Genomic DNA, 56,963 nt, shown 5'->3' with positions numbered 1-56,963 from the left:
CGGCCAGCGCGGCCGGGTCGGTGGTGAGCTCCAGCAGGTCGGTGCCGATCCGGCGGTCGAGCCGGGCCCGGTCGGACGGCAGCAGGTCGACGGCGCCGGACCGGATGGCGGCCAGCCGGTCCGCGGCGATGTCGTACCCGACGACGTGGTGGCCGCTCTCGGCGAGCGCGAGTGCGGTGGGGAGGCCCACGTAGCCGAGCCCGACGATCCCGACGGTCGCCGGGGCCGTCGTACCGGGGGTGCCTGTCGGCACGGTGCAGGTGGGCACGGTGCGGCTCGGCACGGTGTGGGTCGGCACGGTGCGGGTGCGGCGGGACGGCGCCGGCGCACCGGCCGGTGCGGTGCGCGGGGCCGGGAGCGTGGCCGGGCCGGACTGGTCGGACGTGGCCGGGACGGCCACCGGGGCGAGCGGCATCAGGGTCTCCACCGGATTGCACACGGAGCGTGGCTCCATGTAATTGAGAGCAAAACTATTGCTCTCGCAAGTTAGACCCGTTCGGCGACCTTGCGACAGGGTCGTGACCGAAACCATACACAAAGCGTGACACGGATACCGACATTCGAGTGATGGGTCTGACCAGTGAATATCCGGGTCCATTGCTCTTGCGGCAGTAACGCGGTCCGTGCACCGGAGTGATCATGTAACGCTCGGTAGCAGGTCTGGGTCGCGCTGCGCCTCGTCGGTTGCGCCGGGAAAGTAATCCGGAATGTCGCAGTGACCAATCACTGAAAGTAGTCGGAGCGGGAGGCGGTCGGCCCCGCTACGTCATCCGTCGTGGTGTGGCCCGCGACACGATCCGTAACCTGTGCGCGCTCTTCTCCCTGGTGGAAGGCGGTCTGGCGGCCGGCCGGACGCGATTCCTAGCGTGCCCGCAGCACACGGCCGACGGCGTCCGAGGGGGAGACCGCATGTGTCAGACCACGACCGGCCGGACCGGGTGCGCTCCGGCGGGCAGCCCGGCCGGTGCCCGGTGACCGATCCGCCGCTGTTCGAGGCCCGCGACCTGGTGAAGCACTTCCGCAGCCGGCGCGGCGTCGTGCGGGCCGTCGACGGCGTCTCGCTGAGCATCCCGCGCGGCCGGACCGTCGGGCTGGTCGGCGAGTCCGGTTCCGGCAAGTCCACGGTGGCCCGGCTCGCGCTGCGGCTGCTCGAACCGACCTCGGGGGAGCTGACCTTCGACGGCGCCGATCTCGGCGCCGCCTCCGGAGCGGCGCTGCGCCGGCTGCGGCGCCGGATGCAGATCGTCTTCCAGGACCCGCACGGCTCGCTGAACCCACGGATGACCGTCCTGCAGGCGGTCGGCGAGCCGCTCGTCGTGCACCGGATCGCCCGCGGCGCGGCGCTCGCCGACCGGGTCGTCGAACTGCTCGAACGGGTCGGGCTGGGCGCCCGCGACCTGCACCGCTACGCCCACCAGTTCTCCGGCGGCCAGGCCCAGCGGATCGGGATCGCCCGCGCGCTGGCCACCGATCCGGACCTGATCGTGTGCGACGAGGCGGTCTCCGCGCTGGACGTGTCGGTGCAGGCCCAGGTGCTCAACCTGCTCCGCGGCCTGCAGGCCGAGCGCGGACTGTCCTACCTGTTCATCGCGCACGACCTGAACGTCGTCCGGTACATGTCCGACGAGGTCTGCGTGATGTACCTCGGCGAGATCGTCGAGCGCGGCGACGGCGACGCGGTGCTGCGCGACCCGCAGCACCCCTACACCCGGATGCTCGTCTCCGCCGTGCCCGATCTCGCGACCGCCGGACCGGCCGACGAGGTCGCGCCGGTCGGCGAGGTGCCCAGTCCGATCGACCCGCCGCCGGGCTGCCGGTTCCACACCCGCTGCCCGCGCGCCGAACCGGCCTGCCGCGACGACCGGCCCGCGCTGCGCACCGTGGCCGCCGGTCGCGACGTCGCCTGCCTGCTGGCCCGGCCGCGCACCGCGGAGGCGGTGCGCCCGTGATCCGCTACGTGCTGCGCCGGCTCGCCTACGGCGGTGTGGTGCTGGCGCTGGTGACCACGCTGGTGTTCGTGCTCATGCGGCTGGTCCCCGGCGACGCCGTGACGATGCAGCTGGCCGACTCCGGCGCGAGCCCGGAGCAGATCGCCGCGCTGCGCGCCGAGTTCGGCCTGGACGTGCCGGTCTGGACGCAGCTGGGCAGCTGGCTGGCCGGCGCCGTGCGCGGCGACCTCGGCACGTCGTTCTACGGCGGCGGGGCCCCGGTCACCGAGCTGTTCCTGCAACGGGTGCCGGTCACCGTCACGCTCGGCCTGCTCGCGATGCTGTTCGCGACCGTCGCCGGGATCGCGCTCGGTGTGCTGGCCGCCGTCAACCGCGGCTCCGCGCTGGACGGCGCGGTGCGGACGTTCGCGGTCGCGTTCCTGTCGGTGCCCAACTTCGTCGTCGCACTGCTGGCGCTGACCGCCTGCGCGCTCTGGCTGAACTGGTCGCCGCCGCTGGCGTACCGGCCGCTCACCGAGGACCCGCTGAACTGGATCCAGCAGATGGCCATCCCGGTGATCGCGCTGGGCACCGCCGGGATGGCCGGGACCGCGCGGATGGCGCGCTCGTCGCTGCTGGAGTCGCTCGGATCGGACTACGTGCGCACCGTCCGCGCGAAGGGTGCCCGGGAGCGCACCGTCGTCGGCAAGCACGCCGCCCGGAACTCGACGATCGCGGTGCTCACGCTGCTCGGGCTGGAGCTCGCGACGGTGCTCGGCGGCACCGTGATCCTGGAGCAGATGTTCGGGATCCCCGGGACCGGGCAGCTCATCTACTCCGCGGTGCTGGAACGCGACTACCCGGTCGTCGTCGCCTGCACGATCTTCTACGCGGCGTTGTTCGTGGTGACGATCATCGTGATCGACCTGCTCTACGCGCTGGTCGATCCGCGGATCCGGACCGGACGGGCACTCTCGTGACCGCCCCGGCCACCCCCGGACGGCTGCGCGCCGTCCCCGGCGCGATCGGCCGGTTCGTCCGGGCCCAGCCGCTCGGCGGGATCGCGCTGACCGTGCTCACCCTGTTCGTGCTGGCCGGGCTGCTGGCGCCGCTGATCGCCCCGCACGACCCGCTGGAGCAGTTCCGCCGCGACATCCTCGACGGCCCGTCCGCCCGGTTCCTGCTCGGCACCGACGATCTCGGCCGGGACGTGCTGAGCCGCTCGCTGCACGGCGCGCGCACGTCGCTGCTGATCGGCGTGGTGACCACCGCGGTCAGCCTGCTGCTCGGGACGACGATCGGGGTGGTCTCCGGCTACGCGGGCCGCGGCGTCGACATCGTCCTGCAACGGGTGATGGACGCCGTGCAGGCCATCCCCGGCATCATCCTGCTGCTGTTCATCGCGGTGATCCTCGGGCCGTCGGTGCGCAACACGATCATCGCGCTGACCGTGGTGATCACGCCGTCGTTCAACCGGATCGCCCGCGGCGAGACGCTGCGGGTGCGCGAGGAACGCTACGTCGAGGCGGCCCGCGCCACCGGCGCCCGGACCGGCCGGATCCTGTCCCGGCACGTCCTGCCGAACATCGTCGCCCCGGTGTTCACACTGGCCAGCCTGATCTTCGCCGGGGTGATCATCGCCGAGTCGGCGCTGAGCTTCCTCGGCATCGGCGCGCCGCCGCCGACCCCGTCCTGGGGGCTGATGCTCTCCGAGGGCGTCCGGTACACCGAGCGCGCGCCGTGGCTGATCGTGGTGCCCGCGATCCTGCTCTCGCTGGCCGTGTTCAGCCTCAACCTGCTCGGCGACGCGCTGCGCGACCACCTGGACCCGCGCCTGCAGCACGCCACCTTCGCCGAGTCCCGGCGCTGGTGGCGCCCCCGCCCGCCGGCCCGCCTCGCCCCCGGCCTGGCCCGGGCCGCCGAGCAGCTCGACGCCACCGGACCGACCGACCGACGACCCGACTAGGAGCGTGCACAGTGGACATCTCACTCGCCGGCAAGGTGGCCCTGGTCACCGGCGCCGGCCCGAACATCGGCGGCGGGATCGCCCTCGCGCTCGCCCGCTACGGCGCCACCGTGGCCTGCAACGACATCGACCCGGCGGCCGCCGTCGCCGCCGTCGAGCGGATCGAGCGCAACGGCGGCCGGGCGATCGCGGTCCCCGGCGACGTCACCGACGAGGACCAGGTGCACGGCTACGTCGAGCGGGTCGTCGGCGAGCTGGGCGGGATCGACATCCTGGTCAACAACGCCGCCCTGCTGGGCGGCAAGGGGGTGCTCGACGAGAGCGCCGAATTCTTCGACCGCGCCGTGCGGGTCGCCGGGCTGGGCAGCTTCCTGAACACCCGGGCGGTGGGGCGGCACATGGCCGAGCGCGGCACCCGCGGCTCGATCGTGCTGGTCTCCTCGTCGAACGGCTGGTCCGGCTCGGCCGGGGTGATCGCCTACGCGTTCCACAAGGGCGGCGTGAACAACTTCGTGCGGGCCGCGGCGATGGACCTCGCCCCCTACGGGATCCGGGTCAACTCCTTCACCCCGACCGCGCCGACCCCGGACAACCCGGCGCTGACCGGCCCGGACGGCAGGTCCATCATGGACCGCCCGCGGAACGGGATCGGCGGCGGCACCGGTCAGGAGCCGTGGCGGCGGCCCGCCCGCTGGAGCGGGGACCGGGTGCCGATGGTCCCGATGGGCACCACCGGGACGCCGACCGACATCGGGCACTGCGTGGCCTGGATGTGCTCCGACCAGGCCCGGCTGATCACCGGGCAGGACTTCGTCGTCGACGGCGGGGCCCGGGCGAAGAACTTCGCCTACGTCCCGGCGGCGGCCGGTGACCTCGCCGGTCCGGTGCCGCTGGTCGCCCTGGACGTGACCGGCGAGCTCGACCGGGAGTCGGTGTGAGACCGGGTCGCGCCGCGGCGCTGGTACTGGCCGGCGCGCTGGCGCTGTCCTCCTGTGGCGCCGGCGGCGGCGGTGGTGGCAACGACGGGCCGGTCGGCGACCCGCGCCCCGGCGGCACGCTGATCTGGCAGCTGCCGGCCGAGGTGTCCACCGACCTGCACCCGCTGGAGAGCTCCGATCCGAGCGCCACCGGGCTGATCTCCGGCTCGGTCTACGGGAAGCTGCTCGACTGGCGGACCGGGCCGGACGTCACCGAGATGGAGCTGGAGGGCGACCTCGCCGAGTCCTGGGAGGTCTCCGACGACGGCCTCACCTACACCTTCGCGCTGCGCCGGGACGTCACCTGGCACGACGTCGAGCCGGTGAACGGGCGCCCGTTCGTCGCCGACGACGTGGTCGCGACGATCACCGCGATGAAGGAACGTGGCCTGCAGGCCTACATGCTCGAGGCGGTGCAGAGCGTCCAGGCGCCGGACGAGCACACCGTCGTCCTGAACCTCAGCACGCCGTTCGCCCCGCTGCTGGAGTACCTGGCCTACCACACCTTCCTGATGGTCCCCCGGGAAGGGATCGAGGGTCAGTACGACCTGGACACCGTCGCGATCGGCACCGGGCCGTTCCTGCTCGCGGAACACACCCCCGACGTCGAGTGGGTTCTCCGGCGCAATCCCGACTACCACGTGCCCGACCGCCCCTACCTCGACGAGATCCGCCGACCGGTCATCAGCGACACCGCGGCGACCACCGCCGCCCTGCGCAGCGGCCGCCTCGACGTCGGCACCACCAGCGACGTCAACGTGGCCGACGAGTTCCGCGACGGCGACTTCACGGTCGACGAGACCCCGGGCGCTCCGGTCAGCTTCTACCTCAACCCGCGCGAGGAACCGTTCGACGACGTGCGGGTGCGCCGCGCTGTGTCGCTCGCGATCGACTGGGAGGGCATGGGGGAGACCATCCGCGGCTCGTTCAACCTGACCTCGATCCTGCGCCCGGACGTCTCCGACGCCGCGCTGACCGAGGACGAGGTGCGCGAGATCCGCCCGTTCGATCCCGAGCAGGCCCGCCGGCTGCTCGCCGAGGCCGGGCTCCCGGAGGGCTTCACGACCACCCTGACCGTGCAGCGGGTCGACGACGAGGACGTCCGCGAGGCCCAGTGGATCCAGGCCGACCTGGCCGAGGTCGGGATCGACGTCACCATCGAGACCGTCGATCCCGGGACCGGGATCGAACGCCGGCGCAACCACGAGTTCGCGATGACGAAGGCGCTGCGCACCGTGCACCTGCCCGACCAGACCTGGCGCGACTTCATGCCCGGCTACATCGAGAACTACGCGCTCGTCGACGACCAGCAGCTCGTCGACGACTACGCCCGGACCCGGTCCACCACCGACCCGGACGAGCAGCGCGAGCTGCACCGGGCCATGCAGACCCGGATGGAGACCGAGATCGTGCAGGGCCTGTTCCCCATCCAGAAGTTCGACTACACGATCTTCTCCGCGCGGGCCCAGGACCTGCACCCGGTACCGATCCACCACGGCCGACGGCTGGCCGAGGTGTGGCTCAGCGACCAGCCGGAGTCGCCGTGAGCGCCCCGGTGCACGATCTCGTCGTCGTCGGGTCCGGCCCGGCCGGGTACACCGCGGCGGTCTACGCCGCCCGGGCCCGGCTGGCCCCGCTGGTGTTCGAGGGTTCCAGCTACGGCGGCGCCCTGATGACCACCACCGACGTGGAGAACTACCCGGGCTTCCCGGACGGCGTCGACGGTCCCGGCCTGATGGAACGGATGCGGGCGCAGGCGCAGCGCTTCGGCGCCGACCTGCGCGCCCGCGACGTCGAGGAGATCCGCTGGGACGGCCCGGTCACCGAGATCGTGGCGGACGGCGCGGTGCACCGGACGCGTGCCGTGGTGCTCGCGATGGGCGCCGCGCCGCGCTATCTCGGCGTGCCGGGGGAGCAGGAGCTGCTCGGGCGCGGCGTGTCGTCCTGCGCGACCTGCGACGGGTTCTTCTTCCGCGACCGCGACGTCGCCGTCGTCGGTGGCGGGGACTCCGCGATGGAGGAGGCAGAGTTCCTCACCCGGTTCGCCCGCAGCGTCACCGTCGTGCACCGCCGGGACACCTTCCGGGCGTCGCGGATCATGCTGGAACGGGCCCGGGCGAACCCGGCGATCCACTGGGCAACCCACCGCGAGGTGGTCGCGGTGTCCGGCGACGGCGCCGTCGCCGGGCTGCGGCTGCGCGACGTCCGGGACGGCGCGGAGTCCGTGCTGGACGTCGCCGGGATGTTCGTCGCGATCGGCCACGACCCGCGCAGCGGGCTGGTCGCCGACCGGCTCGACCTGGACCCCGACGGCTACGTCCGCACCCTGGACGGGACCACCCGGACCGCGGTCGACGGCGTCTTCGCCTGCGGTGACCTGGTGGACCGGAACTACCGGCAGGCGGTGACCGCCGCCGGATCGGGCTGCGCGGCGGCGATCGACGCGGAGCGCTGGCTGGCCGGGCAGGGACCGGCCGGCCTGCGGCGCGCCTCGTGAGCGCCGGTCCGGTGAGCGCCGATCCGCCGGGGAGCGTGGTCGTCCACGACCCCACCGGCACCCCGCCCGCGGGTGCGCGGCCGGCGGGCCGCCGACCGGCCGCCGTCGCTGGACGGGCGGCCGGTGTTCCTGGTGGACAGCCGGTTCGACGACTCGGTGGAGCTGCTGCGGCAGATCGAGACCTGGTTCGGCGAGCACCTGCCCGCGGTCCGGACCACGATGGTGCAGCTGTCGGGCAGCTGCGCGAGTACACACACGGGGACGATCCGGTGCGCGGCTGCGACGGGCCGTTCTTCCGGGACCTCGACGTGGTCGTCGTCGGGGGCGGGGACTCCGCGATGGACGAGGCCGCGGTGCTCGCCGGGTACGCGGCCCGGGTGCTCGTCGTGCCCGACGGCCTCGTCCCGACCGCCCGGGACGAGCTCGTCGCCCGCACCGGCGCTCGGCAACGTCTCGTTCCGCGCCGGGGCGACGGTCACCGCGATCGGCGGTGCCGACCGGGTCGGCTCGGTCGTCGTCCGCGATCTCGCCACCGGCGCCGGGACCGAGGAACCCGCGGCCGGGGTGCTCGTGCAGACCGGACACCGACCGCTTCGCCGACCTGGTGCGGCGTAACGGGACCGGGCACATCGTCGTGGACGACGACCTGATGACCTCGCACCCCGGGATCATCGCGGCGGGGGACATCCGCGCCGCCCACACCGTCCTCCACCGCCGCCCCTGGCCGCACACCCCTTCACCGCGCCGCACACCCGCAGCGGGGGGTGTGCGGCGCGGTGAAGGGGTGTGCGGTGGGCACGTGACCGGGAGGAGGCCGGGTACGGTGCCCGTCGTGGAGCGGTTGGCCGGCCGTCGTGGGCGCGCCTACCTGTGCGACTGCGTCGTCTATGCCGGAGTCGCCGTGGCGACCGTGCCCTTCGGGATGGCGGCGAACGCGGCCGGCTGGGGCGGGAACCGCGCGTTCGTGCTCGCCGCCAGCGCCGTCCCACCGGTCGTGGCCACCTGGCTCGCCGCGGAGCAGGAGGCCGGACCGGCGCGGGCGACCTGGGGGAAGCGGCGACACGGGCTGGTCGTGAGCGACCGTCGCGGCCTGCCGATCGACCGCCGGCGCGCCCTCCTGCGCAACACGGTCAAGATCGGTGTGCCGTGGCAGCTCGGGCACACGGTCGCCATCGGGGCGGCGTTCGGCGGCTTCGAGACCCGGGACCGGCTCACGATCGCCGCGACCGCGGTGACCTACCCGCTGCTCGCCATGATGATCCTGGCCGTGCTGCGGGGCGAGGGGCGTGGATTGCACGACCGGGTGGCCGGTACCGCCGTGCACCCGGCCACCGGGACGGCCGCGTCGGATGGGGCTTCGCCGGCGTGAGCCCCGGCCGTCGGGCGGACGCCGGTGGCGGGTCGCGTCTCCGTCCCTGAGCCGAACGCCGGCAGCGACCCGGACGGCTGCTCACCGTGCGGCGTTCCGCCGTCTCGCCGGGCTATGCCTGGCCCAGGACCCGGTCCAGCGCGGCCCGGCCGGCCGGGCCCCATCCCGGCTTCCCGCCGGGCAGGCCCCGGTCGCCGTTCTGGCCCATCAGGATCAGGAACAGGCTCTTGAGCACGGCCAGCCCGCGGGCGCGCCGGATCGTCGCCGGGTCGATCTCACCGTAGGCGGTCAGGCAGCGCTCGGCGGCGCCTGCCGGGAGCAGGGTCCAGGCGGCGGCGAGGTCCACCGCGGGGTCGCCGGCGAACAGCGCACCGAAGTCGACGACCCCCGCGAGCGTTCCGTCGGCGACGACGACGTTCGCCGGGTGCAGGTCGCCGTGCACCCACATCCGCGGGCCGTCCCAGGCGGGCGCGGCGGCGGCGTCCGCCCAGACGGCACGGACCCGGGTGACGTCGGTGCCGAGCGCTGGCGCATCGATCGAGTCCAGGAAACGGTCGAAGCCTCCGGTGCTCTCGTGGGGGTGGGCACCGATGCCGATCTCATCGGGAGGTGCGTCGCTCGGCGCCGGGACGTGCAGCGCCCGGAGGAACCCGGCGAGGGTGTCGGCGGCGTGCTCGGGCCGGGTGATCGCCCCGCGGTCCAGCGGACGACCCGGCACCCAGGTCATCACCGTCCAGAGCTTGGCGAAGCGTTCGCCCGGTGCACCGGTGCGGACCGGGACGGGGATCGGCAACGGCAGGTGCGGGGCGAGGTGGGGTAGCCACCGCCGCTCCTTGAGCTGCGGGCCGGGATGGGTGTCCATCCGCTGGATCCGCACGGCGAGGTCCTCACCGAGCCGCCACATCTGGTTGCCCCAGCCGCCCTCCACCTCGCGCAGGGGCAGCTCGGCCAGATCCGGATGCTGGTCCCGGAGCAGCTCGCGGACGAGGCCGGCGGTGATCACAGGCTCGGTCGCGGTCACACCGGCGACCGTAGCGGGAGTCTCCGACGGGAGCGTTGCTTCCAGACCGGGTACAGCCAGGACGAGCTCGCTCCGACCTGCCGCGGCGGGTCGTCCTGGCGACGATCGCCGGCTCGCCACGAGCGTCGGAGACGCGCTGTCAGCGGATGAGTTCGATGGGAGTGGCCGTGTCGAGGTCGGCCCAGGCGCGATCGCCGGTCAGGACGGTCTCGACATCGCCGGATTCGGCAGCGGCGAGACAGGCGCGGTCACCGAGGGACAACCCGGCCGAGTGGGTGGAGGTCCAGAGCATTCCGGCCCGTACCGCCTGGTGCGGGGTGAACGGCATGAGGTCGATCCCGAGTGCGCGAATGGCCTCGGCTGCGGTGGCGGGGTCGGGGTGGCCGCGCCGAGTCAGGATGGTGACGACCTCGGCCCAGTTCACGGAGGAGGCCCTCGCGCCGGGAAGTGCCGCAGCGACCCGTTCATGGCCGGGTTCGCGGTAGATCAGGGCCAGGATCGCGCTGGCATCGAGGACCACGCTCACGGTGTACCGCCGTCCACGGCCGACGTGGGCGGGTCGGTGGCGTCGCGGGCGGCCTCGGCACGCCGGTCGGCCAGTAGCTCGTCGACGGCGCTGCCGGTGACTCCGGCAGCGGTGGCGGCGTCGATCGCCTCCTGCTGGACGCGGGTCAGCAGGTGCGTGCGTTCCTCGATCACGACTCGACCGTGGTCGAGGTAGAGCACCAGCCGCGACCCCGGCTCGATTCCTGCCGCCCGACGCAGCTGCGCCGGGATCGTCACCCGGCCGTCACGGGTGGCGGACACCTCGTTCGGTGTGGCGGGGCCATCAAGAATCGACACGGTTGGACTCTATCAGCCGCATCCGACCTATCTTCGCCATAAATCTCAGATATGCGCCAGGACTTCGACGCCGCTGTCGCCGCGCTGCTTGCGGACCGTCCTTCCGCGACCCTTCCGCGACGTGAAAGCGGCCTCCCGGCACCCGCCGGGCGGGCGGCATCGTGAGCGCACGAGCCGGTGATCCGGCCCACATCCCGCATCCGGGCCTGGCCTTCCGAAGGCGGCCGCATCCGTTGCCACACACAGGAGCCGACATGGGCATCACGACCCGAGCCGCGATCTGCCGCGAACCGGGGACGCCGTGGGAGATCACCGACGTCGAGCTGGACGACCCGCGCGACAACGAGGTCCGCATCCGGTTCCACGCGGCCGGCCTCTGCCACTCCGACGACCACATCCAGAAGGGCGACGCCCGGATGCGGATGCCCGTCGTCGGCGGGCACGAGGGAGCCGGGGTGGTCGACGCGGTCGGCCCCGGCGTCACCCGGGTCCGGGTCGGCGATCACGTCGTCTGCTCCTTCATCCCGGCCTGCGGCACCTGCCGGTACTGCTCCACCGCCCGGCAGAACCTGTGCGACGCCGGCAAGAACGCCGCCACCGGCGAGTTCCCGGACGGCTCGTTCCGGTTCCACCTCGACGGCGAGGACCTCGGCGGGCTCTGCGTGCTCGGCACCTTCTCCCAGCACGCGGTGGTCTCCGAGTTCTCCTGCATCCCGATCCCGGACGACATCCCGTTCGACGTCGCGTCGCTGGTCGGCTGCGGCGTCCCGACCGGCTGGGGCTCCGCGGTGCACGCCGCCGGGGTGCGGGCCGGGCAGACCGTCGTCGTCTACGGCTGCGGCGGGGTCGGCGCCAACGCGGTGCAGGGCGCCCGGCTGGCCGGCGCGCGCAACGTCGTGGTCGTCGATCCGGTCGGGTTCAAGCGGGACATGGCGAAGGTCTTCGGTGCCACGCACACCTTCGCCGACGCCGACGAGGCCCACCGGTTCGTCGTCGAGACGACCTGGGGCGAGCTCGCCGATCACGCGATCATCACCGTCGGCGTGCTGCACGACGAGGTGATCGGCCGGGCGCTGGCGATCACCGGGAAGTCCGGCCAGGTCACCATCACCGCGGTCGGCAACGGCTCGGTCCGGACCCCGTCCGGGATGCTGATCGGCTACCAGCGCCGGGTGCAGGGCGCGATCTTCGGCGCCTGCAACCCGCTGCACGACGTGCCCCGGCTGCTCGACCTGTACCGCTCCGGCGATCTCAAGCTCGACGAGCTGATCACCCGGCGGTACCGGCTCGACGAGGTTAACCAGGGCTACACCGACATGCTCGAGGGCCGCAACATCCGCGGCGTGATCGTGCACGAGCACTGAGGGGACGCACCATGACGATCACCCGGACCGACCTCGCCACGGACGGCACCCACCTGATCGGCGACGCCTGGGTGCCCGCCGCCGACGGCCGCACCATCGACGTGCTCGATCCGTCCACCGGCGAGACCGTCGGGCGGGTGCCGCGCGGCACCGCCGCCGACGTCGACGCCGCCGTCACCGCCGCCCGGGCCGCGTTCCCGGCCTGGCGCGACACCAGCGCCACCGAGCGCGGGCGGCTGCTGCTGCGCTGGGCAGAGCTGGTCGAGGAGCACGCCGACGAGCTGGACCGGCTGGAGTCCCGCGAGGTCGGACGCCCGCACTGGGGCCCGCCGCCGATGGCCCGGATGCTCACCTTCCTGGCCGGGCAGGCCGACAAGGTGCAGGGCCTCTCGCTGCCCACGCACACCCCGGACGTGCTCGGGCTGACGCTGCGCGAGCCCTACGGCGTCGTCGCGTCGATCATCCCGTGGAACGCGCCGGGCCCGATGTTCGCCAACGACACCGGCGCCGCGATCGCCGCGGGCAACACTGTCGTCGTCAAACCGGCGGAGGACGCCCCGCTGACCCCGCTCGCATTGGCCCGGCTGGCCCGCGAGGCCGGGATCCCGCCGGGTGTGGTCAACGTCGTCACCGGCTACGGCCACGAGGCCGGTGCCGCGCTGCCCGCGCACCCCGGCGTCGACCGGGTCGGCTTCACCGGCTCTCCGGAGACCGGGTCCGCGGTGATGGCGACCTGCGCCCGCCGGCTGGTGCCGCTGCACCTGGAGCTGGGCGGCAAGTCCCCGCAGGTGGTGTTCCCGGACGCCGACCTGGACAGGGCGATCCCGGCGATCGTCGCGGGCATCACCCTGAACACCGGCCAGATCTGCGCCGCCGGGTCCCGGGTGGTGGTGGACCGGTCGATCCGCGCCGAGGTGGTGGAGCGGCTCGCCGCCGAGATGGCGGCGGTCACCGTCGGGCCGTGGCACGAGCGGGTCCGGATGGGACCGCTGATCAACGCCCGGCAGCGGGACCGGGTGCTCGGCTACGTGAGCACCGGCCGCGCGGAGGGCGCCCGGCTGGTCACCGGCGGCGGGACGCCGACCGGGAACGGCCTGGACCGCGGGTTCTTCGTCGAGCCGACGCTGTTCGACGACGTCGATCCCGGCATGACGATCGCCCGCGAGGAGATCTTCGGCCCGGTGCTGTCGGTGCTCACCGTGGACGACGAGGCGCAGGCCCTCGACGTCGCGAACGGCACCGACTACGGGCTGGTCGCGTCGGTCTGGACCCGCGACGTCGGCCGCGCCGTGCGGATGTCGCGCGGGCTGGCCGCCGGGCAGGTCGCGGTGAACGCGGCACTCGGCGCCGGGGTGATCGGCGGGCCGTTCGGCGGGTACCGGCGCAGCGGCTTCGGCCGCACCATGGGCGCCGACGCCGTGCTGGAACACACCCAGGTGAAGACGGTGTCGATCCGTGGCTGAGCGCAGCTTGTCGGAGCGAACATCCGGTGCTGAGCGCAGCTCGCCGGAGCGGACGGGCAGCACCGGGGTCCGGATGCGGGTGCTGATGGAACCCCGCCACGGCTCCCGGTACGACGAGATCCTCGCCCTCGCCCGGGCGTCCGAGGCCGCCGGGTTCGACGCGTTCTTCCGCTCCGACCACCTGATGGGCGTCGACCCGCACGACCGCACCTACCGCCCCACCGACTGCTGGACGACGCTCGGCGGGCTGGCCCGCGACACCGGCCGGATCCGGCTCGGCGCGCTGGTCGGTGCGGCCACCTTCCGCGAGGCCGCGCTGCTCGCGACGATCGTCGCCTCGGTCGACGAGATGAGCGGCGGCCGGATCGAGCTGGGCCTGGGCACCGGCTGGTACGAGCGCGAGCACGCCGCATTCGGGATCCCGTTCCCGCCGATGCGCGACCGGTTCGACCGGCTGGAGGAGCAGCTCGCCGTGGTCACCGGGCTGTGGCGCGCCGCGCGCCGCGGCGACGGCTTCTCCTTCGACGGCACCCACCACCGGATCGACGACAACCACACCCCGCCGCACCCGGTCCAGGACCCGTACCCGCCGGTGATCGTCGGCGGGACCGGGCCGCGGCGCACCCCGGCGATCGCCGCCCGGTTCGCCGACGAGTTCAACGGCGCCCTCGGCGGTGACCTCGCCGAGCGCTACGCGGTGTTCGACCGGGCCTGCGCGGCGATCGGCCGGGACCCGGCGACCGCCCGCCGGTCGGCGGTGCTGCCGGTCGCCTGCGGCGCCACCCCGGGCGAGGTGGACCGCCGGGGCGCGGTGATCGGCTCGGACTTCATGCGCGACAACGCCGCCATCGGGTCGCCCGAGCACGTCACCGACCGGATCGGCCGGCTCGCGCAGGCCGGCGCGGACACCGTCTACCTGCACGTCTACGACATCGGAGATCTCGACCACATCGCCCTGATCGGGGCGGAGGTGCTGCCGCACGTCGCGGCGCGACCGGAGGGGGCCCTGCAGTGAGCACAGCGGAGACGACGGCCGGACCGTCCACCACGGACGCCGGCGTGATCACCACCCGGGCGGCGGTGGCCCGCGGCCCGCACACCGGCTGGGAGCTGACCGACCTGCGGCTCGAACCGCCCCGCGCGCACGAGGTGCGGGTCCGGTTCCACGCCGCCGGGCTCTGCCACTCCGACGACCACATCACCGCCGGCGACGCGCCGGTCCGGTTCCCGGTCGTCGGCGGGCACGAGGGCGCCGGGATCGTCGAGTCGGTCGGCCCGGACGTGCGCCGGGTCCGCCCCGGCGACCGGATCGTCTGCTCCTACATCCCCGCCTGCGGCGCCTGCCGGCCCTGCTCGACCGGGCAGCAGAACATGTGCGTGAAGGGTCTCAACGCGGGCACCGGGATGTTCCTGGACGGGTCGTTCCGGTTCCACGAGGGCACCGGCGACGATCGCGTCGACTTCGGCGGGTTCTGCACGCTCGGCACGTTCTCGCAGTACGCGGTGGTGTCGGAGTGGGCGTGCGTCCCGCTGCCGGACGACATCCCGTTCGAGATCGGCGCGCTGGTCGGCTGCGGCGTGCCGACCGGCTGGGGTTCCGCGGTGTACGCCGCCGGCGTGCGCGCCGGGGAGACCGTGGTGATCTACGGCGCGGGCGGGGTCGGGTCGAACGCGGTGCAGGGCGCCCGCTACGCCGGGGCGAAGAACGTGGTCGTCGTCGATCCGGTCGCGTTCAAGCGCGAGTCCGCCGAGATGTTCGGGGCGACGCACACCTTCGCCGACGCGGCGAGCGCGCACGACTTCGTCGTCGAGACCACCTGGGGCCAGCTCGCCGATCACGCCATCTGCACCCCCGGCGTGCTAACCCCGCAGGTCGTGAACGACGCCGTCGCGGTCGTCGGGAAGGGTGGCACGGTCACCGTCACCGCGGTCGGACGGCTCGGCGAGAACACCGTCGACGTGCACGCCGGGATGATGATCAGCTACCAGCGCCGGATCCGGGGCGCCCTGTTCGGCGGCTGCAACCCGCTGCACGACATCCCCCGCCTGCTCGGTCTCTACCGGGCCGGTGATCTCAAGCTCGACGAGCTGATCACCCGCCGGTACCGGCTGGACGAGGTCAACCAGGGCTACGCCGACATGACCGACGGACGCACCATCCGCGGCGTGATCGTGCACGACGTCTGACGCCCGCCGCGATCCGAGGAGCCACCGTGTCCCCTGCACCCGTGCCCGGCTTCGTCGCGCCCGCCGACGCCGAGGCCGTCACCGACCAGTTGCGCGCCCAGCTGGAGGGCCTGCCCGCCCGCTCCCCGCTCTACGCCGAACTGTTCGCCGAGCACGGGATCGACGCGTCCGCGTTCGGCTCGCTCGCCGACCTGGCCCGCTTCCCGTTCACCGGCAAGCAGATGCTGCGCGACTCGCAGGCCGCGCAACCGCCGCTGGGCCGGCACGCCGGCGTCGCCATGTCGGAGGTCGTGCGGGTGCACGCCTCCACCGGCACCACCGGGCGGCCCAGCTGGGTCGGGGTGACCCGGCGCGACGCGGCCGCCTGGACCGACCTGGTCGCCAGGGCGTTCCGGACGATGGGTGCCACCCGCGACGACGTCGTGCTGCACGGCGCCGGGCTCACCCTGTTCGTCGGCGGCCTCCCGATCCGCGACGCCCTGGAGCGGATCGGCAGCACGATGGTCCCGATCGGCACCGGCGCCTCGGAGAAGGCGCTGCTGGCGCTGGAGACGCTCGGCGTCACCGCCCTGCACTCGACACCGTCGTACGCCCGCTACCTGGCCGAGTACCTGCGGTCCGCCGGTCGCGACCCGCGCGAGTTCGGTCTGCGGAAGATCTTCGTCGGGGGTGAGCCCGGTGGCGGGGAGCCCGCGTTCCGCAGGCAGGTCGAGCAGGAGTGGGGCGCCCCGGTCACCGAGGGCCTCGGCAACGCCGACATGGCCCCGGTGCTGTTCGCCGAGCAGCCCGGCAGTGGTGGGATGCGCTTCACCGGCGGCCGGCACGTGATCGCCGAGCTGATCGATCCGGACTCCGGGGAACCGGTGACCGCCGAACCCGGCGCCGAGGGCGAGCTCGTCTACACCTCGGTGGACCGCGAGTGCTGCGCGCTGGTGCGCTTCCGCACCCGGGACCGGGTGGTCGTCACCGGGCGGGCGGCCGACGACGCCCCGCTGATCCGGTGCATCGGGCGGACCGACGACATGCTGATCGTGCTCGGCGTCAACGTGTTCCCGTCCGCGGTGCGCGACCTGGTGGTCGCGATGCACCCGCGCACCACCGGCGCCGTGCAGATCGTGCTGCCCGAACACGGCCCGCGGGTCGATCCGCCGCTGCGGATCGAGGCCGAGTGGGGTGAGGCCGCAGGCGACACCGAACAGCTCGGCCGGGAGATCGAGACCGTGATCCGCACCCGGCTGTCGGTGAAGGCCGCGGTGACCCTGGTGCCGCCCGGCTCGCTGGAACGCGCCGAGATGAAGTCCCGGCTGACCCGGCTCGCGGGCTGACCGGAAGGAGACGACACGTGCCTGACCAGTCCAATCCCATCCTCGACCCGACCGGCCGGGGTGCCGCCGCGACCGAGCCGGGGCCGGGCGCCGCGCTGCTCGCGCCGCGCCGCCCGGACCTGACCGGCCTGCGGATCGGCGTCCTGGAGAACACCAAGAAGAACGCCGACCTGCTGCTCACCGAGCTGGCCCGGCTGCTCGTCGCCGAGCACGGCGCCGCCGGGGTCACCGTGGCGCGGACGAAACGGCAGTTCGCCGTCCCGGCGCCCGACGAGCTGATCGACGAGTACGCCCACGGCTGCGACGTCGTCGTCACCGGGGTAGGGGACTGCGGCTCGTGCAGCGCGTCCGCGGTCGCCGACGGCGTGCTGTTCGAGCGCGCCGGGGTGCCCGCGGCGGTGATCTGCAGCGACGCCTTCGCCGCCACCGCCGACACGATGGCGGCGCTGCGCGGCGCCGCCGGCTACCGCTACCTGACCACCCCGCACCCGGTCGCGGTCCTCGAACCGGACCAGGTCCGGGAACGGGCCGCGCTGCTCGCCGCCGACGTCGCCGCCCTGCTCACCGGGGCGCAGCGGTGACCGCCGGGACCGACCCGGACCCGGATCTCGCCGCCGCCGCCGTCGAACACTGCTACGAGCAGGGCTGGACCGACGGGCTGCCGGTGGTGCCCCCGTCGCGCGCGCTGGTCGACCGCTTCCTGGCCACCACCGATCTCGCCCCGGACACCGAGATCGGCAGGCTGCCGCAGCTCGACCGGGCGGTCACCGTCGAGCTGGCCGCGATCAACGCGGTGCTGGCGGGCTGCCGTCCGGAGTACTTCCCGGTCGTCCTCGCGGCCTGGGCGGCACTGACCGCCGAGCGCGCCACCGGCGGCGGGGGCTGGCAGTCGACCAGCGGCCCGGCCCCGCTGATCGTGGTCAACGGCCCGGTCCGCGAGGAGCTCGGGTTCAACGCCACCGGCGGGGTGTTCGGGCCCGGCTTCCGGCCGAACGCCACCGTCGCCCGGACCATCGGGCTGATCGTGCGCAACGTCTACGGCGTGCACCCGCACGCCCTGGAGCAGGCCACCCAGGGACTGCCCGGACGCTGGCAGATCTGCATCGCCGAGAACGAGGAGGAGAGCCCCTGGGAGCCGCTGTCGGTCGAGGCCGGCGTCGCGCCGGGGGAGTCCGCGGTGTCCGCGACCCTGCTGCGGACCTGCGAGTACGTCGACAACCGGCACACCGGCTCGGCCGAGCAGCTGCTCGCCGACGTCGCCGACACGATCTCCCGCACCGGCGCCTGGATCTTCCGGCACGCGAGCGCCGGGATCGTGTTCTGCCCCGAGCACGCCCAGCAGCTCGCCGCCGCCGGGTTCGGCCGCGCGCAGGTGCGGGCCTGGCTCGCCGAGCACTGCGGGCGCAGCGTCGCCGACCTGGCCCGGGCCGGGAAGGACGGCCTGGACGGTCAGGTCCGGTTCGCCGACGGCACCCGCGCCGACGGCTTCGATCCGCTGCTCGCCGGTCCCGGGCGGGAGAACCTGCTGCTGGCCGTCGCCGGTGCCCGCAACGCCGGCATCTCGATGGTGGTGCGGCTGTTCTCCGACTGGTCGGGCACCGCGGTCCCGGTGGCCGGGGTGACCCGGTGACCGGCCCGCTGGAGAACCCGTTCGCCGCCGGTGACCGGCCGATGGACGGGCGCGCCGTGCTCGTCACCGGTGCCGGGCAGAACGGCGCGCTGCCCGGCGTCGGCTACGCGACGGCCCGGCTCGCGGCCGCCCAGGGCGCCCGGGTCGCGGTGCTCGACCGCGATCCGGCCGCCGCGGGCCGGACCGTCGAGCGGATCACCGCCGACGGTGGGCGGGCCGTCCCGGTCGTCGCCGACGTCACCACCGACCAGGAGTGCGGCACCGCCGTCGCCCGGGCCGCCGACCTGCTCGACGGGCTCGACGGGCTGGTCAACAACGTCGCCGTCGGGGACCGGGCCGGACTGTTCGACGTCACCCCGGAGCGGTTCGACGAGCTGCTCCGGCTCAACCTCACCTCCGCCTGGCAGGTCACCCGGCACGCCGTGCCGCTGCTGCCACCAGGCTCGTCGATCGTCAACGTGTCCTCGGTCGGGGTCCGGATGCGCGGGCCCGGGATGGTCTACTGCGTCGCCAAGGCCGGGCTGGAGAACCTCACCGAGGGCGCCGCGACGACGCTGGGACCGCAGGGCATCCGGGTCAACTGCGTGCAGGTCGGCGCGATCTGGGGGTCGTTCGCCGCCGCGAACATGAGCGAGGACCTGCGCGCCGCGCGCCGGGACTCGACCGCGCTGAAGACCGAGGGCACCGCCTGGGACGTCGCCGCCGCGGCCGCGTTCCTGCTCGGCGCGCACGCCCGCTGGATCTCCGGGCACACCCTCGCGGTGGAGGGCGGGCCGCCGCACCGGTTCCCGGCCGGGCCGCCGGTCCGTTCGGTCGCCGGGCACGGCGCCACCCGGTCCGTGGGAGGTGCCCGGTGACCGCCCGGGTCGCACTGGTCACCGGCTGCGGCAAGCCGGACGGCGCCGGGCAGGGGATCGCCCGCCGGCTCGCCCGGGCCGGGTACGCCGTCGTCGTCACCGACCGGGTGCCCGGCGGCGTGCCCAACGCCCGGCAGGCGGCGCACACCGGAACCGGGACCCACGACGGGCTCGCGACGCTCGTCGCCGAGCTCACCGGCAGCGGCGGCCGCGCCGTCGCCGCGCTCGGCGACATCGGCCACCCGGACGACGCCGCCCGGATGGTCGGCACCGCCGTCGACGGGTTCGGCCGGCTCGACGTGCTGGTCAACAACGCCGCCGCACCGCAGGGCGCCGACCGGGCCGACGTCTGCGAGACCTCGCTGCAGGTGTGGCAGGAGCTGCTGCACACCAACCTGACCGGCACCTTCCTGATGTGCCGGGAGGCGGTGCCGGTGATGCGCGGGCAGCGGTACGGCCGCATCGTCAACATCTCGTCGATGGCCGGGCTGTCCGCGGCGCCGCGCTCGGCCGCCTACTCGGCGTCCAAGGCGGGGGTGATCGGCCTGACCCGGGCGCTCGCGATGGACGTCGCCGGATGGGGGATCACGGTCAACGCGATCTGCCCCGGCCTGCTCGCCACCAGCCGCGCGGTGCTCGATCCCACGCTGGACGACGAGGCCGCCGCCGCCGCGGTCGCCGCCCGCGGGCGGTCCATCCCGGTCGGCCGGGCCGGCCGCCCCGACGACGTCGCCGCGGCCGTCGCCTACCTCGCCGCCGAGGACGCCGGCTACGTCACCGCGCAGACCCTCGTCCTCGACGGCGGCGGGCTCAGCCCGTTCCCGCTGCCCCGACCCGCCGACGAAGGAGACACCCGATGACCGACCAGGTACGCGCCGCCGTGCAGACCGCACCCGGCACGATCGAGCTGCGCGAGTTCCCGCGCCCCACCATCGGCGCCGACGACGGCCTGCTGCGGGTCGAGGCGAACGGCATCTGCGGCAGCGACGTCGAGATGTTCCGCGGCCACATGCGGATGGGCTCGGGCGGACCGGTGATCCCCGGGCACGAGCCGCTCGGGATCATCGAGGAGGTCGGCGAGCGGGCCGCCGCCCGCTGGGGCGTCGAGCCCGGCGACCGGGTCGCGCTCGAGGTGATCGTGCCCTGCCGGGCCTGCCACGACTGCCTCACCGGCCGCTACCAGTCCTGCCGCAACCGCGGCAACGCGCACGGCGTCACCGGGACCGACGTCGCGCCGTCGCTGTTCGGCGGGATGGCCGAACACCTCTACCTGTCACCGAACGCGGTGCTGCACAAGGTCGACCGGAACCTGCCCGCCGAGCTGGCGGTGATGTTCAATCCGCTCGGCGCGGGCGTCCGGTGGGCGGTGCACCTCGGTGGCGTCGGGCTCGGCGACACCGTGCTGGTGCTCGGCGCCGGCCAGCGCGGGATCGCCTCGGTGATCGCCGCCCGCGCGGCGGGGGCCGGGACGATCGTCGTCACCGGCCTGGAGTCCGACGTGCACAAGCTGGAGCTGGCCAGGGAGTTCGGCGCCGACCACACCGTCGTCGTCGACGGGGACGGCGCCGAGGACCCGGTCGAGACGGTGCTCGACCTGACCGGCGGGGCCGGGGCCGACATCGTCCTGGAGCTGACCCCGATGGCCGCCGCCCCGCTCACCCAGGCGCTGCGCGCCGCGAAGCACGGCGGCACCGTGGTGCTCGCCGGGCTCAAGGGCGGCCGGGAGAACCCGCTGAACACCGACCTGATCATCAACCGGGCGCTGACCGTGCGCGGCGCGTTCGGCGTCGACGCCCGCGGCTACGCCGAGGCCATCGCGATCATCGAGTCCGGCCGGTTCCCGCTGGCGAAGCTGCACACCCACACGTTCGGGCTCGACGACACCGCGCTCGCGCTGCGCACCCTCGCCGGGGACGAGCCCGGCGAGCGCGCGGTGCACGTGTCGGTCCATCCCCACCTGCCCTGAGGAGCCGCCGTGCTGGTCGACGCGCACGCCCACCTGCTGCCGCACGACTACCCCGACGACGCCCCGGACTGCTTCCCGCGGATGGAGCCGGTCGACGGCACCGACGCCCGGCTGCTGGTGTTCGGTGCGCTGCGGTTCACCGCGAAGGCCGCCTTCTTCGACGCCGAGAAGCGGATCGAGGCGCAGGACGCGTCCGGTGTGGACGCCGAGGTGATCACCCCGATGCCGCCGCTGCTGCGCTACGACCTGCCCGTCGCCGACGGGCTGTCGCTCGCCCGGCACGTCAACGAGTTCACCACGACGCTGTGCGCCGCCGCCCCGGGCCGGCTCTACGGCTTCGGCATCGTCCCGCTGCAGGACCCGGACACCGCCACCGCCGAGCTGAAGCAGATCCGCGACGCCGGCCTGCACGGCGTCGAGATCGCCTCCGGCGTGCTCGGCCGGCCGATCGGCGACGAGCGGTTCCGGCCGTTCTTCGCCGAGGCGGAGCGGCTCGGGCTGCCGGTCTTCGTGCACGCCATGCCCGCCCCGACCGACCAGCTCCCGGCGTCGGCGATGGGCACCCACGTGGTCGGCCTGCAGGGCGCCACCGCGGCCGCCTCGATGATCACCGGCGGGACCGCGGCCGAGTGCCCCGACCTGCGGCTGTCGTTCTCGCACGCGGCCGGCGGGTTCCCGCTCGTCCTGCCGCGGGCGCAGTACTTCTGGAGCGGCACCTGGAACGAGGAGCCCGCGGTGCCGGAGCGGGCCTTCGCGCACGACGACGGCCCGTCCCCGCTGGACTACGCCCGCCACTTCTTCTACGACACGATGGTCTTCGACCACCGCGCCCTGCGCTACCTGGTCGACCTGCTCGGCCACGACCGGCTGCTGGCCGGCTCCGACTTCCCGGCGATGCCCCGGGAGGAGCCCTGCGGGCGGACCCTGCGCTCGCTGGACCTGTCCCCGGCCGAGCTGGACGACATCCTGTGGCACAACACCTTCCGCTGGCTCGGGGTCGACCCGCCGCCCTGACCCGCCCGGCCCGGCCCGGCCACGCTGTCGCACCCCGCGTCCCGCCGAGATGCAGCTCAGCGGGCCGCGAAGATCGACAATTCCCGCTGATCTGCATCTCGGCGGGACACGGGGTGCGACGGCGCGATATGGATCACTCAGTGGCCTTCGGGTGCCCAGGGCCCGCGGCCACCACCCAGACGATCCGACGTTCCGGATCGGGGCAGTACCAGATCCGGCCACCGGCGGTGACCTCGTACTGCCACTGCTCCAGGTCTCGCCCGCCCACCGACCGGGTACCGAGTGCGCCGCGCAATCGGTGTTGGCGGGCTGGGTTCTGAGGGGTGGTCGGTCGTTCGGTCAGGACGAGCCACGCCGCCCACGTGTTGGGCGCCGCTCCGCGGCACAGTTCCTCCCAGCCCTTGGCGGCTTCGGAGGTGGCGAAGCGGGGCTCCCAGCCGTCGGGCCCCGCCGGCGGCGCAACGCGGTCTCCGCGCTTCGCCGGCACCGGGTCAGGCCCGGTCCGGCGCGGGGACCGGTCCGAGATCCGTGTCGAGGGGACCGGTCAGCTCCGCGACCAGGGACGGATCGGCGTATGCCGCTGCGGTCGCCCGCCACTCGACGACGACCTGGGCGAGGACCGACCAGCGCCCCAGCTCGGCTGAGGCCGACACGGCACGCACGAAATCGACGGCGAAGCGACGCCGCTCGTCGTCCGGAAGCAGATCGAGCCAGGAGAACTCCTCGCTCAGTACCGCGACTCCCTCCTCGGCGGACAGGTGCGCCAGCGCGTTGCGCAGCGCCCGGGCCGCGCTGACCGCGCCGATCGCGGCCGCGTCGGCGGACTCCTCGCTGACCAGCAGCAGCGCTGCTCCGTCGCGTCGCCGCACCCGGACCTCGCCCTGGTCGGCGAGGGCCGCCACACCCTTCGGGTCGCGCTGCAACTCACTCCACTGGATCTCGGTCGGCACATCACAATTCTGAACGTGTTCAGGATTCGTGGCAAGCGCTCGACGCGTCGCCGCACCCCTCCCGTCACCGAGATGCAGATCAGCGGGCCGCGAAGATCGACAATTCCCGCTGAGCTGCATCTCGGCGGGACGAGAGGTGCGGCGCGGCGCGCGGCGGGGCGGGTCAGAGGCCGGCGACCGGCCGCGGGCCGAGGGTCCGGGAGATCGCCCGGGAGGCCTGGGTCAGCACCCCCGCCAGCTCCCGGGTGCGCGCGTCGGTCGCCTCCACGACCACGCTGACGGCGGCGGCGACCCGGCCGCCGGCGTCGTGCACCGGCACCGCGACGACCAGGTCGGGCACGGTGATCTGCCCGCGGGCCACCGCGACCCCGGTCTGCCGGATCGAGGCCAGGGTGCGGCGCAGCTCGTCCGGGTCGACGACGGTCATCGGGCTGAAGCGCTCCAGCGGCGAGCTCAGCACCTGCTCCTGGAACTCGGGCTCGGCGTGCGCGAGCAGGACCAGGCCGGTCCCGGTGGCGTGCATCGGCCAGCGGTCGCCGACCCGGCTGTTCACCGGGTTGCGGACGCGGGCCCGGATCGCCTCGACGTAGACCACGCCGGTGCCGTCCCGCACGCCGAGGTGGACGTTGCCGCGGGTGGCCCGGTGCAGGTCCTCCAGATGCGGGTAGGCGGCCTCGCGCAGGCCGAGCCCGCGCGGCGCGAGCGCGGAGAGCTCCAGCAGCCGCAGGCCGACCGAGTAGCGGCCCTCACCGTCGCGTTCCAGCGCGCCCCACGCCAGAAGCTCGTGCACCAGCCGGTGCGCGGTGGACAGGCTGAGCCCGCCGCGGCGCGCGATGTCGCTGAGTGTGAGCGTCCGGTGCCGGGGGCCGAAGGCGTCGAGCACGGCCAGCATCCGGCCGGCCGCGGTGACCCGGCGGCCGGCGTCGTCGGGATCGGGTTCGGGTGCCCAGCCGGGGCCGCGCTCGGCCGTCACCGTCATCGCACGGCCCTCGCAGCCCGCGTCGCCGTGTCAGTCGTCCGGCAGCGTTCCACCACGCCCGACCCCCTCGTCCAGCGTCCACGTCGTGTGCCGGCCGGGGCCGGCGCCCGACCAGTCTCCGCAGGCCACACGCTGCGTCACAAGGTTCCCGCCGACGAACGGGTCGGATGGGACAGGCCGGTCTACGTCATTCGTCGTGGGTGGCCCGTCGGGGCGCCCAAGTTGTCTTCCGTCGGGCGAAAGCGCCCTCCACCGCGACTGCGGCGCTGCTCGACGCTGGTCGACGTCACAGTGAGCCCGGTCACGCCCGCCGGCGGCCCCGACCGCCCGGTGCCCGGGTCCCCACCACCGACCGGACGTCGCCGCCGATGGGCGGGCGGGCCGGTCCGAACCGAACGGGAGTGCCCCGTGAGACGACGGATGCACCTGCCGGCCCTGCTGCTGGCCACGGCCATGGTCGTGGCCGGCTGCGGAGGTGGGGCGGCCACGACCGCGGGCGGCGGTCCCGCGGAACCCTCCGGGCCGCCGCAGCAGGGCGGTGAGCTGACCGTGCTGGAGGACGCGTCGTTCGCCGGCGGCTGGCCGACCGGCCTGGACCCGGCCACCAACACCACCGGCGGCGCGAACGTGCCGCAGATGAGCGCGATCTACGGCGGGCTGTTCCGGCTCGTCGCCGACGACGACGGCACGAACGCCCGGGTCGAGCCGCACCAGGCCGAGAGCAGCTCCATCGAGAACGACGGGCGGACCGTCCGGATCACGCTGCGCGAGGGCATGCGGTTCACCGACGGCACCCCGTTCGACGCCGAGGCGGTCGCCGCCAACTTCCGCCGGGCCGTCGACTCGCCGTGCACCTGCTCGCCGAACTGGCCGCTCGCCGACGGCGGGATCACCACCGACGGCCCGCTGACGGTCCTGCTGGAGTTCACCCGGCCCTACGCCGCGGTGATCAATGCGATGCCGGTGACGAACGTGAACTGGATCGCCTCACCGACCGCGCTCGCCGAGAAGGGCGAGGACGCGTTCGCGATCGAGCCGGTCGGCGCCGGGCCGTTCACCGTGGTGTCGAACCAGCTCAGCTCGGAGCTGGTGCTGGAGCGCAATCCCGACTACTTCAAGGACGGGCTGCCCTACCTGGACCGGCTGACCTTCCAGTCGATCGGCGGCGACCAGCCCGCCTACCAGGCGCTGCTGGCCGGTCAGGCGCAGGCGTACGAGGGGCTGACCACCACCCCGCTGCTGGAGCAGGCGCAGTCGCAGGGGCAGCTCAGCGTGACGGTGCAGCCCGCGACGTCGCCCTACGTCGTCCAGCTCAACACCCGGGCCGCGCCGTTCGACGACCCGCGGGCCCGCGAGGCGATCTACGCCGCCACCGACTTCGACGCGATCGCGCAGGGACTGTTCGGCGGCCAGTACCCGGTCAGCCAGAGCTTCACCGGCCCCGGCGGGCTGTTCCACACCGAGGAGATCGAGGGCTACACCGGCCACGACCCGGAGCGGGCCCGGCAGCTCGTCGCCGATCTCGGTGGGCTGGAGGTCGATCTCGGGACGCTCGGCGCCTACGTCGCCGAGCAGGTCATGACCGCCCTGCAGACGCAGTGGCAGGAGGCCGGCATCACCGTCCGGACCGAGACCTACGAGCTGTCCACACTGGTCCAGGCGTTCAACGCGGGCAGCTGGCAGGCGATGCTGCAGACCGCCGGATCCTGGGACCCGGCGGCCGGTGTCGGCGTCAACTTCCGGTTCGACTCGGAGAGCCCGTTCTCCGGGGTCGCCGATCCCGAGCTGGACGCGCTGTTCGACGAGGCCGCCGCGTCGGTCGATCCCGCCGAGCGCCAGGAGCTCTACGACCGGGCGGGCGGGCTGATCGCCGAGAACCACTACGGCCCGTTCGGTCTCGCGTTCGCCCCGGCGAACCTCGCGGTCCCGGGGGTGTACGGACCCGGGCTGACCACCCAGATCCCGCCGATCGTCGTCAACACCGGCGTGCACTGGGACGAGGTCTGGCGGGAGCCGCAGCAGTGACGGCGGGCGCACCGGTCCGCGACCGGTCCGGCGGCCTCGCGTCGTTCCTCGGCTCGCCGGCGCTGCGGATGGTCGGCAAGCGGTCGCTGATGGCCATCCCGATCGTGCTCGGCGCCAGCATCCTGACCTTCTGGGTGCTCAGCCTGATCCCGGGCGGGGCGGCCCAGCAGCTGCTCGGGCCGGAGGCGACCGCCGAGCAGATCGCGGCGCTGGAACAGCGGCTCGGGCTCGACCGGTCCGGACCGGTGCGCTACCTGCAGTGGCTCGGCGGCGCGGTGACCGGCGACCTCGGCAACTCGGTGATCAGCGGCCAGCCGGTCACCCCGTTGCTGGGGGAGCGGCTCGCCGTCACCGGGCAGCTGGTCGGCCTGGCGTTCGTGTTGTCGCTCGGCCTGGCGGTCCCGGTCGCGCTGCTCGCCGCCTACCGGCCGAACCACCTGTTCGACCGGCTCAGCATGCTGGTCAGCATCACCGGGCTGTCGGTCGCGAACTACGTGCTGGCGCTGCTGCTGGTGCTGCTGTTCGCGGTGCAGTTCTCGATGTTCCCGGCGATCGGCTTCGTGCCGCTCTCGGAGAGCGTGACCGGCAACCTGCACTCGCTGGCGCTGCCCGCGGTGGCGATCGCGTTCCCGCTGTTCTGCTTCTACACCCGGTTCCTGCGCGGCGACCTGGTGGACCAGCTGCAGGGCGAGGACTACATCACCACGGCCCGGGCGAAGGGCGTCGGGCCGTGGCGGGTGCTGGTCCGGCACGCCTTCCGGAACTCGTCGTTCGGGCTGATCACCGTGGTCGGGCTGAACCTGGGCACGCTGATCGGCGCGACCGTGATCATCGAGCAGATCTTCGCGCTGCCCGGCCTCGGGCAGCTGCTCCTGCAGGCGATCAACACCCGGGACTTCGTGGTGGTGCAGGCGTGCGTCGTCGTGTTCGCCGTGATCGCCGTGCTGGCCAACCTGCTCGCCGACCTGCTCTACGCCGTGCTCGACCCGAGGATCCGCTATGGCAGTCGCTGAGCCCGTCACCTCCGGAACCCCTGTCACCCCTGCCTCACCACCGGGGCGGCGCGGCCTGCTCCGGACCCCGGCGATCGTGCTGCCCGGCGGGCTGCTCGCCCTGATCACCGCGGCCTGCTTCGTCGGCCCGCTGGTGCTGCCGGTGCCACCGCCGATCGGCGGGAGCGTGCTGGACAGCTACCTCCCGGCGCTCTCGCCGGGGCACCTGCTCGGGACCGACCCGAACGGCAACGACATCCTGTCCCGGGTGCTGCACGGCGGGCGCTCGTCGCTGATCGTCGCCGTCTCGGTGAACCTGCTGGGCCTGCTGGTCGGCGGCACCCTCGGCGCGGTGTCCGGCTTCCTCGGCGGGATCGTCGACACCGTCATCATGCGGGTGCTGGACGTGCTGATCGCGTTCCCGTCGCTGGTGCTCACCCTGGCCGTGGCGCAGAGCCTCGGCCCGAGCCGCACGAACACCATCCTCGCGCTGGCGTTCTTCAGCGTCCCGGCGTTCGCCCGGATCGCCAGGGCGGCCACCCTGCGGCTGCGCGAGCAACCGTTCATGGCGGCCGCCGAGCTGTGCGGCACACCCGGGCACCGGACGCTGCTGCGGCACGTCGCGCCCAACATCGCACCCCAGCTGATCACCTTCGGGATGCTCGGCATGGGCATCGTGATGGTGATCGAGGGCGCGCTGTCGTTCCTCGGTCTCGGCATCCCGCCACCCGCACCGAGCTGGGGGAACATGATCGCCCAGGGCCAGCAGAGCCTGTCCGCGACGCCGATGCTGGTCGTCTGGCCGTGCCTGGTGCTCTTCGTGACCGTCCTGACCTTCAACCTGCTCGGCGAGACCCTGCGCGCACGATGGAGCGGCCGATGAGCATCTCCGGCACCGACACCGCCCCGGCCCGCACCGGCCCGGCGCCGGTACCCGATCCGCTGCTGGTGGTGCGGGACCTGCGGGTCCGGTTCACCCGCGACGGCGTCCCGGTACACGCGGTCAACGGGCTGTCCTACAGCGTCGCCCCCGGCCGGACGCTGGCGGTGATCGGCGAGTCCGGGTCCGGCAAGAGCGTGAGCTCCCGGGCGCTGCTCGGCCTGCTGCCGGAGTCCGCGCGGGTCACCGGCTCGGCGATGTTCGACGGCACCGAGCTGATCGGGCTCGGGGAGCGCGCGATGCGCCGCCGGCGCGGCGCGGACATCGCGATGGTCTTCCAGGACCCGGCCCGCTCGCTCAACCCGACGATGCGGATCGGCAACCAGATCACCGAGGCCGTCCGGGTGCACGCCGACGTCGACGCCCGGGCCGCCCGGGAGCGCGCCGTCGAGCTCCTGACGATGGTCCGGCTGCCGGCACCGGAACGACGCTTCTTCGAGTACCCGCACCAGCTCTCCGGCGGCATGCGGCAGCGGGTGATGATCGCGATCGCGCTCGCCGGGCAGCCCCGGCTGCTGATCGCCGACGAGGCGACGACCGCGCTCGACGTGACCACCCAGGCCCAGATCATGGAGCTGCTGGCCGAGCTGCAGCAGCGGCTCGGCACCGCCGTCGTCATGATCTCCCACGATCTCGGCCTGGCCGCCAGCTACGCCGACGACGTGCTGGTGATGTACGCGGGCCGGGCCGTCGAGTACGCACCGGCACCGACCCTGTTCGGCGCCGTCCGGATGCCGTACACGGCCGCGCTGCTCGGCGCGATCCCGCTGCTCGACCGGCCGTCGCACACCCTGCTGCCGGTGATCCCCGGCCAGCCGCCGGACCTGCGGGCGCTGCCCGAGGGCTGCCCGTTCCGGCCGCGCTGCGCGTCGGCCGACGAGCAGTGCCTGACCGAGCCGCCGCTGGCCGAACACGAGCCCGGCCACCGCTGGGCCTGCTGGCATCCCGAGCCGGGCGGCTCCACCGGCACCGAGGAGGGACGGCGATGACGGTCACCGAACACCGGGACACCGGCACCCGGGCCGCCCCGGCGGCGCCGTTGCTGGCCGCCCGCGACGTCGTCCAGGAGTTCCCGGTGCGGGCCGCGGGCGGGGTGAAGGGCGGCGTCGTGCACGCCGTGTCGAACGTGTCGCTGGAGGTCTACCCGGGCGAGACGCTCGGCGTGGTCGGCGAGACCGGCTCCGGCAAGTCCACACTGGCCCGGTCGCTGATCCAGGCACCGCGGCCGCAGTCCGGCGAGATCGAGTTCCAGGGCGTCGACCTGATGGGGCTGCGCCGGCGCGACCTGGTGCGCGCCCGGCGATCGCTGCAGATGGTCTACCAGGACCCGTTCGGCTCGCTGAACCCGCGCTGGCGGGTCGCCGAGCTGGTCGCCGAGCCGCTGGTCGGCTACCGGGAGGGCACCGCGTCGGCGCGCGCCCGCCGGGTCGACGAGCTGCTGGACATGGTCGGCCTCGATCCGTCGCTCTACGGGCGGCGGCGCCCGCACGAGCTGTCCGGCGGGCAGTGCCAGCGGGTCGCGATCGCCCGGGCGATCGCGCTGGACCCGGCACTGCTCATCTGCGACGAGGCGGTGTCGTCGCTGGACGTGCTGATCCAGGCGCAGGTGCTGAACCTGTTCGAACGGCTGCGCACCGATCTCGGCCTGTCGTACCTGTTCATCGCGCACGACCTGGCGCTGGTCAAGCAGGTCAGCGACCGGGTCGCGGTGATGCACCTCGGGCAGCTCGCCGAGATCGGCCCGGCGACCGCGCTCTACCGGGCGCCCCGGCACCCCTACACCGCGGCGCTGCTCGACTCGATCCCCGGCCTCGACCCGGCGACCGGACGGGTGCGGCGGCCGAAGGCGCCGCCCGGCGAACCGCCGTCGCCGCTGGACCCGCCCAGCGGCTGCCGCTACCGGACCCGCTGCCCGCGCGCGCAGCAGCGCTGCGCCGAGGAGGAGCCGGTGCTCCTGGAGCTGGCGCCGGGGCACCGCACCGCCTGCCACTTCCCGCTGGACCCACCCACCGGCCCGAACGGCACCGAGAACGAGGGGACCCGCCCGTGACGATCGACCACAGCGCCCTGGAGGGGCTGCGCACCGGCCTGGAGGCCGACGACTACGCGATGGAGGTGACCGAGGCGGGCGACCGGCTCGAGGTCCGGATCAGCGCCGGGCCGGACGCCTGCGCGGACTGCCTCGTCCCGAAGGACATGATGCGGTCCGTGCTGGGCTCGGCACTCGGGGTGCCGGAGGAGCGGATCGATATCAATTACCCTGATGAAACGCTCGAACCGGGCGCCGGGTGACCGCATGATGGTGCGGTGCACGACGATGTGACGACCGTTCCGGTGCCGGACCGGGATGCGCCCGGAGCCGCCGCGCTGGTCGCGGTGTGCCCGGACGGCCTCGTCCTGCTCGACGACGAGGGCCGGTTCCGATCGCTGAACCCGGCCGCCGCCGCGCTGCTCGGCCGCCCGGCCGACGAGCTGCTCGGCACCCCGGCGCCGTTCGTCCCCGGCCCGGCCGGCCCGTCGGGGACCCGGATCCTGCGCCGGCCCGGTCCGGACGGCCCGGGCCGCGAGCTGCGGTACCGGATCGCGCCGGACGGCACCGGTGGCTGGGCCGTGTGGTTCGGCGACGTCACCGACCGGCTGGCCCGGCAGGAGCGGCTGACCGCGATCGTCCGGGCCGCCGCCGGGGTCGCCGAGGCGGGCTCGCTGACCAGCACGCTGGACGCGATCGCCCGCGAGATCATCGGCACCGCGCACATCGCGGCCGCGCAGATCCTGGCCGTCGACGACCCGGCCGCCGACCTGCAGGTGCTCGGGATGGCCGGGTTCGGGTCCGCACCGGACTTCGTCCGGCGGCTGCGGTCCTGCCGGGAACGCGGCGCCGACATCCGGTTCCTGGAGGCGCACGCGCGCGGCGAGCCGGTCGTGGTGCCGCACCGCCGGGCGGCGATCCTGTCCGACCCGGCGTGGGAGCCGCTGCACGAGATCATGGGCCGGCCGGACTGGGACGGCTTCGTCGCGATGCCGATGGTCGTGCGCGGCACCACCGTCGGCGTGATCAACGCCTACTACCAGCCGGACGAGGCGCCGGACCCGTCGTCGCTGGCGTTCCTGGAGGCGATGGCCGCGCACGCCGCGGTCGCCGTGGACACCGCCCGGCTGGTCGCCCGCTCGCGGTCCGAGGCGCGCACCGCGGAACGCCGCAGGCTGGCCCGGGACCTGCACGACTCGGTGGTGCAGCAGCTGTTCTCGATCCGGATGCAGGTCTCCGCGCTGCAGGGCCAGCTGGACCGCTCCGATCCGGACCCGAGCCGGGTGCTCGGCGCGGCCACCGAGCTCTCCGAGATGTCCGCCGACGCGCTGGACGACCTGCGGCTGCTGGTGCGCGAGATGCACCCGGCCGCGCCACGCGGCGGCGACCTGGTGGAGGCGGTCCGTACGCACGCCTCCGAGGTGCAGTCCCGGACCGGCCTGCGGGTCGACGTCCTCGCGCCGGTGGACCCGCGACTGGGCCCCGGCGTCGCCGACGACCTGTACCGCACCGTCCGGGAGGCGCTGCACAACGCCGTCAAGCACGCCGGCGCCGACACGGTGCGAGTGCGGATCGAGCGCAGCGACGGCGACCTGGTCGTCGAGATCGCCGACGACGGCACCGGGATCCGGCCGGCCGATCCGCTGACCGGCGTCCCCGGCGGCATCGGGCTGGTGTCGATGCGCGAGCGCGCCGAGCGCTGGGGCGGCACCTGCTCGGCGGGCCCGCGCCCGGACGGCGGATGGACCGTCCGGACCGTGCTGCCGGTCGCCGGCCTGCACGGGGAGGGCGCCTGAGGTGCCCCGCTCCGCCGCGGTCGCGCTGGCCAACGTCGACCTCAACCTGCTGGTGATCTTGCGCGAGCTGCTGCGCGAGCGGAACGTCACCCGGGCCGCCGAGCGGGTCGGGGTGACCCAGCCCGCGGCGAGCGCCGCGCTCGCCCGGCTGCGCAGGCACTTCGACGACGACCTGCTCGAACGCACCCGCGGCGGCTTCGTGCTGTCCCCGCTCGGGCGCCGGCTCGCCGTCCAGATCGAGCCGCTGTGCCTGGGTCTGGAGCGGTTCTTCGCGCCGGAGGAGCCGTTCCGGCCCGAGGTCTCCGAGCACGAGTTCACCGTGATGACCACCGACTACGTGCTCGCGGCGATGGGCGAGGCGCTCTCGCGCACGGTGCACGACGCCGCGCCCGGCGTCCGGCTGCACGTCCCCGTCGTCAAGGGCAGGCTGCCGGCCGACCTGCCGGAGACGCTGCGCACGCTGGACGGGATCATCTCCGCGCCGAAGGCCGAGTTCAAGGTGGACGAGCTGTGCGGCCAGGAGCTGTTCCGGGACAGCTGGGTGTGCGTCGTCGACGCGGCGAACCCGGTGTCCGACCGGATCGGCCTGGCCGACCTGGAACGGCTGCCGTGGGTCATCCCGAACCATCCGGACGCGCAGTACCCGGCGAGCTCCCCGCTCGCCCCGCTGCTCGCCATGCTCGGCAGCCGGCCGCGGGTCGCGGTGCGGGTCGACAGCTACGCGGCCACCCCGTGGTTCGTCGCCGGGACCGACCGGGTCGCCGTCATGCAGGGACGGCTCGCGGCCGGCTTCGCCGACCGTCCGGACCTGCGGATCGTGCCGTGCCCCGGGAACCCGCCGCCGATCGTGGAGGTCTTCTGGTGGCACCGGCTGCGCTCCGGCGACGCCGCGCACACCTGGCTGCGCTCGATGCTGGACAGCGCATCGCGGTCGTTGCGCCCCGGCCCATAGACCGGGTGGATGCCCGGCATCCCAACTCTTTCTTTCCGGCCCGGGTGACCTGCGACATAGCGTCGGGGGCATGCGGATCGTGGTGGCCCGGGTGGACGACTTCGCCCCCGGCGAACGGAAGATCGTCACCCGCGGACGGCGCTCGATCGGCGTCTTCCGGGTCGGCGACCGGTTCTACGCACTCAACAACCACTGCCCGCACCTGGGCGGCCCGCTGTGCCGGGGCCGCACCCAGGCGTGGGTCCGGTCGAGCATGCCGGGGCGCTACGAGCGCGACGACGAGCACGCCCTGATCGCCTGCCCCTGGCACGGCTGGGAGTACGACCTGGCGACCGGCCAGTCGTTCCTCGGCCCGGGGGAGCCGCCCGCCCGCAGCTACGAGGTGAGCGTCGAGCCCGCCGGCGACGACTGTGCCGGTGCCACCGATCCGGCGCCCGGCGAGCGGCGGCCCGGCCCGTTCGTCGCGGAGACCTTCGACGTGACCGTGGAGCGGTTCGGCTCGGGCGATCACGTCGTCGTCGACACCACGCCGCGACCCGCCCGCACCGTGCCGAGCCCGGGGGAGAGCCCGTGACCACCGCACCCGAGGCGCCGGCGGCACCGCCCCGCCGGCGCACCACCTTCACCATCGTCGACACCGACATCCACCCGACCTGCCCGCCGGCCGAGCTGCTGCGCCGGCTGGACCCGGCCGCCCGGCGCCGCTACGAGCTGTTCGGCAGCCGGGTCCCCGCCCCGCCGGACGTCTACCCGCGGGTCCGCAACTCCGGCTACCGGTTGGACGCCTGGCCGGACGGTGCCTTCCCGGGCAGCGACCTGCAGCTCGTCCGCGACCAGCTGCTGGACGAGTTCGACATCGACCACGGCGTGCTCATCCCGCTGCAGTCGCACAGCTGGGGCGCCGAGACGCCGGACTTCGCCGCCTCGCTGTGCCGGGCGCTCAACGACTGGGTGGCCGAGTGCTGGCTGGACCGCGAGCCGCGGCTGCGGTCGTCGATCGCGGTGTCGCTGGAGTCGCCGGACCTGGCCGCCGCGGAGATCCGCAGGCGGGCCGGCGATCCGCGGTTCTGCCAGGTGCTGCTGGCCACCGGCGGCGAGTCCGGGTTCGGCAGGCGCCGGTACTGGCCGATCTACGCGGCGGCCGCCGAGGCCGGCCTGCCGGTCGCCGCGCACACCGGCGGACTGGAGCAGCACCGCGGCGCCGGCTGGCCCTCGTTCTACCTCGAGGAGCACGTCTGGAACGGCAACATGATGGGCGCGCTGGTCACCAGCCTGCTCTGCGAGGGCGTGCTCACCGAGTTCCCCGAGCTGCAGGTGGTCTGCGTGGAGGGCGGACTGGCCTGGGCGGCGCCGCTCATGTGGTCGCTCGACGACGGCTGGGCCGCGCTGCGCGAGGACGTCCCGCACCTGGACCGGCCGCCGTCGGAGATCCTGCGCGAGCACCTGTGGTTCACCACGCAGCCGATCGAGGAGCCGCGCGACCCGGCCGACCTGGCCACCGTCGTCCGGCATCTCGGGCTGGGCGAGAGGATCATGTTCGCCTCGGACTACCCGCACTGGGACTTCGACTCGCCGACGGCGGCGCCGCGGCTGTTCCCGTCCGACCTGCGCGAGTCGATCATGGGATCGAACGCCTGCCGGCTCTACGGCCTGCCCGAGCGGGTGACGTCGTGAGCGTGACCGTGGGGTCGGAGAGAGTCGACACCGACGTCCACTGTGTCCCGTCCGCGCTGGCCGAGCTGGTCGCGCACATGGACCCGTACTGGCGCGACTACACCACCGACGGCGGGGTGTCGCTGTCGCCGACCCAGGGCGGCGCCTACCCGCCCGGCGTCGGCCCCGGCGGGCGGCCGCTGTCCGACGTCGGCGAGCTGGACGAGCGGGTGCTCACCCCGGACGGCACCGGCACCGCGATCCTCACCTGCACCAGCACCTTCCAGACCAACCGCAACCCGTACTACGAGGCGGCGCTCTGCCGCGCGGTCAACGACTGGCTGCTGGAGCGCTGGCAGGCCCACGACCCGCGGCTGCGGGTGGCGATGGTGGTGCCGACCCTCGACGTCGACGCGGCGGTCGCCGAGATCGGCCGGATCGGCGCCCGATCCGAGGTCGTCACGGTGCTGCTGCCGGTGCGCAACGACACCCGCTGGGGGCACGTCCGGAACCGGCCGGTGCTGCGCGCCGCCGCCGAGCACGGTCTCGTCGTCACCCTGCACGCCTGGGGCCGCGCCGGGCAGGCGCCGACGTCGAGCGGGATGACCCACAGCTACCTGGAGGACTACCTGGCGAACGGGCACGTCGTCGGGCAGGGCCAGCTGGTGAGCCTGGTGACCGAGGGCGTGTTCGCCGAGCTCCCCGGGCTGCGGGTGACCGTCGCCGAGTGCGGCTCGACCTGGCTGCCACCCCTGCTGTGGCGGTTCGACAAGGACTGGAAGGGCGTCTGGCGGGAGGTGCCGTGGGTGGACCGGCCGCCGTCGGAGATCGTCCGCGAGCACGTCCGGTTCACCACCGCGCCGATCCACCTGCCGGCCGATCCGGTGCAGGCCCGGGAGGCGGTCGACCTGCTCGGCCCGGAGCTGCTGATGCACGCGGGGGACCACCCGCACGACCACGGCCCGGGTGCCGACCGGCTGGCCGCGGTGCTGGACGACGACGAGTCGGCCGCGGTGCGCGGCGGGACGGCCGCCGCCTGGTACCGGCTCGGGTGAGCGGGATCGGGCTGCCCGGCCGTCCGCGGGACGTCCCGGCGCCGTCCGGTGCGACGGTGCGGGTCCGGCAGGCGGGGGAGGGACCGCCGGTGCTGCTGCTGCACGGATGGCCGCAGACGTCGGTGATGTGGCACCGGATCGCCCCCGGCCTGCTCGACGGCCGCACCCTGGTGCTGGCCGACCTGCCCGGCTACGGCGACAGCACGCTCCCGCCCGGCGCGGACGTCGCCGTGTCCGGCAAACGGACGATGGCCGCGGATCTGGTCGCGGTGATGGCCGCGCTCGGGCACGACCGGTTCGCCGTCGTCGGGCACGACCGGGGTGCCCGCTGCGGGTACCGGATGGCGCTGGATCATCCGGGCACCGTGAGCGCCCTGGCCGTGCTGGACATCCTGCCGACGGCCGACGTGCTGGCCCGGGCCGACGCCCGGTTCGCCCGCGGGGCGTTCCACTGGTTCCTGCTGTCGCAGCCCGCCGACCTGGCGGAGCGGCTGGTCGCCGCGGAGCCGGAGGCGATCCTCGGCCGCGGGCTGGCGGAGGTCTGCGACCCGGCGGCGCTCACCGCGTACGCCGCCGCCTGGGCGCGTCCCGAGGTGGTGCACGGGATGTGCCAGGACTACCGGGCGGGATTCGACGTCGACGCCGCCGACGACGAGGCCGATCGCGGCCGGCGCACGATCACCGCGCCGACGCTCGTCCTGTGGGGGCGGCGCGGGCCGCTCGGCCGGTCCCCGGACGTCCTGGACGGCTGGCGGGTCTGGGCGCCGGACGCCACCGGGCGGGCCCTGGACGCCGGGCACCTGCTGGCCGAGGAGGCCCCCGGCGAGGTGCTCGCCGAGCTGGTCGCGTTCCTGCCACGCAGTATCAATATCATTGATATATAGCAGGCGGATCGTCTATTTCCGCCGTCCCCGCCGTCCTTCCTAGCGTTGTGGCCGGGGACCGCCACGGATCGCAACGACGCGAGGAGACGTGAGCCATGACCACCACGACCACCCGGAGTGCCCGTCGCATCGGCCGGACCTGCGCCGCCGCGCTGGCCGCCTGCGCGGTGCTCGCCGCCTGCGGCGGGAACGGCGAGAGCGGCGGCGAGCCGGTCACCTTCCTCAACGTGCTGCCGCTGGAGAGCCTGTCGTTCGCCCCCGAGATGATCGCCGACACCCGCGGCCTGTTCGAGGCGCGCGGCCTGGACGTCACGTTCGAGGCCACCCAGGGTTCGGCGCCCGCGATCCAGACGGTGCTCTCCGGCGGCGCCGAGCTGACCCGGATCGGCGACATCGAGACGATGATAGCCGCCGGTGAGCGCGACGCCCCGCTGCTCGCGTTCGGCGAGCCGATCCACACCGGCACCATCCGGATGATCTCCACCGAGGCCGCCCCGATCACCCGGGCCGAGCAGTTCCGCGGCCGGCTCGTCGGAACCCCGTCCGAGGGCGGGACCAGCTCGATCACCCTGGACCTGGTCGCCGGCTCCGCCGGGGTCCCGCCGGAGGAGGTGCCCCGCCAGGTCGTCGGGCTGAGCCCCGGCGTGTTCGATCTCCTCACCTCCGGCCGGGTGGACGCCTACATCGTCTCGCTGGACACCTCGGTGCTCCTCGACCGCACCCGGCCCGAGGCCGTCGTCTACGACCCGAACCAGGACGTCGACGCCGGCGCCCAGATGTACGTCACCTCCGCCGAGCAGATGGCCGACCCGCAGACCCGCGACCGGCTGGAGCGCTACGCCGCCGCCGTCGAGGAGGCCATGCAGTTCATCATCGACGACGAGGCGAACGGGTTCGCCGAGACGATGCGGCTGATCGGCTCGGAGTACGAGGTCCCGGCGCTGGCCGATCCGGAGGTGGCGACGGCCGCGCTGTCCGCCTACGTCGACGCCTACACCTCGGGGGAGACGCTGCTCGGCGTCTCGCCGGAGCGCTGGCAGGCGGCCTACGACGAGATCGTCGGGATCGGGCAGCTGCCGCCCGGCCTCGACCCGGGTGCGTGGCTCGACACCACCCTCACCCCCGCCGCCCCCACCCCCTGACCGTCGGCCCCCGCGGGGTGGGCCGGGGCGGTGCGGGAGCGTGCCCGGCTGCGGGGGTCAGTGCCGGGCCCGCCGCCGGGCCTCGGCGATCTCGGCCTCGGTGAGCAGCGGCAACCAGGCCGGCTCCCGCGTCGAACCGACCAGGTTCTGCCGCAGACGCATCATCAGCAGCGGACCGCCGTCGGCGACGATGCGGAGGTAGGGGCGCGGATCGGCCGCGCCGAGCGGGCTCCAGCCACGCAGCAGGACCACGTCCCCCGGCCCGATCCGGCTGCGGTGCAGCACATCGGCCCGGTCGCGCTCGGCATGCTCGGTGAGCGTCCCGGTCCCGGCGAGCACCACCGACGCCGTGCAGCCCAGGTAGTAGCGCTGCTCGCGCCGCGGAACCGCAGCCACCGCGCCCCGGGTCACGAAGCTGACCTCGGTCGGTTCGAACGGCGACGCCAGATGCCGGGCCGCCGCGAGCCCGCTCAGCCGGAGCGCGACGTCCGCGATCACCGGGCGGCGCAGCGACGCGACCGCGACGGTGCCACCGTCCCCGGCCGGCTCCGCCGGGAGCGCCACCGCCTCGGCGGCCAGCGCGCGCAGCTCGTCGTCACCGACGGTCCCGGGCAGCACGACGTGCCGGCGGCCGAACAGCGAGCCGGCAACCGGATGTGTGGAGGGGCAGGTCATCGGTGCTCCTCGTCGAGCGGGACGGTGACGACGCCGAGCCTAGGAGCACCGCGCGGTGCGCGGGAGCCGCTGCTGACGGGGTCCGGCTACGTCGTTCGTCCCGGGGCGGGATTTGTCCTGCGGACGGACTACCCGCAAGGATGCGCGGCATGCGGACGGCGGAGGACGCCCGGGCCCGGCTGGTGGCCGACCTGGAGCGCGACGGCCGGGTGCACAGCCCGCGGATCCGGGCCGCCCTGCAGGCCGTGCCCCGGCACCTGTTCCTGCCCGGCAGCGACCCGCTCGACGCCTACGCCGACGAGGCCGTGCCGATCAAGACGGCCGACGGCGTCACCGTCAGCTCGGTGTCGCAGCCGTCGATGGTGGCGATCATGCTGGAACAGCTGGACGCCGCACCCGGCCACCGCGTCCTCGAGATCGGTGCCGGAGCGGGCTGGAACGCCGGGCTGCTCGCGCACATCGTCGGCTGCCGCGGGGCGGTGACCACGGTCGACATCGACGAGGACCTCGTCGAGGGTGCGCGCGCCCACCTGCTCGCGGCCGGTCTCGACGAGGTCGAGGTGGTCACCGCCGACGGCGCCGACGGGTACCCGCCGTCGGCTCCCTACGACCGGATCGAGCTGACCGTCGGCTCCACCGGCATCCGCCCGGAGTGGGTGCTGCAGCTGACCCCGACCGGGCGGCTGCTGCTCCCGCTGACCGTGCGCGGCAGCCAGCTGTCGGTGGCGTTCGCACGGACCGGTCCGCACCGGCTCGCGTCGGTGTCGGTGCGCAGCTGCGCGTTCGTCCGGCTCCGCGGTGCGGGCGCCGACCCGGGCGCCGACACCGTGCTGCCCGGGTCCGGCTGGACGGTGCAGCACTCCGGCAACGGCGCACCGGACCCCGATCCGGGCGTGCTCGAACGTGCACTGCGCGACCTCGGGACCGATCACCCGTCGCCGACGCCGGGATCGGTGTCGGATCTCTGGGACGGCCTCGGCCTGTGGTGCGCGCTCGCCGAGCCCGCGGTCGTCCGGCTGCTGGGACCGGCCCGCGGGCGGCTCGCCGACGCGCTGTTCCCGCTGGCCGGGGGCCGGGCGGGGCTCGGCGTCAGCGCCGGCGAGGGATGCGCGTTGCTGCTCGCCGAACCCGCCGCGACGATCCGGTCGTTCGGCCCCGGTGGTGCCGCTGCCGCCGACCGGCTGGCCGAGCTGGCGGCCGGCTGGATCGCGGCCGGCCGGCCGCACGCCGCCGACCTGCGGATCGACGCGGTCGTCCCGGGTGCGGAGGACGACCTGCCGGCCGGGGAGCCACTCACCGACTCGGCCGGGACGCTGCTGTACCCGAGCTGGGGGCCGCGGCCCGACGAGCGCACCCCGCCCGGGCGGTCGCGGGCCACCGGGGACGCGCCGGCGGACGGGCCCGCGGGCTGACCGCAGGGTCGCCCGCCACCCGAACCCGGCCGGCGCTGTTCGGGACCACGCCGTGTCGCGTCCGGGGCGTGGTGTCGCACCCCGCGCTCGGCGGCGCACCCCACCGCTTCGCTTCCCGCACCCCGCGCTCGGCGGCGCACCCCACCGCTTCGCTTCCCGCACCCCGCGCTCGGCGCCGCACCCCGGCGCTTCGCTTCCCGCACCCCGCCCTCGGCGCCGCACCGGGTGGAAGGGGTGCGCGCTCGCACCCGGGGTGCGGTCAGTCCTTCGGCTCGAGGTGCACCAGCGGGATCTCCCGCTCGGTGCTGCGCTGGTAGCCGGCGTAGTTGCGGTACTTCCCGGTGATCGTCGGCCAGAGCTCGGCCCGCTCCTCGGGGGAGGCGACCCGGGCGTGCATCGGCACCCGCGGACCCCCCTGCACCGCGACCTCGACGTCGGGGTTCGCCCGCAGGTTCAGGAACCAGGCCGGGTGCTTGTCGTCCCCGCCGCGGGAGGCGACGACGACGTAGCGTCCGTCGCCGTGCACGGGCGCGGTCAGCAGCACGGTGCGCGGCTCGCCGGTCCGCCGGCCGGTGGTGGTGAGCTCCACGACCGGCATGCCCATCGTCGAGTAGCCGACCTTGCCACCGGTGAGCTTGATCAGCAGGCGGTGACCGGCGTTCATCGCCTTCAGCGCGAAGTCCGGAGGGTTCATGCGGTCGAGCCTACTCGCGGGTAGGACATCGGGTCCCGATCAGCCGGCGACCTTCTCCAGGGCCGGCCGGAGCTGGTCGAGCAGCCACCCGGCCGAGACCGGGTTCGGCGCCTGCAGCGCCACGGCCGTGTCGAGGTCGATCGGGACGTAGTTGCCCTCCTGCACCGCGCGAACCCGCTGCACCAGCTCGTTCCCCTCGAACGTCGCCCGGTCGTCGGCACCGGCGAAGGTCATGATGAGCAGATCGGCGTCGGAGAGCCGGCCGACCTCCTCGTAGGACACGCCGACGGTGCCGGGCGCGAGATCGTCGGAGGCGGGAGCGTCCTTGAACGACGGCGGGACGTCCAGGCCCAGCGCCCGCATGAACACCGTCGACTGGTTCTGCTCACCGACGACCATCGGCAGGATCTCGCCGCGCGCCTGGCCGTACAGGTAGGTCTTCCCGGCGAGCCCGGGGAGCTGGTCGCGGACCTCGGCGAGCTGCCCCTCGGCGGTGGCGATCAGCTCCTCGACCTTCTCCTCCTCGCCGATCGCGCGGCCGACCTGGCGGGCGTCGTCCTGCATGGAGGCGGCATAGAGGCCCTCGGCCGGGGCGACGACCGGGGCGATCGCGGAGAGCTGGTCGTAGGTCGCCCGGTCGGCGACCTGCCACGCGGACACCGCGAGGATCACGTCCGGATCGAAGGTGGCGATCTGCTCGGCCGAGATCGTGGGGGTCTCGCCGCTGATCGACAGCACCTCCGCGGGCAGTGGATCGAGATACGGCAGCACCGGGCCGGACCCGCTCACGTTCTGCACGGCTCCGACGATCGGGGCGTCCACCGCCTGGGCCACGGCCAGGTCGTTGGCGCCGAGCGCGACGATGCGCTGCGGCTTCTCGGGGATCGTCGTCTCGCCGAAGGCGTGCGTGATCGTCACCGGGAACCGGCCGTCGGCGGGGTCCGCCGACGCACCGTCCTCGGACGCGGGGGAGCTGCACCCGGCGAGCACGACCGCGGCCGACAGCAGGGTGGCGACCACGGGGAACCGCCTGAGCGGCAATGACTTCATGAGGTGTCCCTTCGGTAAGGCGAGGCAAACCTCTACTCGCCCGAGGGGATTGTCAATAGTCGATCAGCCGGCGACCGCAAGTGTCATCGGGAGCACAGCGGGCGCACCTGCCCGGCGGACGGCGCGGGCCGCCACGGTCATCGTCCATCCGGAGTCGACGAGATCGTCGACGAGCAGCAGCGGACCGTCCACACCGGACAGGTCGGGCAGCGCGCCGGTGTCGAGCGCCGACCACACCGCGGCGAGCCGCTGGGCGGAGTTCTCCTTCGGGCCCGGCCGCTCCCCGGCCGGCGGCAGCGACCCGAGCAGCGGCAGCCGGCCGATCTCGGCGATCCGCCGCGCCAGGTGGTCGAGCTGGTGCGGCCGGGTCCGCGAGCCGATCCCGACCACGCCGACCGGGCGCTGCTCCCACTCCCACCCGGCCAGCACCCGGACCACCGCGTCGAGCACGTCGGCCGGCACCGGCTCGTCCGGCCCGGCGAGCAGCTCGCGCAGCCGGGTGCCCCAGCCGATGTCGGACAGCCGCCCGACCGCCCGCCCGGGCCCGGCCTGCTCGCCGGCCGCGATCCGGCCGGACAGGGGAACGTCGAGTTCCTTCATCCCGGACGGCCACATCCGGCGCGGCGCGATCTCGATCCCGGGGCGGGTCAGCCGCTCGGCCGCCGCCTGCTCGCCGTCGGCCGGCACGTCGTCCGACCACACCGTGCCGGTGCAGGTGTCGCAGCGCCCGCACGGCGTCGGATCCGGGTCGTCGAGCTGGCGGCGCAGGAAGACCAGCCGGCACTCGGACGTCGCGATGTAGTCGAGCATCGCCTGCTGCTCGGCCCGGCGGGCCTCGTTCACCCGCTGGTGCCGCTCGGTGTCGTACACCCACGGCTCGCCGGTGGCGATCCAGCCGCCCTTCACCCGCTTCGCCGCGCCGTCGGCGTCGAGCACCTTGAGCAGCATCTCCAGCCGGGTGCGGGACAGGTCCACCCGGGTCTCGATGGACGCCGTCGACTGCGGGTGGTCGGACAGCACGTCGAGGGTCTGGCGGACCAGCGGCTCCGCCGGGAACGCCAGGGACGCGAAGTACGCCCAGATGTCGCGGTCCTCCCGGCCCGGGAGCAGCACCACCTCGGCCCGCTCCAGCGCGCGCCCGGCGCGGCCGATCTGCTGGTAGTAGGCGACCGGTGAGGCCGGCGCGCCCAGGTGCACGACGAACCCGAGATCGGGCTTGTCGAAGCCCATGCCGAGCGCGGATGTCGCCACCAGCGCCTTCACCCGGTTCTCCTGCAGGTCGGACTCGGCGGTCAGCCGGTCCTCCGGATCGGTCTTCCCGGAGTAGGAGCGCACCGCGAACCCGCGCTCGCGCAGGAACTCGGCGACCTCGTCGGCGGCCTGCACGGTGAGCGTGTAGACGATCCCGGCGCCGGGCAGCTCGTCGAGCTTCGCGGCCAGCCAGGCCAGCCGCCGCGCCGGGGTGGGCAGCGACACGACGGCCAGCCGCAGCGACTCGCGGTCCAGCGAGCCGCGCAGCACCAGCGTGTCCTGCTGGTCGCGGCCCATCCCGAGCTGCTCGGAGACGTCGGTGACCACCCGGTCGTTCGCGGTCGCCGTCGTCGCCAGGACCGGGATGCCGGGCGGCAGCTCCGCGATCAGCGTGCGCAGCCGCCGGTAGTCCGGCCGGAAGTCGTGCCCCCAGTCGGACACGCAGTGCGCCTCGTCGACCACCAGCATCCCGGCGCTCGCCGCCAGCTTCGGCAGCACCCGGTCCCGGAAGTCGGGGTTGTTCAGCCGCTCCGGGCTGACCAGCAGCACGTCGACGTCGCCCGCCGCGATGTCGGCGTACACCGCGTCCCACTCGTCGGCGTTCGCCGAGTTCACCGTGACCGCGACGATCCCGGACCGGATCGCCGCGTCGATCTGGTTGCGCATCAGCGCGAGCAGCGGCGAGACGATCACCGTCGGCCCGGCGCCCTGCTCGCGCAGCAGCGCCGTGGCCACGAAGTAGACCGCCGACTTGCCCCAGCCGGTGCGCTGCACGACGAGTGCCCGGCGGTGCTGCGCGACGAGCGCGGAGATCGCCGTCCACTGGTCCTCGCGCAGCCGGGCGCCCGGGCCGGCCAGCTGCCCGAGCACCTCCTCCGCCCGCGCCCGCAGCGCGGCGTCCCCCTCAGCCGTCATGCCCGCCATGCTGCACCCACCCCCCGACAGTTCCGCGCGCGCGTCACCGGGCGCCGCGGCGTCCCAGGTACGCCTCGACGCCGTCGAGCACGATCGTGAGCCCGAAGTCGACGTCGGTGTCCGGGTCGGCGGCGGCGAACCCGCCCCCGCCGCCGGCCAGCGCCTCGGTCAGGTGCGGGTAGTCGGCCGGCTCGGCGAGATGGCGCAGCACGGCCTCGAAGTCGTTCAGCGGGTTCGCCGCCGCCAGCTCGTCCGGGGTGAGCCCGCCGACCGGGGCGTCGGCCGGGAGCCCGCGGGCCCGCCGGGCCCCGGCCGCCGCCGCCCGCCCGGCCTCCACCTGCACCCGGCCCTCGGCGAGCACGTGCTGCGCCAGCAGGCCGATGATCGCCAGCTTCTCCGCGGCGGGCAGGTCGATCCCGCGCAGCACCCCGAACGCCTCGTCCAGCCAGCGCACCCGGTTCGGCCCGGGCTGCACGGTGGCCAGCGGCAGATCGAGGAACCAGGGCCGGGCGAGCACCGCCTCGATCTGGGTGAGCGTCCAGGCGTGCAGACCGGACCGCCAGTCACCGGCGTGCGCGGGCATCGCCAGGTCCGCGGCGATGTGGTCGGCGAGCAGGGCCAGCAGCTCGTCCTTGCTCTCCACGTGCCGGTAGAGGGCCATCGCCGAGTAGCCCAGCGCGTCACCGACCCGGGCCATGGACACCGCCGCGAGCCCCTCGGCGTCGGCGATCGCGGCGGCGGCCCGCACGATCGCGTCCACGCTCAGCGCCGGCTTCGGGCCCCGCCGCGGCCGCTGCGCGCGGCCCCACAGCCTGCGCAGCGTCGGCGGGAGGCCGGGATCAGGTTCGTGCTCGCCCATGCCGCCCATCCTCCCGTCCCGATCCGGCGGGACGCCGACGGTGTCCGCGGTAAGCAGTTGATGCTATAAACAGTTTGTACCGTAATCAGAAGGGGGACGGCGATGACCGGAACGGATCTCCTCGTGCAGGCCACCGGCCTGCGCAAGAGCTACCGCTCGGTGCGGGTGCTGGACGGCGTCGGCGTGGAGCTCGGCCGCGGCGAGGTGCTCGCCCTGCTCGGCCCGAACGGCGCCGGGAAGACCACCACCGTGCGCATCCTCAGCACGCTGGCCCGCCCGGACGGCGGGACCGCCCGGGTCGCCGGGTTCGACGTGGTGTCCGAGGCCCGCCGGGTGCGCGAGGTCATCGGCCTCACCGGCCAGTACGCGGCCGTCGACGGGAAGCTGACCGGCCGGGAGAACCTGACGATGATGGCCCGGCTGGCGCACCTGCCGCGGCGCGCCGTGCGCCCCCGGGTGGACGAGCTGCTCGACGCCTTCGACCTGGCCGCCGCGGCCGACCGCAGGCTGGACACCTACTCCGGCGGGATGCGCCGCCGGCTCGACCTGGCCGCCGGCCTGGTCCGGCGCCCCCGGGTGCTGTTCCTCGACGAGCCGACCACCGGCCTCGACCCGCGCAGCCGCCGCGGCATGTGGGAGGTGATCGAGCGGGTCGTCGCCGACGGCGCCGGCCTGTTCCTCACCACCCAGTACCTGGAGGAGGCGGACCGGCTCGCCGACCGGGTCGCGATGATCGACTCCGGCCGGGTGGTCGCCGAGGGCACCCCGGCCCAGCTCAAGCGCCGGGTCGGCGACGCGGGCGTCGAGCTCACCTTCGCCGCCGGCCCGGAGGCGACCAGGGTGGCCGCGGCGCTGGGCCTGCCGGTCCCGGGCTCGCGGACGCTGCGGGTGCCCACCGACGGCTCGGTCGGGCACGTGCGGCAGGTGCTCGCCGGCGTCGAACGGACGGGTGCCGTGCCCGAGCAGTGGCAGGTCAGGGCGCCCAGCCTGGACGACGCGTTCCTCGCCCTGACCGGCCGGGCGGCCGGTGGCGATCGCGGGGCCGCGGCGGCCGGTGGCGACCGGGGAGCCGCGGCGTGAGCGCCCCGGTGCAGGCGCGGTGGACGCGGTTCGGCCCGGACACCGCGACCATGACCGGGCGGGCGCTGCGGCTGGCGGGCCGCGATCCCGACGAACTCCTGGTCGCGCTGATCATGCCGACCCTGATCATGCTGATGTTCGTCTACGTCTTCGGCGGCGCGATGGAGGTCGGCACCGACTACCTGACCTACGCCACCCCCGGCGTGATCCTGCTGTGCGCCGGTTTCGGGGCGTCGAACACGGCGATCGCGGTCACCCAGGACATGGCCGACGGGATCATGGACCGGTTCCGGTCGATGCCGGTCGCGAGCGCGACGGTGCTGGCCGGGCACGTGCTGGCGAGCGTGGCGCGCAACCTGGTCACGACGGCCATCGTGCTCGGCGTGGCGACCCTGATCGGCTTCCGGGCCGACGCCGGCATCGCCGCCGGGCTGGGCGCGGTGGGCGTCGTCACCGCCTACATCCTCGCCATCACCTGCGTGTCGGTGTTCGTCGGCGTCGTGGTGCGCACACCCGCCGCGGCCGGCGGATTCGGATTCGTGATGCTCTTCCTGCCCTACGTCTCCAGCGCGTTCGTCCCGCCGGAGACGATGCCCGGCTGGCTGCGCGGGTTCGCCGAGGTCCAGCCGGTGACCCCGGTGATCGAGTCGGTCCGCGGGCTGCTGGTGGGCATGGGGTCCGACGGCGCCCCGGCCGTGGGGCTGGGTTCGACGGTGGCGGTCGCGCTGGCCTGGTGCGCCGGCGCGGCCGTGCTGTTCCTGGCGGCGGCGTCCTGGGCGTTCGCCCGGCGCAGCCGGTGAGCCCGCCGCGGGGTGACCCGGGTCACCCCGCGGCGGGGAGGGGGCGGCGCCGCGTCCGGGAGCAGGGCAGGATGATCGCCGTGACCCCACGCGACGCGACCCACCAGCCCGCGTTCGGTTCGGTGGCCGACGTGGTGGAGCGGCTCGGGGACGCCGGCTACCTGGCGTCCACGGCGGTCGCGACCACGGTGTTCCTGGCCGACCGGCTCGGGAAGCCGCTGCTGGTGGAGGGTCCGGCCGGGGTCGGCAAGACCGAGCTGGCGAAGGCGGTGGCGGCGGCGACCGATGCCGGGCTGGTGCGGCTGCAGTGCTACGAGGGCATCGACGAGGCCCGCGCGCTCTACGAGTGGAACCACGCCAAGCAGCTGCTGCGGATCACCGCCAGCCGCGGCGCGGAGGGCTGGGACACCACCCGCGACGACGTGTTCTCCGAGGAGTTCCTGCTGCCGCGCCCGCTGCTCACCGCGATCCGCCGCACCGACCCGACGGTGCTGCTGGTCGACGAGATCGACAAGGCCGACGTCGAGGTGGAGGGCCTGCTGCTGGAGGTGCTGTCGGACTTCCAGGTCTCCATCCCCGAGCTCGGGACGGTCACGGCGAACCGGCGGCCGTTCGTGCTGCTCACCTCCAACTCCACCCGCGAGCTGTCCGAGGCGCTCAAGCGGCGCTGCCTGTTCCTGCACCTGGACTTCCCGGACGCCGACCTGGAGCGCCGGATCGTGCTCACCCGGGTCCCGGAGCTGACCGAGCAGCTCACCGACGCGCTGGTCCGCACGGTGCGGGTGCTGCGCGCGATGGAGCTGCGCAAGGTCCCCAGCGTCGCGGAGACCATCGACTGGGGCCGCACGCTGCTCGCGCTCGGCCTGGACACCCTCGACGACGACGCCGTGCGGGCCACCCTGGGCGTCGTGCTCAAGCACCGTTCGGACGCCGACAAGGCGGCCGCCGAGCTGCGACTGAACTGACCTGGACGGACGGTTACCATCCGCCGTCCGGCCGAACAAGAGGGCCGCTCGATGGAGTGAAGATCGGTGATCCGGCGGTACGTCGCGTAACCACGGGGCGCCGCGCCAGTTGAGCCGGGTGACCCGACCGTGACGAACCCGGAGGCCCGACGCCGATGACCGCCGTGCCGGAGCGCGACCGCACCACCCGGGCAGCCCGCCCGGCCCGACCGGCCCGCGGTCACCTCGCCCGGACCGGCGCGGCGGCGGCGGCCGTGCTGGCGCTCGTCGTCGCGGCCGCCGGGACCGCGTCCGCCCAGGAGGGGCCCGGGTTCGCGACGCCGGACGAGGCGACCGTCGTGCCCGGCGTGATGACCTACACCGCGGGCGAGGCGCAGTGCACCGCGAACTTCGTGTTCACCGACGGCGCGGACGTCTTCCTCGGGCAGGCCGCGCACTGCGCGGGCACCGGCGCCACCACCGAGATCGACGGCTGCGAGACCGGCTCGCTGCCGCTCGGGACACCGGTCGAGATCGAGGGCGCGGAGCACCCGGGCACGCTGGCCTACTCGTCCTGGCTGACCATGCAGGAGACCGGCGAGACCGATCCGGACGCCTGCCGCTACAACGACTTCGCGCTGGTCCGGATCGACCCGGCCGACATCGGCCGGACCAACCCGACCATGCCGTTCTACGGCGGCCCGACCGGCGTCGACCCGGACGGCACCCGGGCCGGCGATCCCGTCTTCGGCTACGGCAACTCCTCGCTGCGCCAGGGGATCACCGCGCTGCGGCCGAAGACCGGCGTCTCGCTCGGCACCACCGGCGGCGGCTGGACGCACCAGGTCGGCACGGTGCTGCCGGGCATCCCGGGCGACTCCGGCTCGGGCTACCTCTCCGGTGACGGCACCGCGCTCGGCGTGCTGTCCACGCTGAACCTCGCCCCGGTCGCGGGCGCCAACGGGGTGTCCGACCTGCGCAGCGCGCTCGACCACGCGAACGGCCCCGGCGGCTTCGGCGGTGCGCTGCGGCTGGTCACCGGCGAGCTGCCGTTCACCCCGAACCCGGTGCCGGTGGACCTCGGCTGAGGGGTGGAGGACCCCGCGGTGTGGGACCGCGGTGAACGACGACGTCCCGGCCGTCGCTCGGCGGCACGGCCGGGACGTCGCGAAATGTCGGTCCCCTCGCGCATGATGGGTCGGTGACCGCACCGCCGACGTCCGGCCCCGAGCACGGCCTGCCCGGGCATCTCGTCGACTTCGTGTCCGCGCTGCGCCGGCACCACGTCGCCGTCGGGCCGGGGGAGACGGTCGACGCCGCACGCGTGCTCGGCGCGCTCGACCTGCTGCACCGCGACCAGCTCCGCGCGGGGCTCGCCGCGGCGCTGCTGCGCCGGTCCGGCCAGCGCGACACCTTCGACGCGCTGTTCGACCTGTGGTTCCCGCCCGCGCTCGGCGCCGGGGTGTCCGAGGTCGACGTGCCCCGCACCGACGACGCGACCGGCGACGGCACCGGCCCGGTCGACGTCGACGCGCTGCGCGAGATCCTCGCCGATCTGCTCCGCGACGGCGACGAGGAGACCCTGCGCGAGCTGGCCCGCGCGGCGGTCGAGGCGATCGGCACGTCCGGCGCCGCGGGCCAGGGCGTGCGCGGGCAGGCCGCACAGCCCAACTGGTCGGCCTACCAGGCGCTGAACGCACTCTCCCCGGACACGCTGCTCGCCCGGATCCTGGACGGGCTGCGCCACGAGGAGGACACCGACTTCGTCTCCGAGGTCCGCCGCCGCGAGATCCGGGACCGGATCGCCCGGTTCCGGGACATGGTGCGCGACGAGGTGCGCCGCCGGACGGCCGAGCAGCGTGGCCGCGAGCAGGTCGCCCGCTCGGCGACCCCGAAGCAGCCGGACCGGGTCGACTTCCTCACCGCGAACACCGCCCAGCTCGCCGAGCTGCGCCGCACCGTGCATCCGCTCGCCCGGCGGCTCGCGTCCCGGCTGTCCGCCCGGCGCCGCCGGGCCCACCGCGGCCGGCTGGACCTGCGGCGGACGCTGCGGCGGTCGATGTCGACCGGCGGGGTGCCGATGGAGCCCGCGTACCGCACCCGCCGGCCGGGGCGGCCCGAGCTGGTCGTGCTGTGTGACGTGTCCGGGTCCGTCGCCGGCTTCAGCCACTTCACGTTGCTGCTGGTCCAGGCGTTGCGCGAGCAGTTCTCCAAGGTGCGGGTGTTCGCGTTCGTGGAGCGCACCGACGAGGTGACGCACCTGTTCGAGCCGGGCGCGGAGCTGGGCGGGGTGATGGCGCGGGTGCTGCGCGAGGCCCGGCTGACCGCGTTCGACGGGCACTCCGACTACGGCAGCGCGTTCGGTGACTTCGTCGAGCACTACGCCGCGGTGATCACCCCGAAGACGTCGCTCCTGGTGCTCGGCGACGGCCGGACCAACTACCGCGATCCGAACCTGCGCGGCCTGGCGATGATGACCGGCCGGGCCCGGCACGCGCACTGGCTGAACCCGGAGCCGCAGCGGATGTGGGGCACCGGGGACTCCGCGGCGAAGAAGTACGCCGAGGTGCTGCCGATGCACGAGTGCCGCACCGCGACCCAGCTCGCCGACGTCGTGGAGGGGCTGCTCCCGGTCTGAGCGCCGCCACCCGGCCGGGTGGACCGGGCGGCGCCCGGATGCGGGCGAGCGGTCCACGGCGCAAGGGTGTCCCCATGAGGATCACCCGGGTGCCGTTCGCGGTGGCGTCCTGCGCGGCCGGCCTGCTGCTCGCCGGCTGCGGCGGCGACGGCTGGCCCTCGGCGGCCGGGCCGGTCGCCACCCCGTCGGCGCCGGCGTCGGCGTCCGCGACGCCTGCTCCGGCGACCGGCACCGCCACCGGGACACCCGCGCCGACCGGCGGGAACGAGGACGGGACCGGCCGGTGCACCGACGCCGAGCTGGACGCCGCGGTCGGCGCCACGACCGGGGAGGCCGGTCAGCGGCACACCACGGTCGTCTGGACCAACACCTCGTCGCGGTCCTGCACGACGAGCGGGTTCGGCGGCGCCGACCTGCGCGGTCCGGACGACCCGACCTTCGGCCCGTCGTACTCGCTGCCGCGTTCCGCGGAGCAGCCCGCCCCGGTGCGGCTGGAGCCCGGCGGCACCGCGCACACCGTGATCACCTGGCTGCCGGGCGGCGACTGGACGCCCACCGAGCTGGTCGTGACACCGCCGGACGAGACGACGTCGTCGGTGCTGCGCTGGCCGGGTGCAGCGGTGCAGCGGCAGGACGGCGCGACCCGGCCGGGCAGCTACATCGGGCCGGTGACCGCCGGGGCCGGCTGACCGGTCAGGGCCAGGGCCGCCACGGCGTGCCGGTGCCCTCGAACCGCGGCACGACGTGCCGGCGGTCCGCGATCCGGTGCAGCGTGTACGCCGACCAGGTGCGCCGGGCCAGCGCGGCCAGCACCAGCACGATCAGCCCGGCCGTGACCGGGCCGAGCCAGGGCAGCGATCCGCTCGCGTTCGCCACGGCGACGACCAGCGGGCCGAGCAGGGCGAACGTCGCCCCGGTGAGCTGCGGCAACCGGGCGTCGGCCTGCACGTCGACGGCGACGAGCCTGCGCTGCTCGGCGTCCGGCGTGCCCCCGGAGCGCAGCACCGCCCGGGCGGTGGCCCGGTCGGTGGCCAGCCCCATGTCCGGGCCGCGGGCGGGCGCGACCCGGGCCGGGGTGCGGGAGGCGTACAGCCACAGCAGCACGACGCCGACCGCGCTCAGCACCCCGCCGGCGACGACACCGGCCAGCAGGTACTCGGCCCGGGACAGCACGTCGGTGGCGACCGAGAACACGACGCAGAACCAGGCGACGCCGGCCAGCGCGGCCGCCTTCCCGGCGACGACCGCCCGGGTGGACGGTGGGCGCACCGTCGGCCAGGGCCCGGCCGGGGTGACGTGGCCGGTACCGGGCTCCCCGGCCGCCGGCCCGGTACGGGTCCCGTGGTCGGGCCCGTCGGCGGCCGCGGATCCGGCTGCGGGACCGGCACCGGCCGCAGTTCCGGGTCCGGCCTTGCTGCCGGGTCCGGGTCCGGGTCCAAGGCCGGGCCCGGGCCCGGGGTCGGCAGTCGGGTAGCTCGGGAGGACCGGCCGGTCGGCGACGGCGGGGGAGCGGGGGCCGGCAGGTCGGGGAGCCCGGTCACCGGCGTCCGGAGCGCGCATGGCGGCGACGCTACCCGCGGGTCACCCCGGGCCGTCCCGACGGTCTCAGCCGGCTCGGTGGGTGTGCACGTCGGCCCGCCGAACGGCGTGGTCGAGGATCTCCGGCATGGTCCCGGCCCGCCGGGCGGCAGCGGGCAGACGGCTGCCCGACACGGCGGCGGCGACGAACCCGACGAACCCGATCGCGATCACCACGGGGCCGAGGAACGTGATCGCGTCGGGATCGGTCCGCACCGCGAGGAGCGCGAGCTGGAATCCCACGACGGTGCCGAAGAAGGGCACCTGCCCCACGCCGATCGACCAGGTGGCGACGGCCACGGCGGCGTGCCGTCGGCCGGCGGCGTCCAGCTCGCGTCCGTCGAGGAGTGCCCGCCGTGCCGCCCGGCGGTCCCGCCACCGGGAGGCCCGCAGCACCTCCGGGTTCGCGACGCGGCCGGGCCAGCCGCCGGACAACCGCCACGTCGCGACGGCGGACGCGAGCAGCAGTACCAGGCCGGACGCCCACGCGATCCACTGCCAGGCCGCGAGCCCGTCCACCGCCAGGAGGGCCGTCAACGTCACGACACCGGCCGCGAGCAGGGCGACACCGCGCTGGAACCAGCGCATCTCCGGGGTCAGCGGGGTCAGCACGGGCCACGTCGTGTCCATCGCCACGACCGTATCCGATCCGGTTCCCCCGGTAGCGAGGTTAGGCTCGCCTTCCCCGTCAGAAAGAGGATCTCCGTGCCCGTCGCAGTACCGCAGTCCACCGTCACCCGCCGTGGGGTGCTGGCCGGAGCCGCCGGCCTGTTCCTGCTCACCGCCTGCGGGGGGAACGACCGCCCGGCCGACACCACCGCTGCCGGCACCGGCGGCTTCCCGGTGACGATCCCGCACGCCCTGGGCGAGACGGTGGTCCCCGAACGCCCGCAGCGCGTCGTCACGCTGAGCGCGGCGAACGCCGACGTCGCGCTGGCGCTCGGCGTGGTGCCGGTGGCGATCCCGCGGACCGTCTACGGCGGTGACGCCGAGGGAGTGCTGCCCTGGGTGCGCGACGCGATCGAGGCGTCCGGTGGAGAGTTCCCGCAGGTCATCGGCACCGACGATCTCGCGGCGATCCCGCTGGAGCAGGTCGCCGCGGCCCGGCCGGACCTGATCCTCGCGACCTACTCGGGTCTGACCCCCGCCGAGTACGAGCAACTGTCGTCGATCGCGCCGACCGTCGCCTACCCGGACGCGCCCTACTCCACCGGCTGGCAGGACCAGACCCGGATCGCGGGTGACGCGCTCGGCGAACCGGAGCGGGCCCGGGAGCTGATCGACGAGACGCAGGCGCTCCTCGGCGGGGCGGTCGAGCGGTTCCCGCAGCTGGCGGGCCGGACCTTCGTCTACTCGGGCGGGATGGACGCCGGTTCGCTCGGCGTGTTCCGGGCCGGCGACGTGCGGGTCCAGCTCGTCACCGACATGGGACTCGTGCTCGCGCCCTACGTCGAGGAGAACGCCCCCGGCGGCGACGAGGTCTACTACACGGTGAGCCCGGAGCTGGTGTCCGGCGTCGAGTCGGACCTGCTCATCGCGTTCTTCGCGACGCCGGAGGAGGAGCAGGCGTTCCGGGACACCCCGGGCGTCGACCTGATCCCGGCGATGGCGGCCGGCGGTTTCGCGCCGGTGGTCGGCGCCGACCGGGTGGTCGCGAGCTCCGCGCCGTCGGTGCTGTCGATCCCCTGGGTCCTGGACTCCTACCTGCCGATCCTCGGCGAGGCCGCGACGCGGGCCACCTCCTGACGATGCGCCGCCGCCGACCTGCGACGACCTCGGAGCGTGACGCGATCGGGTGACGCTCCGTTGCGGCCGCACGCAGCCCTCGTTACCCCGGCAAGACCGTTTGCGACGGTCTGTCGATCAACAAGGAGGTTGTGAGATGCGGAAGTCCGTTCGCGGCGCGATCGTCGGCGCGGCCCTGCTCCCCCTGGCCGTCGCAGGCCCCGGAATGGCCTTCGCCGGCTCCACCGGCTACGAGGAGTCCTCCGGCAAGGACCACTCGAAGCACGAGGACCACGGCAAGGACCACGGCAAGGACGGTGACCACGAGCACGGTCACCACAAGCACGACAAGAAGCACGACAAGAAGCACGACAAGAAGCACGACAAGAAGCACGACAAGAAGCACAAGCACGAGCACGGCCACGAGAAGGACGAGAAGAAGGAGTCCCCGGTCCCCGAGCCGCTGGCCGGCGTGCTCGAGCTGATCACCGGTGCGACCGGCGGGGAGATGGCTGCCGGTCCGGTCGGCTGAGCCGACCGCCCCGGTGGGCGGGCCGGTTCCGGATACGAGGGGGCCTCCGGACCGGCCCGTTCGCCTGTCCGGGACCGGCCTCAGCTCGCCGGCGCCGGGTCCGACGACGGCGGGTCGCGCAGCACGGTGTCGCCCTTGACGAACCAGGCGACGCCGAACGCCAGGATCGCGACGGCCTCCAGCCAGAACAGCGTGTTCCAGCGCGCGGCGAGCGCGTCCGGCAGGAGCGCGGCGTCGAGCGCCGCCAGCACCAGGCAGGCGATGATCGTCGCGCCGCAGATCCGGTAGACCCGGTTGCGGGCGGCCTTGCGCGGGTTGTGCACGTCGCCGCGGGTGAACAGGTCCAGGCAGAACACGGCGAGCCCGACGAAGAAGATCGCCGCCGCCACCAGGTGCAGCCATCCGACGACGGTCCCGGCCGTCGTCGCACCCGTCTCCGGGCTGGTCGGCAGCAGTGCGACCGCGATCGCGGCGGTCCCGGTGACGTTCGCCAGCAGCCGGTCCGGCCGGTCGTAGCGGTAGCAGTAGAGGAAGACGCCGATCGCGCACATGCTGCCGACGAACACGTCGCGCACCGGGGAGTACCAGTACCGGCTGATCGAGTCGCGCAGTCCGTCGCCGCCGAGCGCCAGATCCCCGATGACCAGTACGAACGGCAGCCCGATCCCGATCACGCCGACCGCCCGCCGGAGCCCGAGGTAGGACAGGACGGCGCCCTCGGCGCGCGGAGTCGGCGACGTCATGACGAAGATCGTCCCAGGCGAGAGGCTCGAACTTCTGTTCGATCCGAGGTAGGCTCCGTCGGGTGGACGCGTGCTGGCAGGGATCGCTGTTCGCCGAGGTCGGGGCGGAGCCGGCGCCGGTGTTCCGGCACGAGCTGGCGCACGGTGCGTGGGTGGACGTCGCACCCGGCTGGGTCCCCGGGCCGGACGCGCTGTTCGACCACCTGCGCAGGTCGGTGCCGTTCCGCGGGCACCGCCGCCGGATGTACGACCGGATGGTCGACGAGCCGCGGCTGACCCACCGCTGGACACCGGACATGCCGGACGGGCCGCCGGTGCGGCTGCGGGACATGGCCGCCGAGCTGGGGGAGCGGTACGGCGTCCGGTTCACCCAGATCGGCGTGAACCTCTACCGGGACGGGGCGGACGGCGTCGCGTGGCACGGCGACCGGGTCGCGCGGGAGCGGCCCGAGGCCGTCGTCGCGCTGGTGTCGCTGGGGGCGACCCGGCCGCTGCGGCTGCGGCCCACCGGGGGCGGGGCGTCGGTGTCGTTCCCGCTGGCGTCGGGCGACCTGCTGGTGATGGGCGGCACCTGCCAGCGCACCTGGCAGCACAGCGTGCCGAAGATGGCGGTGTCCGGGCCGCGGATCAGCGTGCAGTTCCGGCACCTGTATCCGGGCGCACCGGGGCTGCACCAGGCCGGGGGAGCGACATAGTCTGCGGCGATGCAGCGCAAGATCGGGGTGATGGGCGGGACGTTCGATCCCATCCACCACGGCCACCTCGTGGCGGCCAGCGAGGTGGCCGACCGGTTCGCCCTCGACGAAGTGATCTTCGTGCCGACCGGGGAGCCGTGGCAGAAGTCCGACCGCGACGTCTCACCCGCCGAGGACCGCTACCTGATGACGGTCGTGGCGACGGCGTCGAACCCGCGCTTCACGGTCAGCCGCGTCGACATCGACCGGCACGGCCCCACCTACACCGCGGACACCCTGGCCGACCTGCACGCCGCGATGCCCGAGGCGAAGCTGTTCTTCATCACCGGCGCCGACGCGCTCCAGCAGATCCTGTCCTGGCACAAGATCGACGAGCTGTTCTCGCACGCCCACTTCGTCGGCGTGACGAGGCCGGGCTACGAGCTCGCCGACGGGCACCTGCCGCAGGGGTCGGTGACGACCGTCGAGGTGCCGGCCATGGCGATCTCGTCGAGCGACTGCCGGGCGCGCGTGGCCGCGGGGCGGCCGGTCTGGTACCTGGTGCCGGACGGGGTCGTCCAGTACATCTCCAAGCGCAGCCTCTACCTGAATCCGGGCCGCTGAGCTGCGGCTTCTCTGGGCGGCACCCCCGTCGGTACAAATCCGGTACAAGATCACCTGACTCGGACGGTCAGCGGAGACCGGTGCGGTCCAGGGCATCCGGCCACTCGTGCGCGTAGGTGTTCAGCGTGATCATTGGCGAGCTGTGTCCCAGGGCGAGTTGCACCGTCTTGACCGACGCCCCGCTGTAGATCAGCAGGGTCGCGAAGTAGTGCCGAAGGCCGTGCAGCCCGAACCCCTGGGGGAGGCGTGCCCGGCGCACGGCCGAGCGCCACACCGTCGACCAGTTCGAACGGTGCAGCGGCAGCCCGTTGCCCGTGACGAACAGCAGCCGGGCCGGCCGCACAACGACGTTGCGCGGGTCGGTCCGGTCCTCGATGTCGAAAGCGGCCGGCGGGTAGGTGGCGATGTGGTCGCGCAGTGCTTCCGCCACGATCTCCGGCAGCTCGACCGTGCGGCGGCTCGACCGTGACTTCAGCTCGCCCAGGTAAGCGGGAGCGCCGACCATCCGCTTCATCTGGCGGACGACCCGGATCTCTCCGGCGTCGAGGTCGACGTCGTCCAGCTCCAGGCCGAAGATCTCGCCGCCCCGCAGGCCGCACCCGGCCGCGACGTAGGGGACCGCGCGGTAGCGCTCCGCGATCAGCGAGGCCAGGGCGTGGACCTTCTCCGGGCCGGGGATGAAGTATTCGCGCTTGTCGATCTCCGGCAGCCGGACCCCGGAGCACGGTGACGTGGCGATGACCCGGTCGGACACCGCGGCCCCGAACAGCGATCGCAGATAGCTGAACACCAGGTGCACCGTCGACGGTGCGAGAACGGTCGAGGTCTCCTTCACCCACGGGTCACGGTGGCCGACGCCGCCACCGTCTGACCGCAGCGGCAGGGCGCGCTGTGTCTAGATTCTCCTCTCGGTAGTCAAGGCGGCGCCTCTGGCGCCGCGCGGGCCGCTAGTCGTGTGCGTCGCA

Annotated in this window: 59 protein-coding genes (1 of these 59 cut by a window edge); 43 read left to right on the top strand and 16 right to left on the bottom strand. The window is 74.3% G+C overall.

Features of this window, described 5'->3' with window-relative positions; translation table 11 throughout:
* Window positions 1-454, bottom strand: partial view of a nucleotide sugar dehydrogenase gene (locus ABD160_RS09265; protein WP_344020462.1) — the beginning only. The gene continues 1,046 nt to the left of window position 1, outside the view; the window shows 454 of its 1,500 coding nt (coding positions 1-454); the start codon lies at window positions 452-454; its stop codon lies beyond the left edge, outside the window.
* Between the two features lie 517 nt (window positions 455-971).
* Here ABD160_RS09265 and ABD160_RS09260 point away from each other — a divergent pair.
* The 8 genes from ABD160_RS09260 (at window position 972) to ABD160_RS09225 (ending at window position 8,737) form a co-directional block, all read left to right on the top strand.
* On the top strand, window positions 972-1,949 hold the full coding sequence (locus tag ABD160_RS09260) for an ABC transporter ATP-binding protein (protein WP_425563597.1): 978 nt from the start codon (window positions 972-974) through the stop codon (window positions 1,947-1,949).
* Window positions 1,946-2,908 carry an ABC transporter permease gene (locus tag ABD160_RS09255; RefSeq protein ID WP_344020458.1) on the top strand — a complete coding sequence of 321 codons (963 nt, stop codon included), beginning with the start codon at window positions 1,946-1,948 and terminating at the stop codon, window positions 2,906-2,908. Before ABD160_RS09260 ends, ABD160_RS09255 begins: the two co-directional genes overlap by 4 nt.
* Window positions 2,905-3,894, top strand: a complete 990-nt coding sequence (locus ABD160_RS09250; RefSeq protein ID WP_344020456.1) for an ABC transporter permease — start codon at window positions 2,905-2,907, stop codon at window positions 3,892-3,894. The genes ABD160_RS09255 and ABD160_RS09250 overlap by 4 nt, the downstream gene beginning before the upstream one ends.
* An 11-nt stretch (window positions 3,895-3,905) precedes the next feature.
* Window positions 3,906-4,832: an SDR family NAD(P)-dependent oxidoreductase gene (locus tag ABD160_RS09245; RefSeq protein ID WP_344020454.1), complete on the top strand. Its 927-nt coding sequence runs from the start codon at window positions 3,906-3,908 to the stop codon at window positions 4,830-4,832.
* Window positions 4,829-6,418, top strand: coding sequence for an ABC transporter substrate-binding protein (locus tag ABD160_RS09240; protein WP_344020452.1), 1,590 nt, complete (start codon window positions 4,829-4,831; stop codon window positions 6,416-6,418). Before ABD160_RS09245 ends, ABD160_RS09240 begins: the two co-directional genes overlap by 4 nt.
* Window positions 6,415-7,368 (top strand): thioredoxin-disulfide reductase, encoded by a 954-nt coding sequence (gene trxB, locus ABD160_RS09235; RefSeq protein ID WP_344020450.1) that lies wholly within the window; start codon window positions 6,415-6,417, stop codon window positions 7,366-7,368. Before ABD160_RS09240 ends, trxB begins: the two co-directional genes overlap by 4 nt.
* A 72-nt stretch (window positions 7,369-7,440) precedes the next feature.
* Complete coding sequence (locus ABD160_RS09230; RefSeq protein ID WP_344020448.1) at window positions 7,441-7,983, top strand: hypothetical protein; 543 nt, start codon at window positions 7,441-7,443, stop codon at window positions 7,981-7,983.
* Between the two features lie 217 nt (window positions 7,984-8,200).
* Window positions 8,201-8,737: an RDD family protein gene (locus ABD160_RS09225; RefSeq protein ID WP_344020446.1), complete on the top strand. Its 537-nt coding sequence runs from the start codon at window positions 8,201-8,203 to the stop codon at window positions 8,735-8,737.
* A gap of 112 nt (window positions 8,738-8,849) precedes the next feature.
* On the opposite strand, the gene ABD160_RS09220 is transcribed toward ABD160_RS09225, so the two are convergent.
* The 3 genes from ABD160_RS09220 to ABD160_RS09210 form a co-directional block, all read right to left on the bottom strand.
* Window positions 8,850-9,758, bottom strand: a complete 909-nt coding sequence (locus tag ABD160_RS09220) for an aminoglycoside phosphotransferase family protein (RefSeq protein WP_344020444.1) — start codon at window positions 9,756-9,758, stop codon at window positions 8,850-8,852.
* Window positions 9,759-9,897: 139 nt separating this feature from the next.
* Entirely contained in the window at window positions 9,898-10,284 is a 387-nt protein-coding gene (locus tag ABD160_RS09215) for a type II toxin-antitoxin system VapC family toxin (RefSeq protein WP_344020442.1), read from the bottom strand.
* On the bottom strand, window positions 10,281-10,601 hold the full coding sequence (locus ABD160_RS09210; RefSeq protein ID WP_344020440.1) for an AbrB/MazE/SpoVT family DNA-binding domain-containing protein: 321 nt from the start codon (window positions 10,599-10,601) through the stop codon (window positions 10,281-10,283). Before ABD160_RS09210 ends, ABD160_RS09215 begins: the two co-directional genes overlap by 4 nt.
* A gap of 254 nt (window positions 10,602-10,855) precedes the next feature.
* Between ABD160_RS09210 and ABD160_RS09205 the strand changes: the two genes are divergently transcribed.
* The 11 genes from ABD160_RS09205 to ABD160_RS09155 all read left to right on the top strand — a co-directional run bounded on the left by ABD160_RS09205 (window position 10,856) and on the right by ABD160_RS09155 (window position 22,407).
* Window positions 10,856-11,965 carry an NDMA-dependent alcohol dehydrogenase gene (locus ABD160_RS09205; protein ID WP_344020437.1) on the top strand — a complete coding sequence of 370 codons (1,110 nt, stop codon included), beginning with the start codon at window positions 10,856-10,858 and terminating at the stop codon, window positions 11,963-11,965.
* 11 nt (window positions 11,966-11,976) lie between these two features.
* Window positions 11,977-13,428 carry an aldehyde dehydrogenase family protein gene (locus tag ABD160_RS09200; RefSeq protein WP_344020435.1) on the top strand — a complete coding sequence of 484 codons (1,452 nt, stop codon included), beginning with the start codon at window positions 11,977-11,979 and terminating at the stop codon, window positions 13,426-13,428.
* 73 nt (window positions 13,429-13,501) lie between these two features.
* A complete protein-coding gene (locus ABD160_RS09195) occupies window positions 13,502-14,443 on the top strand; it encodes a TIGR03560 family F420-dependent LLM class oxidoreductase (protein WP_344020908.1) in 942 nt (313 codons plus the stop codon).
* A gap of 47 nt (window positions 14,444-14,490) precedes the next feature.
* Complete coding sequence (locus ABD160_RS09190) at window positions 14,491-15,615, top strand: NDMA-dependent alcohol dehydrogenase (RefSeq protein WP_344020906.1); 1,125 nt, start codon at window positions 14,491-14,493, stop codon at window positions 15,613-15,615.
* A gap of 26 nt (window positions 15,616-15,641) precedes the next feature.
* A complete protein-coding gene (locus tag ABD160_RS09185) occupies window positions 15,642-16,940 on the top strand; it encodes a phenylacetate--CoA ligase family protein (RefSeq protein WP_344020433.1) in 1,299 nt (432 codons plus the stop codon).
* Window positions 16,941-16,957: 17 nt separating this feature from the next.
* Window positions 16,958-17,521 (top strand): UGSC family (seleno)protein, encoded by a 564-nt coding sequence (locus ABD160_RS09180; protein ID WP_344020431.1) that lies wholly within the window; start codon window positions 16,958-16,960, stop codon window positions 17,519-17,521.
* Window positions 17,518-18,570, top strand: coding sequence for a hypothetical protein (locus ABD160_RS09175; protein ID WP_344020429.1), 1,053 nt, complete (start codon window positions 17,518-17,520; stop codon window positions 18,568-18,570). The genes ABD160_RS09180 and ABD160_RS09175 overlap by 4 nt, the downstream gene beginning before the upstream one ends.
* On the top strand, window positions 18,567-19,427 hold the full coding sequence (locus ABD160_RS09170; RefSeq protein ID WP_344020427.1) for an SDR family NAD(P)-dependent oxidoreductase: 861 nt from the start codon (window positions 18,567-18,569) through the stop codon (window positions 19,425-19,427). Before ABD160_RS09175 ends, ABD160_RS09170 begins: the two co-directional genes overlap by 4 nt.
* Complete coding sequence (locus ABD160_RS09165) at window positions 19,424-20,287, top strand: SDR family NAD(P)-dependent oxidoreductase (protein WP_344020425.1); 864 nt, start codon at window positions 19,424-19,426, stop codon at window positions 20,285-20,287. The genes ABD160_RS09170 and ABD160_RS09165 overlap by 4 nt, the downstream gene beginning before the upstream one ends.
* Window positions 20,284-21,393, top strand: coding sequence for a zinc-dependent alcohol dehydrogenase (locus ABD160_RS09160; RefSeq protein WP_344020423.1), 1,110 nt, complete (start codon window positions 20,284-20,286; stop codon window positions 21,391-21,393). The genes ABD160_RS09165 and ABD160_RS09160 overlap by 4 nt, the downstream gene beginning before the upstream one ends.
* 9 nt (window positions 21,394-21,402) lie before the next feature.
* Window positions 21,403-22,407, top strand: a complete 1,005-nt coding sequence (locus tag ABD160_RS09155; protein WP_344020421.1) for an amidohydrolase family protein — start codon at window positions 21,403-21,405, stop codon at window positions 22,405-22,407.
* A 133-nt stretch (window positions 22,408-22,540) separates the two neighbouring features.
* On the opposite strand, the gene ABD160_RS09150 is transcribed toward ABD160_RS09155, so the two are convergent.
* The 3 genes from ABD160_RS09150 to ABD160_RS09140 all read right to left on the bottom strand — a co-directional run bounded on the left by ABD160_RS09150 (window position 22,541) and on the right by ABD160_RS09140 (window position 24,336).
* A complete protein-coding gene (locus ABD160_RS09150) occupies window positions 22,541-22,675 on the bottom strand; it encodes a hypothetical protein (RefSeq protein ID WP_344020419.1) in 135 nt (44 codons plus the stop codon).
* A 223-nt stretch (window positions 22,676-22,898) separates the two neighbouring features.
* Window positions 22,899-23,357, bottom strand: coding sequence for a hypothetical protein (locus ABD160_RS09145; protein ID WP_344020418.1), 459 nt, complete (start codon window positions 23,355-23,357; stop codon window positions 22,899-22,901).
* A 163-nt stretch (window positions 23,358-23,520) separates the two neighbouring features.
* A complete protein-coding gene (locus ABD160_RS09140) occupies window positions 23,521-24,336 on the bottom strand; it encodes an IclR family transcriptional regulator (protein WP_425563593.1) in 816 nt (271 codons plus the stop codon).
* A 408-nt stretch (window positions 24,337-24,744) separates the two neighbouring features.
* On the opposite strand from ABD160_RS09140, the gene ABD160_RS09135 reads away from it, so the two are divergent.
* From ABD160_RS09135 to ABD160_RS09075, 13 genes are all read left to right on the top strand, one after another.
* Window positions 24,745-26,361: an ABC transporter substrate-binding protein gene (locus ABD160_RS09135; RefSeq protein ID WP_344020417.1), complete on the top strand. Its 1,617-nt coding sequence runs from the start codon at window positions 24,745-24,747 to the stop codon at window positions 26,359-26,361.
* A complete protein-coding gene (locus ABD160_RS09130) occupies window positions 26,358-27,374 on the top strand; it encodes an ABC transporter permease (RefSeq protein ID WP_344020415.1) in 1,017 nt (338 codons plus the stop codon). Before ABD160_RS09135 ends, ABD160_RS09130 begins: the two co-directional genes overlap by 4 nt.
* On the top strand, window positions 27,361-28,236 hold the full coding sequence (locus ABD160_RS09125; RefSeq protein WP_344020413.1) for an ABC transporter permease: 876 nt from the start codon (window positions 27,361-27,363) through the stop codon (window positions 28,234-28,236). Before ABD160_RS09130 ends, ABD160_RS09125 begins: the two co-directional genes overlap by 14 nt.
* On the top strand, window positions 28,233-29,282 hold the full coding sequence (locus tag ABD160_RS09120; RefSeq protein WP_344020411.1) for an ABC transporter ATP-binding protein: 1,050 nt from the start codon (window positions 28,233-28,235) through the stop codon (window positions 29,280-29,282). Before ABD160_RS09125 ends, ABD160_RS09120 begins: the two co-directional genes overlap by 4 nt.
* A complete protein-coding gene (locus ABD160_RS09115; protein ID WP_344020409.1) occupies window positions 29,279-30,343 on the top strand; it encodes an ABC transporter ATP-binding protein in 1,065 nt (354 codons plus the stop codon). Before ABD160_RS09120 ends, ABD160_RS09115 begins: the two co-directional genes overlap by 4 nt.
* Window positions 30,340-30,585, top strand: a complete 246-nt coding sequence (locus tag ABD160_RS09110) for a hypothetical protein (protein WP_344020407.1) — start codon at window positions 30,340-30,342, stop codon at window positions 30,583-30,585. The genes ABD160_RS09115 and ABD160_RS09110 overlap by 4 nt, the downstream gene beginning before the upstream one ends.
* Window positions 30,586-30,600: 15 nt before the next feature.
* On the top strand, window positions 30,601-32,118 hold the full coding sequence (locus ABD160_RS09105; protein ID WP_344020405.1) for a PAS domain-containing sensor histidine kinase: 1,518 nt from the start codon (window positions 30,601-30,603) through the stop codon (window positions 32,116-32,118).
* A gap of 1 nt (window position 32,119) precedes the next feature.
* Complete coding sequence (locus ABD160_RS09100) at window positions 32,120-33,070, top strand: LysR family transcriptional regulator (RefSeq protein ID WP_344020403.1); 951 nt, start codon at window positions 32,120-32,122, stop codon at window positions 33,068-33,070.
* A 70-nt stretch (window positions 33,071-33,140) separates the two neighbouring features.
* Window positions 33,141-33,644 carry a Rieske (2Fe-2S) protein gene (locus tag ABD160_RS09095; protein ID WP_344020401.1) on the top strand — a complete coding sequence of 168 codons (504 nt, stop codon included), beginning with the start codon at window positions 33,141-33,143 and terminating at the stop codon, window positions 33,642-33,644.
* Window positions 33,641-34,744, top strand: a complete 1,104-nt coding sequence (locus ABD160_RS09090; protein ID WP_344020399.1) for an amidohydrolase family protein — start codon at window positions 33,641-33,643, stop codon at window positions 34,742-34,744. Before ABD160_RS09095 ends, ABD160_RS09090 begins: the two co-directional genes overlap by 4 nt.
* Entirely contained in the window at window positions 34,741-35,778 is a 1,038-nt protein-coding gene (locus ABD160_RS09085; RefSeq protein ID WP_344020396.1) for an amidohydrolase family protein, read from the top strand. The genes ABD160_RS09090 and ABD160_RS09085 overlap by 4 nt, the downstream gene beginning before the upstream one ends.
* Entirely contained in the window at window positions 35,775-36,662 is an 888-nt protein-coding gene (locus ABD160_RS09080) for an alpha/beta fold hydrolase (protein WP_344020394.1), read from the top strand. The genes ABD160_RS09085 and ABD160_RS09080 overlap by 4 nt, the downstream gene beginning before the upstream one ends.
* Window positions 36,663-36,757: 95 nt before the next feature.
* Complete coding sequence (locus ABD160_RS09075; RefSeq protein ID WP_344020392.1) at window positions 36,758-37,804, top strand: ABC transporter substrate-binding protein; 1,047 nt, start codon at window positions 36,758-36,760, stop codon at window positions 37,802-37,804.
* 57 nt (window positions 37,805-37,861) lie between these two features.
* Here ABD160_RS09075 and ABD160_RS09070 read toward each other — a convergent pair whose 3' ends face one another.
* Window positions 37,862-38,479 carry a hypothetical protein gene (locus ABD160_RS09070; protein WP_344020390.1) on the bottom strand — a complete coding sequence of 206 codons (618 nt, stop codon included), beginning with the start codon at window positions 38,477-38,479 and terminating at the stop codon, window positions 37,862-37,864.
* A 149-nt stretch (window positions 38,480-38,628) separates the two neighbouring features.
* On the opposite strand from ABD160_RS09070, the gene ABD160_RS09065 reads away from it, so the two are divergent.
* Window positions 38,629-39,891, top strand: a complete 1,263-nt coding sequence (locus ABD160_RS09065) for a methyltransferase domain-containing protein (protein WP_344020388.1) — start codon at window positions 38,629-38,631, stop codon at window positions 39,889-39,891.
* A gap of 259 nt (window positions 39,892-40,150) precedes the next feature.
* Here ABD160_RS09065 and ABD160_RS09060 read toward each other — a convergent pair whose 3' ends face one another.
* From ABD160_RS09060 to ABD160_RS09045, 4 genes are all read right to left on the bottom strand, one after another.
* Complete coding sequence (locus tag ABD160_RS09060) at window positions 40,151-40,585, bottom strand: nitroreductase family deazaflavin-dependent oxidoreductase (RefSeq protein ID WP_344020386.1); 435 nt, start codon at window positions 40,583-40,585, stop codon at window positions 40,151-40,153.
* Window positions 40,586-40,624: 39 nt separating this feature from the next.
* Window positions 40,625-41,605: an ABC transporter substrate-binding protein gene (locus tag ABD160_RS09055; RefSeq protein WP_344020384.1), complete on the bottom strand. Its 981-nt coding sequence runs from the start codon at window positions 41,603-41,605 to the stop codon at window positions 40,625-40,627.
* Between the two features lie 93 nt (window positions 41,606-41,698).
* The gene (locus ABD160_RS09050) at window positions 41,699-43,810 is read right to left on the bottom strand and encodes a RecQ family ATP-dependent DNA helicase (RefSeq protein WP_344020382.1); all 2,112 of its coding nucleotides are present in this window, start codon (window positions 43,808-43,810) and stop codon (window positions 41,699-41,701) included.
* A gap of 34 nt (window positions 43,811-43,844) precedes the next feature.
* Window positions 43,845-44,660: a TetR/AcrR family transcriptional regulator gene (locus ABD160_RS09045; protein ID WP_344020380.1), complete on the bottom strand. Its 816-nt coding sequence runs from the start codon at window positions 44,658-44,660 to the stop codon at window positions 43,845-43,847.
* 102 nt (window positions 44,661-44,762) lie between these two features.
* On the opposite strand from ABD160_RS09045, the gene ABD160_RS09040 reads away from it, so the two are divergent.
* The 6 genes from ABD160_RS09040 (at window position 44,763) to ABD160_RS09015 (ending at window position 50,811) form a co-directional block, all read left to right on the top strand.
* Window positions 44,763-45,740, top strand: coding sequence for an ATP-binding cassette domain-containing protein (locus tag ABD160_RS09040; protein ID WP_344020378.1), 978 nt, complete (start codon window positions 44,763-44,765; stop codon window positions 45,738-45,740).
* Entirely contained in the window at window positions 45,737-46,540 is an 804-nt protein-coding gene (locus tag ABD160_RS09035; RefSeq protein ID WP_344020375.1) for an ABC transporter permease, read from the top strand. Before ABD160_RS09040 ends, ABD160_RS09035 begins: the two co-directional genes overlap by 4 nt.
* Window positions 46,541-46,620: 80 nt before the next feature.
* The gene (locus tag ABD160_RS09030; protein ID WP_344020373.1) at window positions 46,621-47,505 is read left to right on the top strand and encodes an AAA family ATPase; all 885 of its coding nucleotides are present in this window, start codon (window positions 46,621-46,623) and stop codon (window positions 47,503-47,505) included.
* 155 nt (window positions 47,506-47,660) lie between these two features.
* The gene (locus tag ABD160_RS09025; RefSeq protein ID WP_344020371.1) at window positions 47,661-48,572 is read left to right on the top strand and encodes a serine protease; all 912 of its coding nucleotides are present in this window, start codon (window positions 47,661-47,663) and stop codon (window positions 48,570-48,572) included.
* Between the two features lie 113 nt (window positions 48,573-48,685).
* Complete coding sequence (locus ABD160_RS09020; protein WP_344020369.1) at window positions 48,686-50,122, top strand: VWA domain-containing protein; 1,437 nt, start codon at window positions 48,686-48,688, stop codon at window positions 50,120-50,122.
* A gap of 74 nt (window positions 50,123-50,196) precedes the next feature.
* Window positions 50,197-50,811: a DUF4232 domain-containing protein gene (locus tag ABD160_RS09015; RefSeq protein ID WP_344020367.1), complete on the top strand. Its 615-nt coding sequence runs from the start codon at window positions 50,197-50,199 to the stop codon at window positions 50,809-50,811.
* A 4-nt stretch (window positions 50,812-50,815) separates the two neighbouring features.
* Here ABD160_RS09015 and ABD160_RS09010 read toward each other — a convergent pair whose 3' ends face one another.
* Both ABD160_RS09010 and ABD160_RS09005 read right to left on the bottom strand, forming a co-directional pair.
* Window positions 50,816-51,391, bottom strand: a complete 576-nt coding sequence (locus tag ABD160_RS09010) for a hypothetical protein (protein WP_344020365.1) — start codon at window positions 51,389-51,391, stop codon at window positions 50,816-50,818.
* A 336-nt stretch (window positions 51,392-51,727) separates the two neighbouring features.
* On the bottom strand, window positions 51,728-52,330 hold the full coding sequence (locus ABD160_RS09005; RefSeq protein ID WP_344020363.1) for a hypothetical protein: 603 nt from the start codon (window positions 52,328-52,330) through the stop codon (window positions 51,728-51,730).
* A gap of 75 nt (window positions 52,331-52,405) precedes the next feature.
* Between ABD160_RS09005 and ABD160_RS09000 the strand changes: the two genes are divergently transcribed.
* Window positions 52,406-53,446: an iron-siderophore ABC transporter substrate-binding protein gene (locus ABD160_RS09000; RefSeq protein ID WP_344020361.1), complete on the top strand. Its 1,041-nt coding sequence runs from the start codon at window positions 52,406-52,408 to the stop codon at window positions 53,444-53,446.
* A 136-nt stretch (window positions 53,447-53,582) separates the two neighbouring features.
* On the top strand, window positions 53,583-53,957 hold the full coding sequence (locus ABD160_RS08995; protein ID WP_344020359.1) for a hypothetical protein: 375 nt from the start codon (window positions 53,583-53,585) through the stop codon (window positions 53,955-53,957).
* A gap of 80 nt (window positions 53,958-54,037) precedes the next feature.
* On the opposite strand, the gene ABD160_RS08990 is transcribed toward ABD160_RS08995, so the two are convergent.
* The gene (locus ABD160_RS08990) at window positions 54,038-54,700 is read right to left on the bottom strand and encodes a DUF998 domain-containing protein (protein WP_344020357.1); all 663 of its coding nucleotides are present in this window, start codon (window positions 54,698-54,700) and stop codon (window positions 54,038-54,040) included.
* A gap of 62 nt (window positions 54,701-54,762) precedes the next feature.
* On the opposite strand from ABD160_RS08990, the gene ABD160_RS08985 reads away from it, so the two are divergent.
* On the top strand, window positions 54,763-55,395 hold the full coding sequence (locus ABD160_RS08985; RefSeq protein ID WP_344020355.1) for an alpha-ketoglutarate-dependent dioxygenase AlkB: 633 nt from the start codon (window positions 54,763-54,765) through the stop codon (window positions 55,393-55,395).
* A gap of 9 nt (window positions 55,396-55,404) precedes the next feature.
* Complete coding sequence (gene nadD, locus ABD160_RS08980) at window positions 55,405-55,998, top strand: nicotinate-nucleotide adenylyltransferase (protein ID WP_344020353.1); 594 nt, start codon at window positions 55,405-55,407, stop codon at window positions 55,996-55,998.
* Window positions 55,999-56,065: 67 nt separating this feature from the next.
* Here the strand turns inward: nadD and ABD160_RS08975 are convergent, their stop codons facing one another.
* The gene (locus ABD160_RS08975) at window positions 56,066-56,833 is read right to left on the bottom strand and encodes a tyrosine-type recombinase/integrase (protein ID WP_344020351.1); all 768 of its coding nucleotides are present in this window, start codon (window positions 56,831-56,833) and stop codon (window positions 56,066-56,068) included.
* Window positions 56,834-56,963: the final 130 nt, after the last annotated feature.

The organism is Pseudonocardia kongjuensis (assembly GCF_039526905.1).
GTDB lineage: Bacteria > Actinomycetota > Actinomycetes > Mycobacteriales > Pseudonocardiaceae > Pseudonocardia > Pseudonocardia kongjuensis.
This window is presented reverse-complemented; position numbering and strand designations above follow the sequence as displayed.

Bases quoted from the DNA above. Each gene is read 5' to 3' on its own strand.
- ABD160_RS09205 (WP_344020437.1), top strand. From the start codon at position 10,856: ATGGGCATCACGACCCGAGCCGCGATCTGCCGCGAACCGGGGACGCCG.
- ABD160_RS09200 (WP_344020435.1), top strand. From the start codon at position 11,977: ATGACGATCACCCGGACCGACCTCGCCACGGACGGCACCCACCTGATC.
- ABD160_RS09195 (WP_344020908.1), top strand. From the start codon at position 13,502: ATGCGGGTGCTGATGGAACCCCGCCACGGCTCCCGGTACGACGAGATC.
- ABD160_RS09160 (WP_344020423.1), top strand. From the start codon at position 20,284: ATGACCGACCAGGTACGCGCCGCCGTGCAGACCGCACCCGGCACGATC.
- ABD160_RS09140 (WP_425563593.1), bottom strand. From the start codon at position 24,336: ATGACGGTGACGGCCGAGCGCGGCCCCGGCTGGGCACCCGAACCCGAT.
- ABD160_RS09125 (WP_344020413.1), top strand. From the start codon at position 27,361: ATGGCAGTCGCTGAGCCCGTCACCTCCGGAACCCCTGTCACCCCTGCC.
- ABD160_RS09120 (WP_344020411.1), top strand. From the start codon at position 28,233: ATGAGCATCTCCGGCACCGACACCGCCCCGGCCCGCACCGGCCCGGCG.
- ABD160_RS09115 (WP_344020409.1), top strand. From the start codon at position 29,279: ATGACGGTCACCGAACACCGGGACACCGGCACCCGGGCCGCCCCGGCG.
- ABD160_RS09095 (WP_344020401.1), top strand. From the start codon at position 33,141: ATGCGGATCGTGGTGGCCCGGGTGGACGACTTCGCCCCCGGCGAACGG.
- ABD160_RS09075 (WP_344020392.1), top strand. From the start codon at position 36,758: ATGACCACCACGACCACCCGGAGTGCCCGTCGCATCGGCCGGACCTGC.
- ABD160_RS09070 (WP_344020390.1), bottom strand. From the start codon at position 38,479: ATGACCTGCCCCTCCACACATCCGGTTGCCGGCTCGCTGTTCGGCCGC.
- ABD160_RS09065 (WP_344020388.1), top strand. From the start codon at position 38,629: ATGCGGACGGCGGAGGACGCCCGGGCCCGGCTGGTGGCCGACCTGGAG.
- ABD160_RS09060 (WP_344020386.1), bottom strand. From the start codon at position 40,585: ATGAACCCTCCGGACTTCGCGCTGAAGGCGATGAACGCCGGTCACCGC.
- ABD160_RS09050 (WP_344020382.1), bottom strand. From the start codon at position 43,810: ATGGCGGGCATGACGGCTGAGGGGGACGCCGCGCTGCGGGCGCGGGCG.
- ABD160_RS09045 (WP_344020380.1), bottom strand. From the start codon at position 44,660: ATGGGCGAGCACGAACCTGATCCCGGCCTCCCGCCGACGCTGCGCAGG.
- ABD160_RS09040 (WP_344020378.1), top strand. From the start codon at position 44,763: ATGACCGGAACGGATCTCCTCGTGCAGGCCACCGGCCTGCGCAAGAGC.
- ABD160_RS09025 (WP_344020371.1), top strand. From the start codon at position 47,661: ATGACCGCCGTGCCGGAGCGCGACCGCACCACCCGGGCAGCCCGCCCG.
- ABD160_RS09015 (WP_344020367.1), top strand. From the start codon at position 50,197: ATGAGGATCACCCGGGTGCCGTTCGCGGTGGCGTCCTGCGCGGCCGGC.
- ABD160_RS09005 (WP_344020363.1), bottom strand. From the start codon at position 52,330: ATGGACACGACGTGGCCCGTGCTGACCCCGCTGACCCCGGAGATGCGC.
- ABD160_RS08995 (WP_344020359.1), top strand. From the start codon at position 53,583: ATGCGGAAGTCCGTTCGCGGCGCGATCGTCGGCGCGGCCCTGCTCCCC.
- ABD160_RS08990 (WP_344020357.1), bottom strand. From the start codon at position 54,700: ATGACGTCGCCGACTCCGCGCGCCGAGGGCGCCGTCCTGTCCTACCTC.
- nadD (WP_344020353.1), top strand. From the start codon at position 55,405: ATGCAGCGCAAGATCGGGGTGATGGGCGGGACGTTCGATCCCATCCAC.